The 56035-nt window shown below is 69.2% G+C and carries 52 protein-coding genes and 1 tRNA gene (1 of these 53 cut by a window edge); 25 read left to right on the forward strand and 28 right to left on the reverse strand.

Annotated elements, in window-relative coordinates; genetic code table 11:
* Positions 1 to 169 precede the first annotated feature (169 nt).
* Together Q8S40_RS17200 and Q8S40_RS17205 are read right to left on the reverse strand one after the other, a co-directional pair.
* A complete protein-coding gene (locus Q8S40_RS17200; RefSeq protein ID WP_305671347.1) occupies positions 170 to 586 on the reverse strand; it encodes a hypothetical protein in 417 nt (138 codons plus the stop codon).
* Positions 583 to 1551: an ArdC family protein gene (locus Q8S40_RS17205; RefSeq protein WP_305671348.1), complete on the reverse strand. Its 969-nt coding sequence runs from the start codon at positions 1549 to 1551 to the stop codon at positions 583 to 585. The genes Q8S40_RS17200 and Q8S40_RS17205 overlap by 4 nt, the downstream gene beginning before the upstream one ends.
* Before the next feature lie 233 nt (positions 1552 to 1784).
* Between Q8S40_RS17205 and Q8S40_RS17210 the strand changes: the two genes are divergently transcribed.
* Entirely contained in the window at positions 1785 to 2063 is a 279-nt protein-coding gene (locus tag Q8S40_RS17210; RefSeq protein WP_305671349.1) for an AlpA family transcriptional regulator, read from the forward strand.
* Here Q8S40_RS17210 and Q8S40_RS17215 read toward each other — a convergent pair.
* The 4 genes from Q8S40_RS17215 to Q8S40_RS17230 all read right to left on the reverse strand — a co-directional run bounded on the left by Q8S40_RS17215 (position 2029) and on the right by Q8S40_RS17230 (position 7175).
* Positions 2029 to 3309, reverse strand: coding sequence for a tyrosine-type recombinase/integrase (locus tag Q8S40_RS17215; RefSeq protein WP_305671350.1), 1281 nt, complete (start codon positions 3307 to 3309; stop codon positions 2029 to 2031). The genes Q8S40_RS17210 and Q8S40_RS17215 overlap by 35 nt on opposite strands.
* A gap of 317 nt (positions 3310 to 3626) precedes the next feature.
* On the reverse strand, positions 3627 to 5222 hold the full coding sequence (gene guaA, locus Q8S40_RS17220) for a glutamine-hydrolyzing GMP synthase (RefSeq protein WP_305671351.1): 1596 nt from the start codon (positions 5220 to 5222) through the stop codon (positions 3627 to 3629).
* Positions 5223 to 5271: 49 nt separating this feature from the next.
* The gene (locus tag Q8S40_RS17225; protein ID WP_305671352.1) at positions 5272 to 5865 is read right to left on the reverse strand and encodes a GNAT family N-acetyltransferase; all 594 of its coding nucleotides are present in this window, start codon (positions 5863 to 5865) and stop codon (positions 5272 to 5274) included.
* Positions 5862 to 7175, reverse strand: a complete 1314-nt coding sequence (locus tag Q8S40_RS17230) for an RsmB/NOP family class I SAM-dependent RNA methyltransferase (RefSeq protein WP_305671353.1) — start codon at positions 7173 to 7175, stop codon at positions 5862 to 5864. The genes Q8S40_RS17225 and Q8S40_RS17230 overlap by 4 nt, the downstream gene beginning before the upstream one ends.
* A 290-nt stretch (positions 7176 to 7465) precedes the next feature.
* On the opposite strand from Q8S40_RS17230, the gene Q8S40_RS17235 reads away from it, so the two are divergent.
* On the forward strand, positions 7466 to 7972 hold the full coding sequence (locus Q8S40_RS17235) for a hypothetical protein (protein WP_304814692.1): 507 nt from the start codon (positions 7466 to 7468) through the stop codon (positions 7970 to 7972).
* A 36-nt stretch (positions 7973 to 8008) separates the two neighbouring features.
* Here the strand turns inward: Q8S40_RS17235 and guaB are convergent, their stop codons facing one another.
* The 4 genes from guaB to Q8S40_RS17255 form a co-directional block, all read right to left on the reverse strand.
* Positions 8009 to 9496: an IMP dehydrogenase gene (gene guaB, locus Q8S40_RS17240; protein WP_304814691.1), complete on the reverse strand. Its 1488-nt coding sequence runs from the start codon at positions 9494 to 9496 to the stop codon at positions 8009 to 8011.
* A 128-nt stretch (positions 9497 to 9624) separates the two neighbouring features.
* A complete protein-coding gene (locus Q8S40_RS17245; RefSeq protein ID WP_305671354.1) occupies positions 9625 to 10368 on the reverse strand; it encodes an RlmE family RNA methyltransferase in 744 nt (247 codons plus the stop codon).
* A gap of 61 nt (positions 10369 to 10429) precedes the next feature.
* Positions 10430 to 10873 carry a helix-turn-helix domain-containing protein gene (locus Q8S40_RS17250; protein ID WP_305671355.1) on the reverse strand — a complete coding sequence of 148 codons (444 nt, stop codon included), beginning with the start codon at positions 10871 to 10873 and terminating at the stop codon, positions 10430 to 10432.
* Positions 10874 to 11013: 140 nt separating this feature from the next.
* Positions 11014 to 11931 carry a Ppx/GppA phosphatase family protein gene (locus Q8S40_RS17255; protein ID WP_305671356.1) on the reverse strand — a complete coding sequence of 306 codons (918 nt, stop codon included), beginning with the start codon at positions 11929 to 11931 and terminating at the stop codon, positions 11014 to 11016.
* 419 nt (positions 11932 to 12350) lie between these two features.
* Between Q8S40_RS17255 and Q8S40_RS17260 the strand changes: the two genes are divergently transcribed.
* A tRNA-Gln gene (locus Q8S40_RS17260) sits at positions 12351 to 12424 on the forward strand.
* Between the two features lie 33 nt (positions 12425 to 12457).
* Here Q8S40_RS17260 and Q8S40_RS17265 read toward each other — a convergent pair.
* Positions 12458 to 14917 (reverse strand): PAS domain-containing protein, encoded by a 2460-nt coding sequence (locus Q8S40_RS17265; RefSeq protein WP_305671357.1) that lies wholly within the window; start codon positions 14915 to 14917, stop codon positions 12458 to 12460.
* 194 nt (positions 14918 to 15111) lie between these two features.
* Between Q8S40_RS17265 and Q8S40_RS17270 the strand changes: the two genes are divergently transcribed.
* From Q8S40_RS17270 to Q8S40_RS17290, 5 genes are all read left to right on the forward strand, one after another.
* Positions 15112 to 15480, forward strand: coding sequence for an arsenate reductase (locus tag Q8S40_RS17270; RefSeq protein WP_305671358.1), 369 nt, complete (start codon positions 15112 to 15114; stop codon positions 15478 to 15480).
* Between the two features lie 97 nt (positions 15481 to 15577).
* Entirely contained in the window at positions 15578 to 16858 is a 1281-nt protein-coding gene (locus tag Q8S40_RS17275; protein ID WP_305671359.1) for an ArgE/DapE family deacylase, read from the forward strand.
* Positions 16834 to 17415 (forward strand): nucleotidyltransferase family protein, encoded by a 582-nt coding sequence (locus Q8S40_RS17280; protein WP_305671360.1) that lies wholly within the window; start codon positions 16834 to 16836, stop codon positions 17413 to 17415. Before Q8S40_RS17275 ends, Q8S40_RS17280 begins: the two co-directional genes overlap by 25 nt.
* A gap of 63 nt (positions 17416 to 17478) precedes the next feature.
* Complete coding sequence (locus tag Q8S40_RS17285) at positions 17479 to 18969, forward strand: cation:proton antiporter (protein ID WP_305671361.1); 1491 nt, start codon at positions 17479 to 17481, stop codon at positions 18967 to 18969.
* The gene (locus tag Q8S40_RS17290) at positions 18959 to 19156 is read left to right on the forward strand and encodes a hypothetical protein (protein ID WP_305671362.1); all 198 of its coding nucleotides are present in this window, start codon (positions 18959 to 18961) and stop codon (positions 19154 to 19156) included. Before Q8S40_RS17285 ends, Q8S40_RS17290 begins: the two co-directional genes overlap by 11 nt.
* A 19-nt stretch (positions 19157 to 19175) precedes the next feature.
* Here the strand turns inward: Q8S40_RS17290 and Q8S40_RS17295 are convergent, their stop codons facing one another.
* The 3 genes from Q8S40_RS17295 to Q8S40_RS17305 form a co-directional block, all read right to left on the reverse strand.
* The gene (locus Q8S40_RS17295; protein ID WP_304814677.1) at positions 19176 to 19673 is read right to left on the reverse strand and encodes a cupin domain-containing protein; all 498 of its coding nucleotides are present in this window, start codon (positions 19671 to 19673) and stop codon (positions 19176 to 19178) included.
* A gap of 11 nt (positions 19674 to 19684) precedes the next feature.
* Positions 19685 to 20671, reverse strand: coding sequence for a tripartite tricarboxylate transporter substrate binding protein (locus Q8S40_RS17300; RefSeq protein ID WP_305671363.1), 987 nt, complete (start codon positions 20669 to 20671; stop codon positions 19685 to 19687).
* Between the two features lie 87 nt (positions 20672 to 20758).
* Positions 20759 to 21145 carry a hypothetical protein gene (locus Q8S40_RS17305; RefSeq protein ID WP_305671364.1) on the reverse strand — a complete coding sequence of 129 codons (387 nt, stop codon included), beginning with the start codon at positions 21143 to 21145 and terminating at the stop codon, positions 20759 to 20761.
* Positions 21146 to 21528: 383 nt separating this feature from the next.
* On the opposite strand from Q8S40_RS17305, the gene Q8S40_RS17310 reads away from it, so the two are divergent.
* The 5 genes from Q8S40_RS17310 to Q8S40_RS17330 all read left to right on the forward strand — a co-directional run bounded on the left by Q8S40_RS17310 (position 21529) and on the right by Q8S40_RS17330 (position 25798).
* A complete protein-coding gene (locus Q8S40_RS17310) occupies positions 21529 to 23388 on the forward strand; it encodes a ribonucleoside-diphosphate reductase subunit alpha (protein WP_304814671.1) in 1860 nt (619 codons plus the stop codon).
* A 38-nt stretch (positions 23389 to 23426) separates the two neighbouring features.
* On the forward strand, positions 23427 to 23588 hold the full coding sequence (locus tag Q8S40_RS17315) for a hypothetical protein (RefSeq protein ID WP_305671365.1): 162 nt from the start codon (positions 23427 to 23429) through the stop codon (positions 23586 to 23588).
* 23 nt (positions 23589 to 23611) lie between these two features.
* Positions 23612 to 24667 carry a ribonucleotide-diphosphate reductase subunit beta gene (locus Q8S40_RS17320; RefSeq protein ID WP_305671366.1) on the forward strand — a complete coding sequence of 352 codons (1056 nt, stop codon included), beginning with the start codon at positions 23612 to 23614 and terminating at the stop codon, positions 24665 to 24667.
* A gap of 60 nt (positions 24668 to 24727) precedes the next feature.
* Positions 24728 to 25402: an SCO family protein gene (locus Q8S40_RS17325; RefSeq protein WP_304814666.1), complete on the forward strand. Its 675-nt coding sequence runs from the start codon at positions 24728 to 24730 to the stop codon at positions 25400 to 25402.
* A gap of 111 nt (positions 25403 to 25513) precedes the next feature.
* A complete protein-coding gene (locus tag Q8S40_RS17330) occupies positions 25514 to 25798 on the forward strand; it encodes a hypothetical protein (RefSeq protein WP_304814664.1) in 285 nt (94 codons plus the stop codon).
* A gap of 53 nt (positions 25799 to 25851) precedes the next feature.
* Here Q8S40_RS17330 and Q8S40_RS17335 read toward each other — a convergent pair whose 3' ends face one another.
* A complete protein-coding gene (locus tag Q8S40_RS17335; protein ID WP_305671367.1) occupies positions 25852 to 26580 on the reverse strand; it encodes a tRNA1(Val) (adenine(37)-N6)-methyltransferase in 729 nt (242 codons plus the stop codon).
* A complete protein-coding gene (locus Q8S40_RS17340; protein WP_305671368.1) occupies positions 26567 to 26785 on the reverse strand; it encodes a DUF2007 domain-containing protein in 219 nt (72 codons plus the stop codon). The genes Q8S40_RS17335 and Q8S40_RS17340 overlap by 14 nt, the downstream gene beginning before the upstream one ends.
* Before the next feature lie 147 nt (positions 26786 to 26932).
* Between Q8S40_RS17340 and Q8S40_RS17345 the strand changes: the two genes are divergently transcribed.
* The gene (locus Q8S40_RS17345; protein WP_371136853.1) at positions 26933 to 27967 is read left to right on the forward strand and encodes a polyprenyl synthetase family protein; all 1035 of its coding nucleotides are present in this window, start codon (positions 26933 to 26935) and stop codon (positions 27965 to 27967) included.
* A 39-nt stretch (positions 27968 to 28006) separates the two neighbouring features.
* Here Q8S40_RS17345 and Q8S40_RS17350 read toward each other — a convergent pair whose 3' ends face one another.
* A complete protein-coding gene (locus Q8S40_RS17350) occupies positions 28007 to 29413 on the reverse strand; it encodes an aspartate aminotransferase family protein (protein WP_305671369.1) in 1407 nt (468 codons plus the stop codon).
* A 153-nt stretch (positions 29414 to 29566) separates the two neighbouring features.
* On the opposite strand from Q8S40_RS17350, the gene Q8S40_RS17355 reads away from it, so the two are divergent.
* Positions 29567 to 31891 carry a molybdopterin-dependent oxidoreductase gene (locus tag Q8S40_RS17355; RefSeq protein WP_305671370.1) on the forward strand — a complete coding sequence of 775 codons (2325 nt, stop codon included), beginning with the start codon at positions 29567 to 29569 and terminating at the stop codon, positions 31889 to 31891.
* 196 nt (positions 31892 to 32087) lie between these two features.
* The gene (locus tag Q8S40_RS17360; RefSeq protein ID WP_305671371.1) at positions 32088 to 34067 is read left to right on the forward strand and encodes a PhoX family phosphatase; all 1980 of its coding nucleotides are present in this window, start codon (positions 32088 to 32090) and stop codon (positions 34065 to 34067) included.
* A gap of 39 nt (positions 34068 to 34106) precedes the next feature.
* Here Q8S40_RS17360 and Q8S40_RS17365 read toward each other — a convergent pair whose 3' ends face one another.
* The 7 genes from Q8S40_RS17365 to Q8S40_RS17395 form a co-directional block, all read right to left on the reverse strand.
* Positions 34107 to 35081 (reverse strand): tripartite tricarboxylate transporter substrate binding protein, encoded by a 975-nt coding sequence (locus Q8S40_RS17365; protein ID WP_305671372.1) that lies wholly within the window; start codon positions 35079 to 35081, stop codon positions 34107 to 34109.
* An 86-nt stretch (positions 35082 to 35167) separates the two neighbouring features.
* The gene (locus Q8S40_RS17370; RefSeq protein WP_305671373.1) at positions 35168 to 36337 is read right to left on the reverse strand and encodes a cobalamin-independent methionine synthase II family protein; all 1170 of its coding nucleotides are present in this window, start codon (positions 36335 to 36337) and stop codon (positions 35168 to 35170) included.
* A 26-nt stretch (positions 36338 to 36363) separates the two neighbouring features.
* A complete protein-coding gene (locus tag Q8S40_RS17375; protein ID WP_305671374.1) occupies positions 36364 to 37179 on the reverse strand; it encodes an ABC transporter permease in 816 nt (271 codons plus the stop codon).
* Positions 37180 to 37285: 106 nt separating this feature from the next.
* Entirely contained in the window at positions 37286 to 38218 is a 933-nt protein-coding gene (locus Q8S40_RS17380; protein ID WP_305671375.1) for an ABC transporter permease, read from the reverse strand.
* Between the two features lie 10 nt (positions 38219 to 38228).
* The gene (locus tag Q8S40_RS17385; RefSeq protein ID WP_305671376.1) at positions 38229 to 39887 is read right to left on the reverse strand and encodes a peptide ABC transporter substrate-binding protein; all 1659 of its coding nucleotides are present in this window, start codon (positions 39885 to 39887) and stop codon (positions 38229 to 38231) included.
* Positions 39888 to 40145: 258 nt separating this feature from the next.
* Positions 40146 to 40403, reverse strand: coding sequence for a hypothetical protein (locus tag Q8S40_RS17390; RefSeq protein WP_305671377.1), 258 nt, complete (start codon positions 40401 to 40403; stop codon positions 40146 to 40148).
* Between the two features lie 14 nt (positions 40404 to 40417).
* A complete protein-coding gene (locus tag Q8S40_RS17395; protein WP_304814523.1) occupies positions 40418 to 41140 on the reverse strand; it encodes an orotate phosphoribosyltransferase in 723 nt (240 codons plus the stop codon).
* 61 nt (positions 41141 to 41201) lie between these two features.
* Between Q8S40_RS17395 and Q8S40_RS17400 the strand changes: the two genes are divergently transcribed.
* The 6 genes from Q8S40_RS17400 to Q8S40_RS17425 all read left to right on the forward strand — a co-directional run bounded on the left by Q8S40_RS17400 (position 41202) and on the right by Q8S40_RS17425 (position 46892).
* Complete coding sequence (locus tag Q8S40_RS17400) at positions 41202 to 42122, forward strand: ELM1/GtrOC1 family putative glycosyltransferase (RefSeq protein WP_305671378.1); 921 nt, start codon at positions 41202 to 41204, stop codon at positions 42120 to 42122.
* Positions 42123 to 42160: 38 nt separating this feature from the next.
* Positions 42161 to 42988 (forward strand): sulfite oxidase heme-binding subunit YedZ, encoded by an 828-nt coding sequence (locus tag Q8S40_RS17405; RefSeq protein ID WP_305671379.1) that lies wholly within the window; start codon positions 42161 to 42163, stop codon positions 42986 to 42988.
* 153 nt (positions 42989 to 43141) lie between these two features.
* Positions 43142 to 43687: an amino acid synthesis family protein gene (locus Q8S40_RS17410; RefSeq protein WP_305671380.1), complete on the forward strand. Its 546-nt coding sequence runs from the start codon at positions 43142 to 43144 to the stop codon at positions 43685 to 43687.
* Positions 43688 to 43813: 126 nt separating this feature from the next.
* On the forward strand, positions 43814 to 44887 hold the full coding sequence (locus tag Q8S40_RS17415; RefSeq protein ID WP_304811045.1) for a tartrate dehydrogenase: 1074 nt from the start codon (positions 43814 to 43816) through the stop codon (positions 44885 to 44887).
* Positions 44888 to 45150: 263 nt separating this feature from the next.
* Positions 45151 to 46452 carry a magnesium transporter gene (mgtE, locus tag Q8S40_RS17420; protein ID WP_305671381.1) on the forward strand — a complete coding sequence of 434 codons (1302 nt, stop codon included), beginning with the start codon at positions 45151 to 45153 and terminating at the stop codon, positions 46450 to 46452.
* A 200-nt stretch (positions 46453 to 46652) separates the two neighbouring features.
* Entirely contained in the window at positions 46653 to 46892 is a 240-nt protein-coding gene (locus tag Q8S40_RS17425; RefSeq protein WP_168053781.1) for a hypothetical protein, read from the forward strand.
* A gap of 40 nt (positions 46893 to 46932) precedes the next feature.
* On the opposite strand, the gene Q8S40_RS17430 is transcribed toward Q8S40_RS17425, so the two are convergent.
* On the reverse strand, positions 46933 to 50898 hold the full coding sequence (locus tag Q8S40_RS17430; RefSeq protein ID WP_305671382.1) for a PAS-domain containing protein: 3966 nt from the start codon (positions 50896 to 50898) through the stop codon (positions 46933 to 46935).
* Between the two features lie 208 nt (positions 50899 to 51106).
* On the opposite strand from Q8S40_RS17430, the gene Q8S40_RS17435 reads away from it, so the two are divergent.
* A complete protein-coding gene (locus Q8S40_RS17435) occupies positions 51107 to 51838 on the forward strand; it encodes a response regulator (protein ID WP_304807256.1) in 732 nt (243 codons plus the stop codon).
* 76 nt (positions 51839 to 51914) lie between these two features.
* On the opposite strand, the gene Q8S40_RS17440 is transcribed toward Q8S40_RS17435, so the two are convergent.
* Both Q8S40_RS17440 and Q8S40_RS17445 read right to left on the reverse strand, forming a co-directional pair.
* Entirely contained in the window at positions 51915 to 53030 is a 1116-nt protein-coding gene (locus Q8S40_RS17440) for a mechanosensitive ion channel family protein (RefSeq protein WP_304807254.1), read from the reverse strand.
* A 155-nt stretch (positions 53031 to 53185) separates the two neighbouring features.
* Positions 53186 to 53899 carry an aspartate/glutamate racemase family protein gene (locus tag Q8S40_RS17445; protein WP_304807252.1) on the reverse strand — a complete coding sequence of 238 codons (714 nt, stop codon included), beginning with the start codon at positions 53897 to 53899 and terminating at the stop codon, positions 53186 to 53188.
* A 44-nt stretch (positions 53900 to 53943) separates the two neighbouring features.
* On the opposite strand from Q8S40_RS17445, the gene Q8S40_RS17450 reads away from it, so the two are divergent.
* Entirely contained in the window at positions 53944 to 54939 is a 996-nt protein-coding gene (locus Q8S40_RS17450) for a TRAP transporter substrate-binding protein (RefSeq protein WP_305671383.1), read from the forward strand.
* On the opposite strand, the gene Q8S40_RS17455 is transcribed toward Q8S40_RS17450, so the two are convergent.
* Positions 54940 to 55710, reverse strand: coding sequence for a sulfite exporter TauE/SafE family protein (locus Q8S40_RS17455; protein WP_304807248.1), 771 nt, complete (start codon positions 55708 to 55710; stop codon positions 54940 to 54942).
* Positions 55711 to 55801: 91 nt separating this feature from the next.
* Here Q8S40_RS17455 and Q8S40_RS17460 point away from each other — a divergent pair, with 91 nt between their 5' ends.
* Positions 55802 to 56035: the 5' portion of a sulfite exporter TauE/SafE family protein gene (locus Q8S40_RS17460; protein WP_305671384.1), read on the forward strand. 588 nt of this gene lie beyond the right edge of the window; only the first 234 of its 822 coding nucleotides appear in the window; its start codon is at positions 55802 to 55804; the stop codon falls past the right edge of the window.

Raw genomic sequence — 56035 nt, forward strand, 5'->3', positions numbered from 1 at the left:
ATGCGCCGGACATTCGCCTGGCTGAGCACGAGGTGGTTGAAGGGGATGTCGCGCGAGGCGGAGAGCGCGACCTTCGGGGCGGACTTCGACATGGGGGGTTCTCCATGACGGGCGGGCCGGGAGCCTCTCTCCCGACCCTCAACCCGTCACGAAGACCGCCTCGGCCCTCTTACTCTCTCCGCGCCGCTATTACGGCAGGAGGCAGGTTCCACACCTCCGCGCCGGCCGCGCGATAGGCATCCGCGACAGCCGCGAGTGGCGCATAGGAGAAGGCACCCCAGGGCGGCGGGCTGGCGGGTTCACCGACCGCCACCATCGGGCCACGCACCGCGAGATCGCAGACGACCTCGAAGGGGAGTGCGCGGCTATCGATCACCGGCAGGCCAGCGGCGATGCAGGTCGTCTTGATGGCCTCCCAGTCGTGCCCGCTGAGATATGCACCGCGGGCGAAGTACAGTGTGAAGCCGCCGCGGCCGATGGCGAGGTGGCCACCCTCCGTGGTCAGTGCTTCGCGGATGTAGTGGCCGTAGCGCTCCTCCGCCTCTGGCAGGATGAGCGGGGCAGTGGCGTTGCGCCCGCGGGTCACGATACCACCTCTGGCGCATCCGCGTCGGCATTGACCGCTTCGGTCTCGGGCGCGAAGGCGAGCAGAAAGTCCGCCGCCTTCGACGCGGCACTCGCCGCGCGGACGATCGCGCGATTATCCTCGCGCAGCACCTCCAGCCAGGACCCGATGTAGTCGGCGTGGCGCACCGTCGGCACGATGCCAAGTGCGGCGCAGGTGAAGGCCGCGGTCATCTCGGCGACCAGCTCCTCCTGCGCATACTTCTTGGAGGCGAAGCTGTTGGCGATCTCGCGGCCGAGGCGAGATGAATGCCCCGTCCAGTGGCCGAGCTCATGCAGAGCGGTCCGGTGCCAGTCGATCGGCTGGAAATAGGCCTGCGGCGGCGGCACGCGGATGAAGTCGCCGAGAACGTCGTAGTAGGCGCGCTCCCCGCCGATGCGGAGGTCGGCGCCGGAGGTTCCGATCAGCGCCTGCACCCGCGGCTCGATGAGCGAGGTATCCGCCGGGGGCGCCGTCGCCGCCAACTCGGGCGGCAGTCCGTCGCACTGCTCGACATTGAACACGGTGAAGCGCTTGAGGAAGTGAATCGCGCGGGCGTCCTTCCCCGTCTCCTGCGCGCGCTGGCGCTCCTCGCCGGGGATGAAGCGGTCGGCGTAGACGACGGTCGTGCCGCGCTCGCCCTTGCGCACGCTGCCGCCCAACGCGAGCGCCTGGCGAAAGGTGAGCCAGCTCTGGCCGGCGTAGCCGCGCTCGACGACGGCGCCCCAGAGGATCAGCACGTTGATCCCGGAGTACCGCCGGCTGGTCGCCGCGTTCTTCGGCAGGGCGATTGGTGCGGCGACACCCGAGGTTCCCCAGGGCTGCACCCAGGGCAGGCGGCCGGCTTCGAGTTCGGCGATGATCCTGCCGGTGATCTCGTCGTAGAGGTTCGCGCGGTCACCCGAGGCTCGGCCGCTCGGGGCCGGCCGTGTCGCGGAGCGGGTCATGGCGGTTCTCCATGACGGGCCGGCCGCGAGCCTCTCTCTCGGCCCCGAAACCCGTCACGGCGACAGCCGCCAAACTCTCACCCTCTTCGGCGCGGTCAGACGTCTACGTCGCCAGCGGAACACCATCCGATTTGCGCGCAGCGACGCGACGCGGCACTACGGCACTCACTCTCGGCTTTTCTCTGCTCAATAGGTGCCGCTCGATGGCGATAGCGATCGTCACGGAGCGGCACATGTCCGAAAGCCAGCGCAGCGTCCCCGCCCTTCGCCGCACCCTTCGAAGGCACGAGCTGCGGGATCTCGTCCCGCTATCGGACACGACGATCTACGAGATGGAGCAGCGGGGCGAGTTTCCACGACGCTTCCATCTGACGCCGCGTTGCGTGGCTTGGGACTATGCAGAAATCGCAGCCTGGCTCGCGGAGCGGCGGCACGGCGCTGACAATGGCCAATCAACGCGCGCGCCAATACCCAATGTCAGGATGCGGCGGACACGGCCTGTGAAGGCATGACGTCAGTGGGCCCAAGCTGCATCGTCGGCGGATAGAGCGTGGGCACCCGCTTCTGGCCGCTGCACCATGCGTCGATCATGTCCGCCCACTCCTGGAGCATGTGTCGACGCTGCGGCTCATACTCCGCCTTGTTGTAGACACCGCGCGACGATCGATTGTCCTCATGGGCAAGGCTTTTCTCGATCCAGTCGCTGTTGAAGCCGAGCTCGTTCAGCAACGTCGCGCCAGTGCGCCGCAAGTCGTGCACCGTGAAGGCGCCCAACGGCAGCCCGCTGGTCTTCGCACGCCCAACAACAGCGTAGATGACGCGATTGAAGGTCGCACGAGACATCGGCTGGTCGGCCTCATAGCGGGACGGCAACACATAGGGTGAATTGCCAGCGCATGTTTTCAGCGCGACCATGATGTCGAGTGCCTGTCGCGCCAGATAGACGTTGTGCGCACGCGAGCGCTTCATCCGGTCCTTCGGAATGGTCCAGACAGCGTTCTCAAAATCTACCTCGTCCCAGGTTGCATCGAGCAGTTCGCTCTTGCGCACCATGGTTAGGAGAATGAGGCGGAGTCCGAGCCGTATGGTCGGCAGCGTTGCGACGTGCTCGATTTGGTCGAACAGAATGCGGATCTCCGACGGCGAAAGCGCGCGATCCTTTGGCACGAAGGTGGCGATTGATGCCGGCCCTACTTCGTCGGCCGGGTTCGCAATCTTCTCGCCATGCAGGATCGCGTGGCCGTAGATCTGCTTGATGATGTCGCGAACATGGATTGCGGTCGCGGGCGCGCCGCGCTCCTTCACTTTGGCGCAGAGCCCGCGCAGGTCGTCAGGCGTGATCTCCGAAAGGAACCTGTTCTTCCACGTTGGTAGGATGTCTCGGTCGAAGATTGCCTTGCGCATGGCCCTCGTACTCTCGGCCATTCGCGCGCCCTCGAACCAGCGCTTTCCGGCGGCCGCGATGGTGAGTGCTTCTGCCGCGCGGCGCTTCGCGCGCTGCTTCTCCTGCGCGGGCGACTGTCCGCCCGCAACGATCTTCCGAGCAATGAGGCAGCGCTCGCGGGCTTCGGCGAGCGTCAGTCCGCCAAGTCCGTAGGCGCCGAGGGTCAGCGTTTCGCGGCGCCCGTTCAGCCGATAGTCGTAGCGGAACGAGATCGCTCCTGACGGCAGGACCGCGACATACATACCGTCACGGTCAGCAACCTTGTACGATTTATCTTTTGGTTTCAGCCGCTTGATGGCGATATCGGTTAGCATGGCATCCTCCTCAGCGACTATGATACGCCCCGCTCGGGGGCCGTCCATACCGTCAGAGTCGATACCGTCAAGTCTATCCAAATTCTCAATAAATTCAGCGATTTATCTGTGAAAACTGGATCGAGCTTGATGGATCTCCAGGCGGGCAAGCTTCAACACGCCGACACTACCCGCCAGTTGATACCGTCAATGATGCCGTCAGATCAACTCGCTTGCGCGCGATAGATCGCGAAGCATATCGCAAGGTAATCTCAATAATTTTCTATACTTAGCGCCGTTGGCGCGATAGGTCTCGAACCATGCCGAAGCCTATCGCATCACTCCCACTCAATCGTCCCCGGCGGCTTGCTGGTGATGTCGTAGGTCACGCGGTTGATGCCGCGCACCTCGTTCACGATGCGGCCGGCCACGCGGGTCAGGAATTCCATGCTGAAGGGATAGACATCCGCCGTCATGCCATCCGTGCTGGTCACGGCGCGCAGCGCGCAGGCGCTGTCATAGGTGCGGCCATCGCCCATCACCCCCACGGTCCGCACCGGCAGCAGCACGGCGAAGGCCTGCCAGATTGCGTCGTACAGGCCGGCGTTGCGGATTTCCTCCAGGTAGATCGTATCCGCGTGGCGCAGGATATCCGCCTTCTCCTTGGTCACCTCACCGGGGATGCGGATGGCCAGGCCAGGCCCGGGGAAGGGGTGGCGGCCGACGATGATCTCGGGGATGCCGAGTTCCCGGCCCAGCACGCGGACCTCGTCCTTGAACAGGTCGCGCAGCGGCTCCACCAGCTTCATCCGCATGCCGGCGGGCAGGCCGCCGACATTGTGGTGCGACTTGATCGTCACGCTGGGGCCGCCGGTGGCGGAGACGCTTTCGATCACATCCGGATACAGCGTGCCCTGGGCCAGGAAGTCGGCGCCGCCGATCTTCTGCTGTTCCTCCTCGAACACCTCGATGAACAGGCGGCCGATGGTCTTGCGCTTCAGCTCGGGGTCGGTGACGCCGGAAAGCTGGCCGAGGAACAGGTCCGTCGCATCGCGATGCACCAGCTTGATGTTGAAGCGGTCGCGGAAGGTGGTGACCACCTGTTCGGATTCATTCGCCCGCATCAGCCCGTGATCGACATAGATGCAGGTGAGCTGGTCGCCGATCGCCTCATGCAGCAGCACCGCGGCGACGGAGGAATCGACCCCGCCGGACAGGCCGCAGATCACGCGGCCGCTGCCGACCTGGGCGCGGATCTTCTCCACCATCTCCGCCCGGAAGGCGCCCATGGTCCAGTCGCCGGTGCAGCCGCAGACAATATGGGAAAAATTCTTCAGCAGGGCCGCGCCATGCGGCGTGTGCACCACCTCCGGGTGGAACATGGTGCCGTAGTAGCGGCGCTCATCATTGGCGATGACGGCAAAGGGCGCGCCCTCACTCGCCGCGACCACCCGGAACCCCTCGGGCAGGCGGGTGATGCGGTCGCCATGGCTCATCCAGACCTGTTCCCGCGCGCCCTTGGCCCAGACGCCCTGGGTGATGGCGCAGTCGCCGGTCACGTCGATATGGGCGCGGCCGAATTCGCGCAGATGGCCGCCTTCCACCAGGCCGCCGAGCTGATGCGCCATGACCTGCTGGCCGTAGCAGATGCCGAGAATCGGCAGCCCCATCTCGAACACCACCTCCGGCGCGCGGGGGCTGGCTTCCTCCGTCACGCTGGCCGGGCCGCCGGACAGGATGATGCCCTTGGGCGCGAAGGCGCGGATGCGGTCATCCGGGGCGGCGTTGAAGGGCCAGACCTCGCAGTACACGCCGGATTCACGCAGCCGGCGCGCGATGAGCTGCGTCACCTGGCTGCCGAAATCGAGGATCAGGATCCGGTCGTGATGCTGCGCGAGCGGGGTGGAGGCGGCATCGGGGGCGGCGTGTGTCATGGCGCCTAACAGCACAGAGGCGATGCAGCGACAAGCCGTTTTGCAGCGCTCAGCCTTCCTCGCGAAGGCGCCCTTGCGGTCTCCCCTGGGGCACGGGTGCGGTGGCGGCCAGCAGCGTGTCGATCGGGTCCCACAGCAGGGCGATCTGGTCCACGGCCTGGCCGGCCACGCGAATCGCCTCCCGCATCGCCGTGCGCCCGCCGAGGTGGCGGTAGAAGAAGCGGCTGGGATTGGCCTCCAGCACCCAGGCCATGGCGGAATTGCAGCCGATGGCCCGCAGATGCGCCGCCATCGCCCGCATCAGGCGCCGGCCGCAGCCACGCTCCCGGTAGTCATCCAGCACATAGAGGGTCTCAACCTCCCCCTCCGCCAGGCCGCGGCGCCGGGCGCGTCCGCCGGAGGCGAAGCCCACCACCTGGGGCGGGCCGGACTCATCCTCCGGCGTGGCGGTCGCCACGAACACTGCATGGCCTTCGCGCCGGTCCAGGATGGCGCGCTGGTAGAAGCCGGCCAGCCGGATCTCGGACAGGTCGGCCAGGTAGCCATCCCGCAGGATGCCGGCATAGGCGCTGCGCCAGGCCGCGACATGCACCGCGGCCACCGCCGCGGCATCGCCCGGCCGGGCGCGGCGGATGGAGATCATGAAGGCTGTCTTTGCAGCACCGCGGCGAAGAACCCATCCGTGCCATGGCTGCCGGGCGACAGCGCCATGTAGGGGCCGGGGCCGGGCGCCGCGACGCCCGGACGCACGGCTTCCCAGACCTCGGTGAAGGGCACCGGGGTGAAATCCTGGTGGCGTTCCAGGAAGGCCGCCATCTGCATCTCGTCCTCCTCGGGCAGCAGCGAACAGGTAGCGTAGACCAGCCTTCCGCCCGGGCGCACCAACTCAGATGCATCGTCGAGGATCATCGCCTGCTTCAGCACCAGCTCCGCCAGGTCGCGGCCATTGGTGCGGATGCGGGCATCCGGGTTGCGGCGCCAGGTGCCGGTGCCGGTGCAGGGGGCATCCACCAGTACGCGATCGAATTTGCGGGAGTTGCGCTTGCGCCACTTGTCGCCCGAGGTGAGCAGGTGGCGCTCGGAATTGTTGACATCGGCGCGGCGCAGGCGGCGGCCGGCGCCTTCCAGCCGGGCGGCGGAGGTATCGCAGGCGACGATATGGCCCTTGTTGGCCATGGTGGCGGCCAGCGCCAGCGTCTTGCCCGCGGCGCCGGCGCAGAAATCGGCCACCCGCATGCCGGGGCGCGCATCGGTCAGCAGGGCGACCAGCTGGCTGCCCTCGTCCTGTACCTCGATCAGACCCTCGAGGAAGGCCTTGGTGGCGGAAACCGGGCGGCGATCAGCGATCCGCATGCCCCAGGGGGAGAGCGGGGTGGGGGTGGCGGCGATGCCCTCCGCCGCCAGGGCGGCCAGCGCCGCCTCCCGCGTCACCTTCAGCAGATTGGCGCGGAGATCCAGCGGCGCGGCCTCCTCCATCGCCGCGGCTTCCTCGGCCAGCTTGTCGCCGAAGCGGGTGACGAGGCCGGGCATCGCCCATTCCGGCAGGTTCAGCCGCGGCCCGTCCGGCATGCGCGGCAGCACGAGCGGCCGGCCAGCCAGCTTGCCGAGCAGGGCGCGCTCCTCCTCCCCCAGGGGAGAGGCGGCGAATCGCTCGCCGGAGAAATTCTGGTCCACGCCGTCCACCGACCAGCCCTCGGCCAGGATCAGATGCGCCCCGAGCAGCAGCCGGGCGGAGGGGCTGGCGATGCCCATCTCGGAAAAATGCCAGGCGAGCCGCAGCCGCTGGCGAATCGCCCCCCAGGCGCGCTCGGAGACGTTCCGCCGGTCCGAGCCGCCGATGTAGCGGCGGGCACGGAAGAAATCATTGGCGATGGCATCCGCCGGGCGGCGGGGGGAGGCTTCGACGGCGGAGAGCAGGTCGATGGCGGCGGAGAGGCGGGCGGCGGGGGTCATGCGGGGAATCCGGGCGGCCGCGGCGCCGGGGGCGCGGGGCGGACGCGGGCAGGGGGTGGCGCGCCGGGGCTCCGGCGGCGAGGGTCGGCAGGCAGTGGGCACGCGCTCCGGCCGGAACCGTGCGGGCAACATAGACCCTCGCCGCCATTTCCGCGATGCCGCGCGCGCGCGTCAACGTTCCGGCATGATTTTCATGTCAGCATGTTTCAGCCGGGTGGGCTTGCTGCACGGTTTGCGATTAGTTTGCGTCACGCCGCATCAGGCGGTTCGACAAAGGGGATCCTACGCCGATGTTCAAATCCATCCTTGCCGCCGGCGCGGTTCTGGCGCTGGTCGCCGGTGGTGCGGTTGCCCAGCAGAAGGGCGCGGCGCCGCAGCAGGCCCAGCAATATCCGGATTGGCGCGCCCAGCCGCGCTACGCCACGATCAACCTGCGCGCCGGTTTCGAGCCTGACCCGCGTGAGATCCCGGTGGAAGCGGGCGGCGACCGCGAGGCCACCGGCATCGGCCCGGATTGCGCCGGCTGGATCGATTTCTCGAAGCCGGATGTGGACCTGAACTATACCTCGGGCCAGTTCCCGCTGTTCATTTCCGTGGTCGCCACCACGGATACGACGCTGGTGATCAACGATTCCGCCGGCAACTGGCACTGCAACGACGACCTGGACGGGGTGAACCCCGGCATCGTCCTGCGGAATCCGGCCAGCGGCAACTACAACATCTGGATCGGCACCTTCGAGCGCGGCGCCCCGCAGCGTGCGACGCTGCGCATCAGTGAAATCCCGCCGAGCCGCTGAAACCCTGCGCGCCCCGCGATGGCGGGGCGCGCATCATCAGCCCTCCAGCCGGTAGTTCGGCGCTTCCCGCGTCACCGCCACGTCATGCACATGGCTCTCGCGCAGGCCGGCATTGGTGATGCGGCGGAATTTCGCCTTGGTCTGCAGGTCCTGGATCGTGGCGGCCCCGGTGTAGCCCATGGCCGCCTTCAGCCCGCCGACCATCTGGTGGATCACGGTGCCCACCGGGCCCTTGTAGCCGACCCGGCCCTCGACGCCTTCCGGCACCAGCTTCAGCTTGTCCGCCACTTCCGCCTGGAAGTAGCGATCCGCCGAGCCGCGCGCCATGGCGCCTAGGGAGCCCATGCCGCGATAGGATTTGTAGGACCGGCCCTGATACAGGAATACCTCGCCGGGTGCCTCGTCCGTGCCGGCGAAGACGCTGCCCATCATCACGCAATCCGCACCCGCCGCGATCGCCTTGGCGACGTCGCCGGAGGACCGGATGCCGCCATCCGCAATCGCCGGCACGCCGCGTTCGCGGCAGGCAGCCGCGCTTTCCAGCACGGCGGTCAGCTGCGGCACGCCGACGCCGGCCACGATGCGCGTGGTGCAGATGGAGCCCGGGCCGATGCCGATCTTCACCGCATCCGCGCCGGCCTCGATCAGCGCCAGCGCGCCCTCGGGCGTTGCGACGTTGCCGGCCACGATCTGCACGGAGTTCGACATCTTCTTGATGCGCTCCACCGCGCGCAGCACGCCGCCGGAATGGCCATGCGCGGTGTCCACCACCAGAACGTCGATATCGGCGGCCACCAGCAGTCCGGCCCGGTGGAAGCCATCATCGCCCACGCCGATCGCGGCCGCGGTGCGCAGACGGCCCATCGGGTCCTTCACCGCGCTGGGGTTGGCCTGCGCCTTGTCCATGTCCTTCACGGTGATCAGGCCGACGCAGCGATAGGCCTCGTCCACCACCAGCAGCTTCTCGATGCGGTGCTTGTGCAGCAGCTCCCGCGCCTTGTCCTTGGTGACATCGGCATCGGCCGTCACCAGGTTCTCCCGCGTCATCAGCTCATAGACCCGCAGATTGGGGTCGGTGGCGAAGCGGACGTCGCGGTTGGTGATGATGCCGACCAGCCGGCCCGATTCGCGTTCCACCACCGGCACGCCGCTGATGTGATGGTTTTCCTGCAGCGCGCGGACCTCGGCCAGCGTCTGGTCGGGGTGGATGGTGAGCGGGTTCACCACCATACCCGATTCGAACTTCTTCACCTGGCGGACCTGGGCGGCCTGGTCTTCCGGCGAAAGGTTCTTGTGGATCACGCCGATGCCGCCGGCCTGGGCCATGGCGATCGCCATGTTGCCCTCCGTCACCGTATCCATCGCCGCGGCAACCAGCGGGATGTTCAGCGAGATCTCCCGCGTCAGCCGGGTGCGGGTATCCGTCTCGCTCGGCAGCACGGTCGAATAGGCCGGGACGAGCAGCACGTCATCGAAGGCGTAGGCTTCCTCGAACCTTGCGCGAAAGGCGGCCTCGCGATTCATGGAGGTGCCAGGGGATTTAGCAGGGGTATTCGTGTCTGGGGGCGCCATGGCGGGAACCTCTTTCGATCCGCAACCTTGGCGGCCCCGCCTACACCGGTTCCGGGTGCGGCGTCCATAGCGGGACGGGGTCAGGCCGGCTTGCCGCCGCGAAAGCCGGTCGCCACCACATACAATTCCGCACTGTCCTTGCGGCTGGCCGGCGGCTTGGCGTGGCGCACCACGGCGAAATCGCGCTTCAGCGTGGCGAGGAATTCCTTCTCCGACCCGCCCGCCAGCACCTTGGTGACAAATCCGCCACCCGGCGCCAGCACCCGGCCTGCGAAGTCCAGCGCGATCTCGGCGAGCGCCATGATGCGGAGGTGATCCGTCGCGTTGTGGCCGGTGGTGTTGGGCGCCATGTCGGACAGCACCAGGTCCGCCTGGCCATCGAGTGCCTCCAGCACGCGCCGTTCCGCCTCAGCATCCTGGAAATCGCCCTGCATCAGGATGGCGCCCGGGATCGGGTCCACCACCAGAAGGTCGATGCCCACCACGCGGCCAGCCCCGCGGGCCAGCGATACCTGCGTCCAGCCACCCGGGGCGGCGCCGAGGTCCACGACGCGGGAGCCGGGCTTCAGCAGATGGAATTTGTCATCCATCTGTTCCAGCTTGAAGGCCGCGCGGGACCGCAGGCCGCGGGCCTTCGCCTCCTTCACATAGGGGTCGTTCAGTTGCCGTTCGAGCCAGCGCTGGCTGCCGATGGTGCGGCCCTTGGCGGTGCGCAGCCGGTCGGCGAGCTGGCGGGTGGTGCCGGCGGGACTCCCGGCCGGGGATTTGCCGGGTGGGGACTTACCGGGTGGGGACTTACCGGGAGGGGCGGGGGGCTTGGCCATGGGAGGGCTTTACGCCCTCCGCGGCCATCCCGGAATGCCCATGCTCCGCTGGCCCGGCCAATCAGGCCTCGTCGCGCCAACGCTTGATGGAGGCACGGCCGATCCGGAGTTCCTTTGCGATGGCCGAGACGGACTTGCCGGCGGCCAGCATGGCCTTCGCCTCGGCCATTTTGCCCTCTCCCGTCGGCTGGGCGGCGCCGGCTGGCGCCGGCTTGGCCGCAGGCGCAGATGCCGTGGCAGCGGGCGAGGCGTCTGCCGGCTTCTCCGGCGCTTCCTCGAGGGTCCACTGTTCATCCAGAGCATAGATGATGTGACCCGGGACGGGAGCCCCCTTCAAAACAGCATTCCGGACGATGAAAAAACGACCTTCGAGTGGAAAATTGGACGCCGTAATAACTTCGCCCTTGCTGACGCGGAGCTTGTCCGTGTCTGCTTGATCTTTGCTATGCTTGTTTTTGTCCGCCTTAAGGTGCGTGTCGATTTTGGCTATCAGAAGGTACGGCATCGGCAATCCTAGTTGTCATGGACAGCGGCTGTTATTGGCGGACGGCCCATTTGAATGGAAGGGAACCGCAATTTCGGTAACTGTGTAGTCGACCCTGCGACCTTTCGCCAGCACCGGCCTTGCCGGAATGCCTCGGGCCATCAGCCGCAACCAGGCCAGAAGCGGCCGGGCCGGCGCTGCGCCGTGCGGTCCAGCCGCATCAGCCGCAGCAGAATCCCCTCCCGCAGCCCGCGATCCGCCACGGTCAGCCTTGGCACCGGCCAGACCCGGCGAATGGCGGCATAGACGGCGCAGCCCGGCAGCACGAAATCCACCCGTTCCGGCCCGACGCAGGGGTGGGCGGCCAGCCCGTCCCGGCCCAATGCGAACAGATCGCCCAGCGCCTGGTCGGCATCGCAGGCCTCCAGCACCTGGCCATCGACCAGCAGGCGGCGGTAGCGCGGCAGCGCCATGGCAACGCCGGCCAGCGTGGTGACGGTGCCGGAGGTGCCCATCAGCCGCACCCCGCCGGCGCGGATTTCCTGGCCGATGCAATGCACCGCATCGAAGCCGCGCAACCGCGCCGCCACCTCATCCACCACCGCATGAAACCCCGCTTCCGTGAAGCAGGAGGGACCGCAGCGTTCCGACAGGGTGACGACCCCGACGGGGACGGAGATGGTGCCGATCAGCTCCGGCATCCGGTGGCCGGGATGGATGCGGATCCAGGCGATTTCGGTCGATCCGCCGCCAATATCGAACAGCAGGGCGCGACGGTCGCTGGCCTCCAGCAGCGGGGCGCAGCTTTCCATCGCCAGCTCCGCCTCCTCCCGCGCCGAGATGATCCGGAGTCGCAGGCCGGTCTCCGCCTCGACCCGCGCGACGAATTCGGGGCCGTTGCCGGCGCGGCGGCAGGCTTCCGTGGCCACCGCCAACAGGCCGCGCACCGGGCGGCGGGCCAATTTGTTGGCGCAGGCATGGAGCGCCGTCAGCGCCCGGTCCATCGCCGCATCGGAAAGCCGTCCGGTCGCGCCGAGTCCCTCACCCAGCCGCACGATGCGGGAAAAACTGTCGACCACCCGGAAGTTGAACGGCGCCCCGGTTGGCGCGGCCGCGCCCTGTGGTGAACCCCAATGCGGCGTGCCGATCAGCAGGCGGCAGTTATTCGTGCCAAGATCGAGGGCCGCGAAAGCGCTCGAGCCTGGATTCGGCTGCCATCCCGGCGGCGGCAGGCATGCGGCACCCGGTTGGGCGACGCAGTGGGCCGGCTGGAAGGGGAGGGGCGCGTCGTCGGGCATTTCCTTGACCAGATGGGTTGCCGGGCAGGCGATCCGTAGCCCCCGGCGGGCTGGCCGGAGGCATACGGGCGCCCGGCACATGATCCGGCGCGCAGGCGACAGGGGCAAGGCATTTCGCAGCGCTGGCGTGGTTGCCTGCCTCGAAGTCGCATGCTAGTTCGCCGCTCCCGACGGTTGTGGCGCAAGCCGAGCCGTGCCGGTGGGGGATAGTTTAACGGTAGAACTCCCGACTCTGACTCGGGCAGTCTTGGTTCGAATCCAGGTCCCCCAGCCACCGCCGCCCGACACCGTCGCCCGAGCCTGCGGCTCAGACCGCGGCCCGCGGTTCAACCCACGGCCACGTCTCCGCCTGCAGAACCCGCCGCGCCGGCATGGACAGCACGGCGTTCAGCCCCTCCGCCGCCCAGTGCCACTCGACGCGGCCGCCGAGCTGCGATCGTACCGTGCCATCCACGACGCGCGTCCCGAAACCGCGCCGCACCGGGGGCGCTGCCAGGGTGGGCCCGCCCGACTCGATCCATTCCACTTCCAGCCGATCCTGCGCGCCCTGATCCTGACCCTCGCCCTGCTGCCCGGGCAGCATGCGCCAGCGCACCCGAAGCCGGCCACCCGGGCAGGACAAGGCGCCATATTTGGTCGCGTTGGTCGCCAGTTCATGCACGGCCATGGCCAGCGGCTGGATCGCGGCCGCTGCCAGCACCACCGCCGGACCCTCCAGCGTCACCTGCGGCATGCCAGGCTGGCCATGCCGCGCACGGGCGGGCGATACGAAGGCCTCCAGCGCGCCGTCCAGCATCTCCCGCAGCGGCGTCCCGGACCAGCTCGTCTCCGACAGCAGTGTCTGGGCGCGGGCCAGCGCGTCGATGCGCCCATCAACGGCGGCGGCGAAACTGGCGGCATCGTCCCGCGGCGTCAGCCGCAGCGCCGCCTTCACCACGGCGAGGGCGTTCTTCGCGCGGTGGTCCACCTCCCGCAGCAGCAGGAACTGGCGTTCCTCCGCGATGCGCCGCGCGGTGACGTCCACCGCGCCGCCGACCAGCCAGGCCGGCGCGCCGGTCGATGGGTCGCGGGTGACCTGGCCGCGGTCCCACAGCCAGGCCCAGCCGCCATCGGCGCGGGCGACGCGATATTCCATGGCGAAGCTGTGCTGGTCGGGATCCTCCCGCAGCGCCAGAATCGCGGCATCCACCCGGTCGCGATCCTCCGGATGGATGCGGGCCAGCCATTCCTCGGCCGAGAGCCCCACCGCGTGGCCCAGCAGCACATCGGCGCCGCCGGTGCGCTCGACGCGGCCGGTCGCCACCTCCCACTCATAGACGAAGCCCGCCATGGCCGCGGTCGCCACGGCGAAGCGCGCCTCGGCGCGGCGACGCTCATTGATGTCGATGTCGATACCCACCATCCGCGCCGGCTTGCCGCCCTCGGCGGGGTAGAGCCGGGCGCGGCAGAACAGCCAGACCTCATCGCGCCGTCCGTCCGCCCGGCGGCGGAAAACGCGGAACTCGACGGTCATCGCGCCCTCCGCCAGCCCGCTCAGGATCGCCGCGCGCAGCATCGCGCGGTCTTCCGGGTGCACCGTGGCCATGAAGCCATCGAGCGTGCTGGACGCGGCATCGCGTTCATGATGCAGGCCGAGCAGGGCGAACATCTCCTCCGACCATTGCAGCCGGCCGGTCTCCGGCTCCCAGGACCAGGACCCGGCGCCGGCGGCCTGCTGGGCCAGGCGCAGCATGCTTTCCCGCTCCCGCAGGTCGCGCGTGCGGTCCTCCACCCGGCGCTCCAGCGCGGCGTTGGTGGCAACCAGGGCGGCCTGCCGCCGCAACACCACGCGCGCCAGCAGCAGCAGCAGAAGGGCGGAGCCCAGCGCGAGCACGGCCTGTGGCGCCACGGCCTGCCGCCACGCGGCCACCACCGCGGGCCGGGCCCGCGCCGCCGCGGCATAGACGGGCCAATCCCCGCCGACCCGCCGGAACGCCGCCACCCGTTCCACCCCATCGGTGGCCGAGGGGCGCGCCTCGATGATCCGCGGCAGGCCCTGCGCCATGCCCGCCAGCGCCGGCGAATCCGGTGCCACGCGCATCGCTTCCGGGCGCAGGCTGCCGAAATCGCCGGAAAGGGCGAGCAGCACGCCATCCGCGCGGACCAGCGCCACCCGGTCGCCCTCCGCCGCACCCAGCGCGGACAGCGCCGCGCGGGCATGGTCGAGGTAGATGGAGGCGACCAGCACCCCGTCATAGGTGCCGGGTGGCGCGCCATTGCCCGCCCCGGTGCGCCGCGCGGCCACCGAGAAATAGGCCCGGCGCGTGGTGCGGCCGACATAGATGCGGCTGACATGCACCCAGGGTGCCTGGGGTCCGCGGAGCGCCTGGTTGAACTCCCGCTCCCGCAGCACCGGATCCGGCGCCGGCACCGGCAGCAGGTTGCTGGCCACCAGCGCATCACCGTCGCGGTCATAGGCGAAGATGTAGAAGGCGGCCTGTTCCGCCGGCTCCCGCTCCGCCGCGATGCCGGCCAAGGCGCGGTGCAACTCCGTCTGCTGCGCCCTGATCTCGGCGTCGCTGAGGCCGGCCAGAAGTTCATTGGCGCGCTGCAGGCGCAGCACCTGGCCTTCCAGCAGGCGGCGCGCATATTCCGCGGCCGCGTCGGCGGTTCGGGTGACCTCCACCTCCGCCCCGTGCCAGGCCTGGTCCCAGCTGCGCGAGGCGGAGACGGCGAAGACCAGCAATGGCGTCAGCACCGCAGCCGCCAGGCCCCAGCGCAATGGCATGGCGCGATACGGTCCATGGGGGCCAGCGACCGAGCCGGGCGGCAATGGCGGTGTCGCGTCTCGGCGGGGCGTAGCCTGATTCAAATCACATCCGTTCCGGAAAGGCCGAAGGCCTGGGGAAAACCCGCAACGACCGGGCTTGGCGACTCACGTTCGGGTGAAGCAGAACACGAGAACAGCAAAAGGGGGCACCCATGGCCGGGCCGATCGTGATCTACGGGATCAAGAACTGCGATACGATGAAGAAGGCGCGTGCCTGGCTGGAGTTGCACGGGCTGTCCTGCACGCTTCATGACTACCGGCAATCCGGCATCCCGGCCGGGCTGCTGGAGGGATGGGTGGCGGAGGTCGGCTGGCCCGCCTTGCTGAACCGCGCCGGCACCACCTTCCGCCAATTGCCGGAGACGGAGCGGGAGGGGCTGGACGAGGCCGGCGCCATCGCCCTGATGCACGCCCATCCCGCCCTGATCAAGCGCCCGGTGCTGCCGTGGGCCGGCGGCCTGCTGATCGGCTTCAAGCCGGAGACCTATGCCGCGGCCTTTGGCGCGCCCGGCCCGGCTTGATGCGGCCCGGCTTGATGCGGCCCGGCTAGACGCGACCCGGCTTGACGCGACGCAACATGGCGCGGACCGTTCGGGAGGATTTGCACAGGATTGCCCCATGCCCGACGCCGCCCTGCTCGACCGCCTGCGCCAAGCCGTGGAGGCGGGCTTCGCGCGGGAGACCGAATTCCTCCAGGATCTGGTGCGCTTCCCCAGCCTGCGGGGGCGGGAGGCGCCGTTGCAGGATTGGTTCGCCCGGCAGATGGCCGGCCGCGGCTATGGCGTGGATCGCTTCAGCCTGGCCGATGTGCCGGCCCACCCGAAGACTGCGCCGATGGTGGATGCCGACCCGGCCGCCAGCATCCAGGTGGTCGCCACGCACCGCCCGGCGAACCCCACCGGCCGCAGCCTGATCCTGCAGGGCCATATCGACGTGGTGCCGGAAGGCCCGCACGAAATGTGGACGCATCCGCCCTATGCCGCCGTGATCCGCGACGGCTGGATGTATGGCCGCGGCGCGCACGACATGAAGGCCGGCGTTGCCGCCATGGTCTTCGCCATGGATGCGATCCGCGAAGCCGGGCTGGAGCCCGCGGCGGATGTGTACCTCCAGACGGTGACGGAGGAGGAAAGCACCGGCAATGGCGCGCTCGCCACGCTGCTGCGCGGCTACCGGGCCGAGGCGGCGCTGATCCCGGAACCCACCGCGCATTCCATTACCCGCGCGCAGACCGGCACCATCTGGTTTCGGCTCAAGGTGCGCGGCGTGCCGGTGCATGTGATGGTGGCGCAGGATGGCAGCAACGCCATCATGTCCGCCTATGCGCTGATCAATGCGCTGTATGCCCATACCAAAACGCTGAACGAGGCCGGGCGCGACCATGCCTGGTACGGGTCCGTGCCGGACCCGATCAAGTTCAATCCCGGCATCATCCGCGGCGGCGACTGGGCCTCCTCGACCCCCGCCTGGTGCGAGGTGGATTGCCGCATCGGCCTGCTGCCCGGCACGACGCCGGAGGAAGCGATGGCGCGAGTCGAGGCGGCGGTGAAGGCGGCGGCGAAGGGCGATGCCTTCCTCGCCAACAACCCGCCCGAAATCACCTTCCACGGCTTCCAGACCGACCCCTATGTGCTGGAACCGGGGTCGGAGGCCGAGGCCGTGCTGGCCGCAGCCCATGCCGCGGTGCATGGCGGGGAGATGCCGGCACGGCTGTCCACCGCGGTGAACGACACGCGCTACTACGGCCTATACTTCGCCATACCTGGCCTGTGCTACGGCCCGAAGGGAGAGATGGCGCATGGCTTCGACGAGCGCACCTCGCTGGCCGACCTGAAGACCTGCACCCTGACGATCGCCGCCTTCATCGCCGATTGGTGCGGGGTGCGCCCGCGCGGATGATGCCGGGCGGGCGGCTGGTCGCCCAGGCGCGGGCCAATCCGGTGAATGCGGCGCTGCTGGAACTGCTGCCCGCGCTCGGGCTGAACCAGGGTTTCCTGACCGCCGGATGCCTGTTCCAGGAGGTGTGGAACCATCGCGCCGGCCATAAGCCGGGCTGGGGCATCCGCGACTACGACGTGTTCTATTTCGACGACAGCGACCTGTCCTTCGAGGCCGAGGACGCGGTGATCCGCCGGGTGCGCCAGGCCACCGCGCATCTGGCGGTGGAGGTGGAGGTGCGGAACCAGGCGCGGGTGCATCTGTGGTATCCTCAGCGCTTCGGTCCCGGCTATCCGCAGCTGCGTTCGGCGCAAGACGGGATCGACCGCTACCTGGTGGCCTGCACCTGCATCGGGATCGAGCTGGCGACCGGCGCGCTGTATGCGCCGAACGGCCTGGCGGAACTGGAGGCCGGGACATTGCGGCGCAATCCGCTGAATGACCGGCCGGCGCTGTTTCGCCGCAAGGCCGAGGCCTATCAGGCGCGCTGGCCGTATCTGACCATCATGGAAGGCTGACGGCACCCTTCACGCGAGCGCCCAGCCGCGCCAGAACCACGGCAAATCGAAGGGCAAACCGTCTTGGAAGACATTCTCGCAAGTTCGGTCTTCTACGAGGTCGCAGCGTTGCTGGTGCTGGGCGTCGCGGTCGGGATGGTGGCGCTGCTGCTGCGCCAGCCGCTGATCGTCGGCCTGATCGCCGCCGGCATCCTGGCCGGCCCGGCGGCGCTCGGCATCGCCAGGTCCGGCGAATACATCGACCTGCTGTCCGAACTCGGCATCGCGGTGCTGCTGTTCCTGGTCGGGTTGAAGCTGGACCTTTCGCTGGTCCGCAACCTTGGCCGCGTGGCGCTGGCAACCGGGCTCGGCCAGGTCGCCTTCACCGCCCTCTTTGGCTACCTGCTGTGCCTGCTGCTCGGGCTGGGCGCGCTGGAGAGCCTGTATGTGGCGGTGGCGCTGACCTTCTCCAGCACCATCATCATCGTCAAGCTGCTGTCCGACAAACGCGAGATCGACAGCCTGCACGGCCGCATCGCGCTCGGCTTCCTGATCGTGCAGGACATCTTCGTGGTGCTGGCCATGGTGGTGGTCTCGGCGATGGCCGCCGGGGCGGGGGAGGCCTCGGCCATGGCCGGGCTGGCCCGCGTGGTGGCAGGTGGCGTGGCGATGCTGGTGGCGGTGGGCTTCATCATCCGCTTCATCGCCGGGCCGTTGACCGCGCGGCTGGCGCGCGCGCCGGAATTGCTGGCGGGCTTCGCCATTGGCTGGGCGGCGCTGCTGGCGGCGGTCGGCGATTATGTCGGGCTGGGCAAGGAACTGGGCGGGCTGCTGGCCGGCGTCGCTTTGGCGTCCACCCCGTACCGGGAGGCGATTGCCGCGCGCCTGGCCAGCCTGCGCGACTTCCTGCTGCTGTTCTTCTTCATCGCGCTCGGCTCGCGGCTCGACCTCGCCTCGATGGGCGAACAGGTGGGCGCCGCGCTGGCGCTTTCCGCCTTCGTGCTGATCGGCAATCCGCTGATCGTCGTGGTGATCATGGACTATATGGGCTACCGGCGCCGCACCGGGCTGCTGGCCGGGCTGACGGTGGCGCAGATCAGCGAATTCTCATTGATCTTCATGGCGATGGGCGTAGCGCTGGGCCATGTGGCGGAACCGGCGCTGGGGCTGGTGACGCTGGTCGGATTGGTGACCATCGCGCTGTCCACCTACATGATCACCCATTCCCACAAGCTGGCCGCCTGGCTCGACGCGCCCCTGCGGATGTTCGAGCGGGAACATCCGTGGCGGGAGGCGCTGGAGGCGGGCAATACGGCCGTGGCGACCGACAAGGCCGATGTCGTGCTGTTCGGCCTCGGCCGCTTCGGCGGCAATATCGCGCAGCATCTGCGGGCCCGGGGGCTGACCATGCTCGGCGTGGATTTCGACCCGGAGGCGGTGCGCCAATGGCATGAACAGGGCTTCGCCGCGCTGTACGGCGATGCCTCCGACCGAATTGATCGCCGCCCTGCCGCTGGAGGGCGCGCGCTGGGCGGTGTCCGCCATTCCCGCCCGGGGCGGCGGGGTGACGCATGAGGATCATCGCCTGGCGCTGATCGATGGATTGCGGGCGCAGCATTTCCCGGGCCGCATCGCGGTTACGGCCCATACGGAGGAGGAGGCGGACCGGCTGCGTCAACGTGGCGCCGCGCTGGTGCTGCTGCCGTTCCGGGATGCGGCGGAACGCGCGGCGGAATTGCTGGAGAAACCGCCCGCCGGGTGAACCGGCGGGCGGTGACCGATCAGGGCGCCTTGTGGATCGGATCGACCCAGGCGACCGATTCCGGCTTCTCCACCGGCTCGATATCCAAATTCACCACCACCGCCTCATTGTCCGAACGCACCAGCACGCATTCCAGCGTCTCATCCGTGCTGGCGTTGATTTCCTGATGCGGGACGTAGGGCGGCACGAAGATGAAGTCGCCCGGGCCGGCCTCGGCGACATATTCCAGCTTCTCGCCCCAGCGCATCCGGGCGCGGCCCTTGATGATGTAGATCACCGATTCCAGCGCGCCGTGGTGATGCGCGCCGGTCTTGGCGTTGGCGTGGATATGCACCGTGCCCGCCCAGATCTTCTGCGCGCCGACGCGGGCGAAGTTGATCGCCGCGGCGCGGTTCATGCCCGGCGTCTGCGCCGTGTTGGTGTCCAGGCTGTTGGCCGGGATCACCCGCACGCCGGTGTGCTTCCAGCCATCATCCGGCGGCGTTTCGTGGCTATGGTCGTGTCCGTCATGCGGCATCGGTGGTCTCCTCAGTCAGCCCGCGCGCCCGAAGCCCGCACCAGCGGCAGCCACAGATCGATCTCGGATTTCAGAAAATCCTCGAAACGCTGCGGGGTCCAGCCGCGCATGGCGGGCGTGCCCATCTGGTCGAAACGCTGGCCGATGGCCGGGTCGGACAGCGCCTGCTCGATCGCCGCCGCCATCCGCGCCACGATCGGGGCGGGCGTGCCGGCGGGAGCGTAGATGCCATACCAGGAATAGGCCTTGTAGTCGCCCAGCCCCACCTCCCGCGCCGTCGGCACATCCGGCACCTGCGGGCTGCGCTCATCGGTGGCGACGAAGATCAGCCGAGCCGAATCGGCCTGGTGGAAGGGGGCGAGGATGGAGGGGATGTCGCTGGTGAAGGCGATCTCTCCCTGCTGCAGCGCCAGGTAGGTCTGCCCCGGATTGCGGTAGGGAATATGCTCCGCCGTCGCGCCGATGCGCGACAGGAAGGCGGAGGAGGCGATGTGGCCGGAGGTGCCGGCACCGGCGCTGCCATAAGAATACTTGCCCGGATTGGCCCGCAGCAGCGCGATGAATTCCTCCGCCGTGCGCACGCCGAGCTTGGCCGAGATCGCCATGCCGATCGGGATGAAGACGGTGGGCGCGATGGAAACGAAATCCTTCAGCGGGTCATAGGGCAGCCGGCTGTACAGCCCGATGGCGAGCGCCATGTTGGAGACGGTGGCCAGCAGGAAGGTCTCCCCATTCGGCTGCGCCTTGGCCACGATATCGGCACCGAGCGTGCCGCCGGCGCCGGGCCGGTTCTCGATCACCACGGTCTGGCCGAGGATCTCGCTCAGCTTCGGCGCCAGCACCCGGGTGGTGATGTCCGTGCCGCCACCGGTGCCGAAGGGCACGACGATGCGGATGGGCCTGGTCGGCCAGGCCTGGCTGCTCCCCTGGGCCAGGGCGGGCAGGGCTGCGGCGGCAAGCGGCAGGGCCAGGGCGGTGCGGCGGGTGATGGGTCGCATGGCGGGGAATCTCCGGTCTTCCAGCCGATCAAAGCGCGATTGGCCGCGGCTTGCACCCCCTCCAGCCACGCAACGCAACGATGGCCCTCAATTGGCCGGCGGGGACTGTACCGGCAGGCCGGGGAGGTGCGGCTGGAGCGTCAGCGCATCCTGCTCCAGCACGGCGACGCGGCCCGCGGTCCGCAACCACCCGGCGCCATCCAGGCCGCGCCCTTCATGGTACAGCCAGCCGGTGATCTGGCCCTGCGTGGCGAATCGCCGGGCCAGGCGATCGAGGTCCGGGCCCGGGCCAAGGGCGGCGAGTTCCGCCGCGCTCAGCCCCAGCAACAGGTCGCCGCGCATGGTCACCACCCGGAACAGCCGCATGCTGGCGAGGGCTGGGTGCGCGTGGGCAGCTGCGGCGGCAGGGCCGGGCCGCAGGCGCTGGATCAGGCTGGGAAACAGGCCGGCGGCGACACGTTGCGGGGTGGACATGGGCCGGGCCTTCTGCGGTTAGCGCAAATCTGGACCGGAGATGTTGCGCGAACATGTCACGCCCTGTTTCGCGCGCTTCGCCATCCTGCCTGTGGATCACGAGGATATCGGGGAAGACCGTCCTTTCCCTGCCGCCACGGCCGGCCTAGCTGCGCGGCCGGCGGGACGCGCTGGCCCATCCTGCGCTAGAATTCGAACGAAACGGAAACATATGTCTTGGGCCTGCAAGGCCTGCGAAAATGCAACCGTTGATGTGCCGCACACCCGTAGTAGCCATCGGGGTGTGGCAACACTACATCTTGTTGGTGTAGGGCTGCGCGGGCATCCTGCGGGCGTTGGGGGAGTCGCTCCACGCGACAGGAGCCAGATTTGGGGGTTGGTCGGTGTTTGATGCAGTTCAGCTTGAAGGCCACGGCCAGGTTCAGATCGATCGGTCCCGCGACGCGCTGCTGACCGATTTCGGCAAGGCGACCCTGGACGACCGCTATCTGCTGCCGGGCGAATCCTACCAGGACCTGTTCGCCCGCGTCGCCTCCGCCTATGGCGACGATGCGGCGCATGCGCAGCGGATCTATGACTACATCTCCCGCCTTTGGTTCATGCCGGCCACGCCGGTGCTGTCCAATGGCGGGACGACTCGCGGGCTGCCGATCTCCTGCTTCCTGAACGAGGCCTCCGACAGCCTCGACGGCATCGTCGGCCTTTGGAACGAGAATGTCTGGCTGGCGGCGAAAGGCGGGGGAATCGGCTCCTACTGGGGCAATCTGCGCGGGATCGGCGAGAAGGTCGGCCGCAACGGCAAAACCTCCGGCGTCATCCCCTTCATCCGGGTGATGGACAGCCTGACGCTGGCGATCAGCCAGGGCAGCCTGCGCCGCGGCTCGGCCGCCTGCTACCTGCCGGTGAACCACCCGGAGATCGAGGAATTCCTCGAGATGCGGCGCCCGACCGGCGGCGACCCGAATCGCAAGGCGCTGAACCTGCATCACGGCGTGCTGCTGTCGGATGCCTTCATGCGCGCGGTCGAGGCGGATGAGGAATGGGCGCTGGTCTCGCCCAAGGACGGCGCGCTGATGCGGAAGGTTTCCGCACGTTCCATCTGGATCCGCATCCTGACGGCGCGGATCGAGACCGGCGAGCCCTACATCATCTATTCCGACCACGTGAACCGCGCCCGGCCGGAGCACCACAAGCTTTCAGGTCTCGAGGTCAAGACCTCGAACCTGTGCAGCGAGATCACGCTGCCCACGGGCATCGACCAGCACGGCCAGGAACGCACCGCGGTGTGCTGCCTGTCCTCGCTGAACTGCGAGACCTGGTTCGAGTGGAAAGATCATCCGCGCTTCATCCCGGACGTGATGCGGTTCCTGGATAATGTGCTGCAAAGCTTTATCGACAGTGCGCCGGATTCGATGGCGCGGGCGCGCTATTCCGCGATGCGGGAACGCTCCGTCGGCCTCGGCGTGATGGGCTTCCACAGCTTCCTCCAGGCGCTGAACGTGCCCTTCGAAAGCGCCATCGCGAAGGTCTGGAACAAGCGGATGTTCAAGCACATCCGCGAACAGGCCGACCTGTCGAGCCGGATCCTGGCGGAAGAACGCGGGCCCTGCCCGGATGCCGCGGAATACGGCTTCATGGAGCGTTTCTCGAACAAGATGGCGATCGCGCCGACGGCTAGCATCTCCATCATCTGCGGCGGCGCGAGTCCGGGGATCGAGCCGATCGCGGCCAATGTCTACAATCACAAGACCCTGTCCGGGTCCTACATCGTCCGCAACATCCACCTGAAGAAGGTGCTGGCGAAGCATGGCCGGGATGATGACGACACCTGGACCAGCATCACGGTCACCAAGGGCAGCGTGCAGCACCTGGATTTCCTGACCGATCAGGAACGCGCCACCTTCAAGACGGCGTTCGAACTGGATCAGCGTTGGGTGATCGAGCATGCGGCGGACCGCACACCGTTCATCTGCCAGTCCCAGTCGGTCAACGTGTTCCTGCCGGCGGATGTCCACAAGCGGGATCTTCACCAGATCCACATGACCGCGTGGAAGAAGGGGCTGAAGTCGCTTTATTATTGCCGAAGCCTTTCCATTCAGCGCGCGGATACCATTTCCGCCAAGGTCGTCGGGCAGTCCGATGTGATGACGCTGCACAAGGATGAGGAAGTCCGGAAGCTCGTCGCCGCCGCACCGCCCTCCGAGAACGAAAATGACTACGAGGAATGCCTCGCATGTCAGTGAGGAACCCGCAAAACCCTGATTCCGCGCGCGTCGCTGCCTTGAAGGCGGCGCTGGAGCGGGATCTCGACCGCCTGCTGGAATGGCGCGGCCCGGTGACGGAGGTTCGTCGCCTGGTGGCGGAACTCGACCATCTCGATGCCCAGTTCCAGCGCGCAAGCAGCCGCGCCGCCAGCCCGGCGCGCGACCAGATGGCCAACTGAACAATTTTCCGGCGAGATACTTCATGCCCGATGACGCGATGACCCGCGCGGAACTTCCCATCCGCTTCGACCTGCTGACCGCGAACCCGGTCTACAAGCCGTTCCGCTACCCCTGGGCCTATGAGGCCTGGCTGCAGCAGCAGCGCATCCATTGGCTGCCGGAAGAAGTGCCGCTCGCGGATGATGTGAAGGACTGGCAGAAGACCCTGACGCCGGGTGAGAAGAACCTGCTGACGCAGATCTTCCGCTTCTTTACCCAGGCGGATGTCGAGGTGAACAACTGCTACATGAAGCAGTATTCACAGGTCTTCAAGCCGACCGAAGTGCTGATGATGATGTCGGCCTTCTCGAACACCGAGACGATCCACATCGCCGCCTACAGCCACCTGCTCGATACCATCGGCATGCCGGAGACCGAGTACACGGCCTTCCTCAAATACAAGGAGATGAAGGACAAGTACGACTACATGCAAAACTTCTCGGTCGACAACAAGACCGAGATTGCCAAGACGCTCGCCGCCTTCGGCGCCTTCACGGAAGGCCTGCAGCTTTTCGCCTCCTTCGCCATCCTGATGAACTTCCCGCGCTTCAACAAGATGAAGGGCATGGGGCAGATCGTGTCCTGGTCGGTGCGCGACGAGACGCTGCACTGCCTGTCCGTGATCCGCCTGTTCCGCACCTTCGTGCAGGAAAACCCGGAAATCTGGACCGAGGAGCTGAAGCGCGACCTGTACATGATCTGCTCCACCATCGTGGAGCATGAGGACGCCTTCATCGACCTCGCCTTCGAGCTCGGCGGCGTGGAAGGTCTCGATGCCGCGCAGACCAAGCAATATATCCGCTACATCGCGGATCGCCGCCTGCAGCAGCTCGGCCTCGAATGCCTCTACAATATCGAGAAGAACCCGCTGCCCTGGCTCGATGAGATGCTGAACGCCATCGAGCACACCAACTTCTTCGAAAACCGCGCCACCGAATACTCCCGCGCCAGCACCGCCGGGTCCTGGGAAGAAGCCTTCGGCGACGCGACCTTCACCTCCGCCCAGCCGGAAGGGGAGATCGCACTACCGGCACGGTGATGCGCCGCGGCATGTCGTCGGCCATGGACGCCGTGCCGCGCGCCGCCTATCTCACCTGTCATGTTGATCGCGATTCGCGTCTTTGCCCTGATGCTGATCCTGCTGCTTGGCGGGATCTGGACTGCCGCTTGGCTTGGCCGTGCGCCGGGTGAGGGGGTGGCGGATGCCTTCCTTCGCCGGATCGGCAGCTTCGTCGGTGCGGACATGCCGGCACCCTCCGCCGGCGGGGTGCAGCTGCCGCAGGGCCTCGCGCTGGGCGGGCCGTTCAGCCTGGTGGACCATACCGGCCGCGCGGTAACGGAAGCAGATTTCGCCGGCCGCAACCTGCTGGTGTATTTCGGCTTCACGTATTGCCCGGATGTCTGCCCGACCGAACTCGGCACCATCGCCGCCGCGATCGATGAGCTGGGCGAGCAGGGGGAGCAGGTGACCCCCATGCTCATCACCATCGACCCGGAGCGGGATACGCCGGAGGCGCTGGCCGACTACGTCTCCCGCTTCCACCCGCGCATGGTCGGGCTGACCGGCACGACGGCGCAAGTTGCCGCCGCCGCCCGGGCCTATCGCGTCTTCTACGCAAAGGTGGAACGCCCGGAGATGTCGGCCTATCTGATGGACCACTCCTCCTTCATCTATTTGGTCGGCCCAGACGGGAAGGTGAGGGCCCTGTTTCGCCCCGAATCGACACCGGAGGCGATTGCCCAATCCGTTCGGGCTTATTTGCGCGGCACCTGAATGTCTTCTTGGACCCTTGGTGAAGCGAAGGGTTCCGGCCTAGCTTAACACTGGCTATTGTCCTGCCGATGGCACCGGGGTCCGGTGCCGAACTTTGGAGCCGCATTCTGCATGTCCGACGAGGAACGGGATCTATCGGGCCGCGATGCAGGTCGTGCGCCGTCCAACCCGCCGCGCCACACCAGGCGGCTTTCCGACAAGATCCTGATCGCCTTCCATCACGCCTGTGACCAGGGTGATTTCGAGGTGGCGGAGGAACTGCTGCGCATCCTGGAAATGATGTTGACCCGCCGTCCGGTCGCACCCGACGTCAACCGCCGCAAGAACATGGAGAGCCTGGTGGCGGCGCATGAGCGGCTGTGGCTGCTGCGGCACCCCGATTCGAACGAGGGCTGAAGCATTTCCAGCCCGGGTGAGCGCAGCCGGCGACTCGAAAAACGCTCACTGGCCTAAAGCGGCAGCGCCGCACCGCCCCGCAGCACGGGTTCCGCCGCCGCATCCGGCCCATGCAGCACCAGCCCCGGTAATATGCGCGCCGGGCCGCGGCCGCCGCGCCGCCCGGACAGCAGCACCCGCTTCGCCGCCTCCCCCTGCCGCGGCCATAGTGGCAACAGCGCCAGGCTGCCGCAGCCCGCGCCCTGCAGGGCCGCCAGCCCTTCGGCGAAACGCGCGGCCGGCAGCACCAGGGTGAGGCTGCCGCGATGGCGCAGCCCATGGGCCAGGAACCCGGCCCAGTCCGGCAGAGCCACCGTCTCCGCATGGGTGGCGCCGGCGCGCAGCGCGCCGGGTGGCGGCGTGCCTGTGGGCCAATAGGGCGGGTTGGCGAAGCCGTGGTGCAGGCGGGGCAGGGTGCGGCGCAGCGCCGGGTCCGCCACATCGCCCTGAATAACCGTTACCTGCGCCGCCCATCCGTTGCGCGCCGCGTTGTCCCGCGCGAGCGCCGCCAGCCCGGCATCGCGCTCCACCGCCAGGACGGTCACGCCCGGCACGCGGGCCAGCAGGCAGAGGAAGACGGCGCCGCTGCCGCAGCCGGCCTCCAGCACCGTCTCGCCCGGCCGGGCCGGGATGGTGGCCGCCAGCAGCACCGCGTCATGCCCCGCGCGTAGGCCCTGGCGCGGCTGGTGCAGTTGCACCTTGCCATCCAGCAGCCGGTCCTCGGTGAGGTCAGCGCAGCCCATCCGTCTCCCCGGCCTCGGCCAGCACCCTGCGGGCCTGGGCCTCCTGTTCCGGCGGCACCGCCAGGCGGCGGGGGAAGATGCCGATGCCGCCCTCGATCGCGCTGATGTGGCCATCCAGCATCATTGGTTCGCAGCCGGCATCGCGCAGCAAGGCCATCAGGAAGGACAGGCGGATAGGGTCCGTGGTGGCCAGCAACACCCGCATCACGCGACCCCTTGAAGACGAAGAACCGGCCCTGACCTTGCCGGATGGCGCGCAGACCGCACCTGCACCAGCAGGCGCTGGCCGCCAGCTTGCCCCGAGGGAGGGCGGTGGCTAAGTTGCGCGACACTTGAACGAGGTCAATACCGCGTGGATCTGCCCGTCGCGCCAAGCGCCGAACAAGCTCCGGAGGCCATTGGCGGTGAGGATGCCCTCGCCACCTTGACGGCCCTGGTGCAGCGCGACCTGGAAGCCTGCAACCGGCTGATCGTGGAGCGGATGCAGAGCCCCGTGGCGCTGATCCCGCAGCTCGCGGCCCATATCGTCGCCGCAGGCGGCAAGCGGCTGCGGCCGCTGCTGACGCTGGCGGCCGCGAAGCTCGCCGGCTACCGGGACGGGCAGCGCCATGTGGCGCTCGCCGCCTGTGTCGAGTTCATCCATACGGCAACGCTGCTGCATGATGATGTGGTGGATGAAAGCGCGTTGCGCCGCGGCCAGGCCAGCGCCAATGCGCTGTTCGGCAACAAGCCCTCCGTGCTGGTCGGTGACTTCCTGTTCGCCCGCGCCTTCCAGGTGATGGTCGAGGATGGCTCGCTGGAAGTGCTGCGCATCCTGGCGGAAGCCTCGGCCACCATCGCGGAAGGCGAGGTGCTGCAGCTGATCACCCAGAACGATACGGCGACGACGGAGGCGCAATACCTCGCGGTCATCGAGGGCAAGACCGCCGCCCTGTTCGCGGCCGCCACGGAGGTCGGCGCCATCGTCGCCGAATGTGGCGCGGCGCGGCAGGCGGCCCTGCGCGCCTATGGCCATAACCTGGGCGTCGCCTTCCAGCTGATCGACGATGCGCTGGACTACAGCGCCGCGCAGGAAGCCCTGGGCAAGACGGTCGGCGACGATTTCCGCGAGGGCAAGATCACCCTGCCGGTTTTGCTGGCGTTCCAGCGCGGCGATGCGGCGGAGCGTGCGTTCTGGCGCCGGACGCTGGAGGACCGTGACCAGGCGGAGGACGACCTGCCGCACGCCATCGCGTTGATGCAGCGGCACGCCGCCTTCGCCGATACGGTCGGTCGCGCGCGGCATTACGGGCAGGCGGCGCTGGATGCGCTGGAACTGTTCCCCGATGGCGTCGAGCGCCGCGCCTTGGCCGGCATCGTCGAGTTCTGCATCAGCCGGGCACGTTGAAATCCCTCTCCCCCGGTCAGGGGGAGAGGGTTCGGATCTTCAGACCACCGTCAGGCTTTCGCGGCGCAGCTGCACCGTCACCGCATCCAGCGCGCGCGCGGTACGGTCCACCATCGCATCCACCTCATCCGTCGTCATGATCAGCGGCGGGGAGAAGGCGATGGTGTCGTTGGCCAGGCCGCGCAGGATCACGCCCTCGGCCTCACCGGCCTTGGCAAGGCGCGGGCCGACCTTGGCGGAAGGCTCGAAGTTCTTGTGGTTGGCCTTGTCCGCCACCAGCTCGATCGCCGCCACCATGCCGATGCCGCGCACTTCGCCGACCAGCGGATGGCCCTCGAACCGCTCGCGCAGCAGCTTCTGCATGTGGCCACCGACGGTGCGGACATGCTCCACGATGTTCAGCTCGTCGTAGATCTTCAGCGTCTCCAGCGCGACGGCGGCGGCGACGGGGTGGCCGGAATAGGTGAAGCCATGGCCCCAGGTGCCAATGGTGGCGGAGCCATCCGCCAGGCCCTGGAAGATCTTGTCGTTGATGATGATGGCCGAGATCGGCAGGAAGGAGGCCGACAGCGCCTTGGCGCAGGTGATGATGTCCGGCGTGATGTTGTAGGTCTGGCAGCCCCAGTAGTTGCCGGTGCGCCCAAAGCCGCAGATCACCTCATCCGCCACGAACAGCACGTCGTATTTGCGAAGAACCGCCTGGATCTTCTCGAAATAGGTGGCGGGCGGCAGCATCACGCCGCCGGCGCCCATCACGGGCTCGGCGAAGAAGGCGGCGACCGTCTCCGGCCCCTCGCGCAGGATGGTTTCCTCCAGCTCGGTGGCGAGGCGGGTCGCGAAATCCTCCTCCGTCTCGCCAGGCTTGGCGCCATGGTAGTGGTGCGGCGTCGAGACATGGATGATGCCGGCGATCGGCAGGTCGAACATCTTGTGGTTGGCCGGCAGGCCGGTCAGCGACCCGCTGGCGATGGTGATGCCGTGATAGGCCTTCAGCCGCGAGATGATCTTCTTCTTCTCGGGCCGGCCGATGGCGTTGTTGTAGTACCAGACCATCTTGATGGCGGTGTCGTTCGCCTCAGACCCGCTATTGGCATAGAACACCTTGCTCATCGGGCAGGGTGCGCGCTCGATCAGCATCTCGGACAGATCGATCAGCGGCTCATGCGATTTGGCGCCGAAGGCGTGGTAGAAGGGCAGCTTCAGCATCTGCTGATGCGCCACATCGGCCAGCCGCTTGCTGTCGAAGCCCAGCGCCGCGCACCACAGCCCGGCCACGCCCTCGATGTATTCCTTGCCCTGGTCATCCCACACCCGCACGCCTTCGCCACGCGTGATCACCAGCGGGCCGTTCACGGCATGGGCGCGGTGGTCCGTGTAGGGGTGCAGGACATTCGCGATGTCACGGGCGGCGTTTGAATTGCGGGCCGCATTGGCGGGGGGCGTCATGGCGCTCGGTATTCCTTGAGCAGGAGGTGGTCGTCTGCCCCGAAGCCTAGACCCTTTTTGCCCGAGTGGAAGCTCCGGGATCGACCTCGCGGCATTGCCGGTTGCCGCAGGCGGCCCCGGGCGCCAGATTGCCGGGATTGGAGAGCCTGACACATGACCGAGATCAAGCCGCATTCCTCCCATTGGGGCGCCTTCCAGGCGGTGGTGGAGGGCGGCCGGCTGGTCGAGGCGCGGCCCTTCGCACGGGACCCTTTCCCGGGCTCGCTATTGGCCTCGATGCCGGATGCGGTGCATGGCGCGGCGCGGATCGACCGGCCCTATATCCGCGCCGGCTGGCTGCGCGGCGAACGGCGCGGCGCCTCCCGCGGCGGTGACAATTTCGTGCCCGTCAGCTGGGACGAGGCGATCCGCCGCGTCGCGGAGGAAACCGCGCGCATCCGTGAGGAACATGGTGCGCCGAGCATCCTCGGCGGGTCCTATGGCTGGTCCTCCGCCGGGCGCTACCACCATGCGCGGACGCAGCTGCATCGCTTTCTCGGCCTGGGCGGCGGCTTCACCAGCCAGGTGACGAACTATTCCTACGGCGCCGGCATGACGCTGATGCCGCATATCCTCGGCACCAATGAGGTGATCCAGGGCCGCATCACCGACTGGCGCAGCATCGCCGGCAACACCAGGCTGATGCTGTGCCTGGGCGGGCTGCCGAAGAAGAACGGGCTGGTCACGGCGGGCGGCGGCGGCGCGCATGAATACCTGCCGCTGATGCGCCAGGCGGCGGAAGCCGGCGTGCGCTTCGTCAATATCTCGCCCTTCCGCGGCGATACGGAGGATTTCCTCAACGCGGAATGGGTGCCGATCCGGCCCAACACGGATGCCGCGCTGATCTTCGGCATGGCGCATGTGGTGCTGGAAGCCGGGCTGCAGGACAGCGCCTTCCTCGACCGCTGCACGGTAGGTTTCGACCGGTTCCGGGACTACGTGCTGGGTGCGACGGACGGCACGCCGAAAACCCCCGAATGGGCCGCCGCCATCACCGAAGTGCCGGTCGAGACCATCCGCCGCCTGGCGCTGGAGGCGGCAGGCAGCCCCACCATGTGCACCGCCACCTGGTCCATCCAGCGCGCCGAGCATGGCGAGCAGCCCTGGTGGGCGCTGGTCGCCTTCGCCGCGATGCTGGGCGGCATCGGCAAGCCGGGGCAGGGGATCGCCTTCGGCTATGGCAGCATCAACGGCATGGGCACGCCGCGTATCGACCTGCCCAGCGTCTCCGGTCCCTCGGTCCGCAACCCGTGTGGCGCCTATATCCCGGTGGCGCGGGTGACGGAGCTGCTGGAGCGGCCGGGCGAGATCCTGCAATACAATGGCCGCGACCTGCTGCTGCCGGATATCCGGATGATCTGGTGGGCCGGCGGCAACCCCTTCCACCACCACCAGGACCTCGGCCGGCTGCTGCGCGGCTGGAACCGGGCGGACACCGTCGTGGTGCAGGAACCCTGGTGGACCTCCGTCGCGCGCCATGCCGATATCGTGCTGCCAGCGACGACGACGCTGGAGCGCAACGACATCGGAAGCTCCTCCCGCGATCGCTTCGTCACCGCGATGCACCAGGCGATCGCGCCGGTCGGGCTGGCGCGCAACGACGTGGATATCCTGGCCGATCTGGCGGATGCCGCAGGCTTCCGCGCCGCCTTCACCGAACAGCGGGACGAGAGCGCCTGGCTCCAGCACATGTATGGCCGCTGGCGCCAGGCCTGCGCGAAGCAGGGGGTGGAGGTACCGGATTTCGACAGTTTCTGGGCCGCCGGCCATGTCGAGATTCCGCCGCCCGAACAGGAGTACGTCCAGTTCGCGGATTTCGCGGAGGACCCGGAGGCCAATCCGCTCGACACCCCGACCGGCAAGGTCGAGATCTTCTCCGAGACCATCGCCAGCTTCGGCTATGCCGAAACCCCGGGCCACCCGGTCTGGCACGAGCCGACCGAGTATCTCGGCAGCCCCATGGCGGAAAAATACCCGCTGCACATGCTGTCCTTCCAGCCCTCCACCCGGCTGCACGGCCAGCTCGATAGCGGGCGCGTGGCGGCGGCGGACAAGATCCAGGGGCGGGAAAAGCTGCGGATGCACCCGGATGACGCGGCGGCGCGCGGCCTGACGGATGGCCAGGTGATCCGCGTGTTCAACGATCGCGGCGTCGTGGCGGCCGGCCTGCTGGTGACGCCGGATATCCGGCCCGGCGTGGTGGCGATGGCGACGGGCGCCTGGTGGAATCCGGAACGCCCGGGCGCCACGGACAGCGCCTGCATCCATGGCAATGCGAATGTGCTGACACAGGATATCGGCACCTCGCGGCTCGGCCAGGGCTCCGCCGCGCAATCCTGCCTGGTGCAGATCGAGGCCTGGCCGGGCGAGTTGCCGCCGGTGACGGTGCACACGCCGCCGCCCGGCGCCCAGGCTCCGGCCCAGCCTCCGCTGCCGTGAAGCTTCCGAGGCAGTCGCTGATTGTTGGGGACGCGGCGTGCTTCGGCGGGTAGATCGGGTCTCGCCGGGAGGCACGGCAAGCGATGACGACGTTGCTGAACGCAATATCGTCTTGACGTTGCGCCGGACGGCGAGCCGAATGTGACAGATCCATGACAGCGCCTTGCAGGCGCGGCGGATCGGGGGAACGCACAAGATGCCAAACAAATCGGACACCGATCTCGATCCACCGGAGATCGAGGATATCGGCAGCAATCCGGCGCCCGGCCGCGGCCTCGGCGACATGATCGCGGCGCGCCTGACCCGTCGCGCCGCACTGCGCGGGCTTGCCGGCGCCGGCGCCGCCGCGGCGTTGACCGAGGCGCTGGTGACCGAGGCCATCGCCCAGCCGATGCCCGTGCCCATGCAGGGCGGGCCCTCCACCCTGACCTTCCCGGAGTTGCGCCACCAGCTCAGCCAGACCCAGGCGGTGGCCGAGGGGTATGAGGCGCAGATGGTGATCCGCTGGGGCGACCCGGTGCTGGAAGGCGCGCCGGCCTACGACCCGAAGGCGCAGACCAAGGAGGCGCAGGCAAAACAGTTTGGCTACAACAACGACTACCTGGACTACTGGCCGCTTCCGGCCGGCAGCGGCAGCAGCGACCATGGGCTGCTTTGCGTGAACCACGAATACACCAACACCAACCTGATGTTCGAAGGCGTGGGTGAGGGCCGCGCCGCGCGTGGCCGGACCAATGCCGCGCAGGTCGGCATCGAGATCGCCGCCCATGGCATGACAGTGGTCGAGGTGAAGAAGGAGAACGGCACCTGGCGCAGCGTGCCGGGCGGCCGCTTCAACCGGCGCATCACCATGGAAACGCCGATGCGCGTCAGCGGCCCTGCCGCCGGGCATCCGCGCCTGCAAACCAGGGCGGACCCGTCCGGCACGCGGGTGCTCGGCACGCTCAACAACTGCGCCGGCGGCAACACCCCGTGGGGCACCGTCATCACGGCGGAGGAGAACTTCAACAACTACTTCGGCGGCGCCGCGGCCGAGACCGACCCGCAGGCCGAGGCCTACAAGCGCTACGGCATCCAGAAGGACGCGACCTGGTCCTGGGGCCGGCATGTCGAGCGCTTCGACCTCGACAAGGAACCGAACGAGCCGAACCGCTTCGGCTGGGTGGTGGAGTTCGATCCCTACGACCCCGAGAGCGTGCCGGTGAAGCGCACCGCGCTCGGCCGCTTCAAGCATGAGGGCGCGACCCATGCGGTGAGCCACGATGGCCGCGTCGCCTTCTACATGGGCGACGATGAGCGCTTCGAGTTCCTGTACAAATTCGTCACCGCACGCCCCTGGAACCGGGACAACCCCGCCGCCAACCGGGACCTGATGGACGAGGGCACGCTCTACGTCGCGCAATTCGCCGAGCGCGGGCGGATGCGCTGGCTGCCATTGGTGCATGGCACGGGGCCGCTGACCGCCGAGAACGGCTTCGCCAACCAGGCCGACGTGGTGATCGAGGCGCGCCGCGCCGCGACGCTCGCCGGCGCCACGCCGATGGACCGGCCGGAGGATGTGGAGACCAATCCGGTCAACGGCCGGGTCTATGTGATGTTGACCAACAACAGCCGCCGCACGCCGCAGCAGGTGGGGCCCGCCAACGCCCGCGCCGCCAACCTGCACGGCCATGTGGTGGAGGTGATACCGCCCGGCGCCGGCACCCCGCAGGTGGACCACACGGCGACCGAGGCGCGGTGGGAGGTCTTCATCGCCGCCGGCAAGCCAGGCATCGACCCAGGCACCCGCTACCACCGCGCCACCAGCGAGACCGGCGGCTGGCTGTCCTGCCCCGATAACGTCGCCTTCGACAGCAAGGGCCGGATCTGGATCTCGACCGACGGTGCCCCGGTCGCGGCCGGCATCGCGGATGGCATCTGGGCCGCCGACACCGACGGCCACGGCCGCGCCCTGACGCGGCTGTTCTACCAGGCGCCGACCGGGGCGGAGGTCTGCGGGCCGCGATTCACGCCGGATGACCGGACGTTGTTCCTGGCGATCCAGCATCCCGGCGAGGACCCGGGCAGCACCTATGAGCGCCCCTCCACCCGCTGGCCCGACTTCAAGGAGGGCGAGCCGCCAAGGCCTTCGGTCATCGCCATCGTCAAGAAGGACGGCGGCGAGATCGGCAGCTGAGGCGGCGGGCGCCCCCGGCACGCGCCGGGGGCGGCCCTGCTACTGCACCGTAATCCCCTTGGCCCGCACCACCTCGCTCCACCGCGCCAGGTCGCTTTCCATCACCGCCGCGAGCGCCGCGCCATCGCCACCCACAGGCGTTGCGCCCTGCTGCACGAAGCGGGCGCGGACTTCCGGATTGGCCAGCACCTTGTCCACCTCGCCGCGGATCTGCGCGACCAGTGCAGGGTCCATCCCGCGCGGGCCGAGCAGCCCGTACCAGAAGGAATAGGTGAATTCGAAGCCGAGCTCCTTCGCCGTCGGCACATCCGGCAGCGCGGGAATCCGCCCACCCGTGGTGCCGATGGCGATCGCCCGCGCCCGGCCATCCCGCACCGCGCCGAGCACGGTGGGAGGCGCCGCGATCAACAGGCCGACGCGGCCGGCCAGCAGATCGAGGAAGGCCGGCCCCATGCCGCGATAGGGCACATGGGTCAGCCGGATCCCGGCAATGTCCTGCAGGTATTCGGTATAGAGATGCGGGGAGGAGCCGGAGCCCATCGAGCCATAGAAATTCGCGTCCGCCGCCTGGCCGCGCGCCGCATCGACATAGTCGCGCAGGCTGCGGATGGGCGAATTGCCGGGCACCACGAAGACGGTCGGGTAGTCCACCATCAGCGAGATCGGCGTGAAATCCGTCCGCACATCGAAGCCGAGATTGGGATAGAGCGGCGGCGCGGTGGCGAGCGAATTGTCGGTCAGCAGCAGCGTCGTGCCGTCATTGGCCGAGCGCACCACATTGGTCCAGCCAATGATGCCGCCGCCGCCGGAGCGGTTGTCCACGGTGAAATTGCCGCCGGTCTGTTCCCCCAGCTTCTGCGCCAGCAGCCGCGCGACGAAGTCGCTAGTGCCGCCGGGCGGGTAGGTCACCAGGATGCGGACCTGGCGGTTGCCCGGCCAGGGGGCTTGCTGGGCGAGGGCCGGAGCCACGGCCAGCAATGCGGCGGCGGCACCCAGCAGAATTCGGCGGAACATGGCGTTTCTCTCCTTGGCAGGCTCGGCCGGTTTCGGCCCTGGTTTTGGTTGAGGCTTCGGGCGCCGGATGGTGCAGAGCCAGCACATCAGGGGCGCAGCCTTTCGGTCGCGAGCCGCGCGCCATCCGCCATGCTGCGCAGCTTCGCCCACACCACATCGGCGGAGACGCGGCCGCGGCCGGCGGCGGTGTCGAAGCCGCAATCGGTGCCGGCCAGCAGGCGCTTCGGATCGCCCAGGCTGTCGGCGATCCGCTCCAGCCGTTCGGCCACCACTTCCGGGTGCTCGACGAAATTGGTCAGCGTGTCGATCACGCCGGCGACGAGGACCTGGTCCTCGGCCAGCGGGTGCGTGCGGAACAGCCGGTGCTCATGCGCGTGGCGCGGATTGGCGAAGGGCAGCACGAAGCCGCCCACCTTGGCGTGCAGGATGGTGGGCAGGATGTCCTCCAGCGGCACATCGGCATCATGCGGGCCTTCGTAATTGCCCCAGCAGACATGCAGGCGGATGCGGTCCTTCGGCAAACCCTCGATGGCGCGGTTGATGGCGGTGATGACGCGCTCGCAGAAGCCGATGAAATCCGACAGCGGCCGGTCCTGGTAGGAGGCGTGGCGTTCTAGTGCCAGGTCCGGGCAATCCAGTTGCAGGATGAAGCCGGCATCCAGGATGGCGGCATATTCCTGCCGCAGCGCGGTCGCCAGCGCCGCCAGATAGGCTTCCTCCGTGTCGTAGTGCTTGTTCTGCACCACGGCGGCGACGATGCCGGGCGAGGGCGCGGCCAGGAACGCCTCCCGGTACTGCCCTTTGGCGGGCGCCAGGGCGCGGGCGAATTCGGCGCATTCGGCGCCCATCGCGGCATCGCCGATATAGGTCACGTCACCCACCGCGGCGGGCAGGTTCGCCGTCATGCTCGCCGTCTCCTTGCCCGCGCTGGCGGCCTGGAGGTCGGCCTTGAACTCCGGATAGGCGTCGATGTCCTGCCAGCCGCCGCGCAGGCTTTCCCCGCCGAGGCCGGTCAGGCGATCGCGCAGATACAGCACGAAGGATTCGCGGCCCTGCTCGCCATTATTGGGGATGTCGATGCCGGCGGCGATCTGCTTCGGCACGATGGCGGCCACCGCCGCCTGCGCCGCCGCTTCCAGCTCCGCCGCATCAACTGGCTCGCCGCGGGCGCGGCGGGCGTGCAGGCGCGTCAGGGCGCGTGGGCGCGGCAGGCTGCCGGTATGGGTTGTCAGGATGCGGTCCGCACCGATGGCCATGGCTTTTCCCCCGAATTGGGAAAACCTTACCGCCGCAGCCCGTCCGCCACCAGGGTGCAGCCCGCCACCGCCATCAGGATGGCCAGCCCCGGCCAGACCGCGACCCAGGGCGCGCTGAACACCAGGTCCTGCGCATTGGCCAGCATATTGCCCCAGCTCGCCGCCGGCGGCGCGATGCCGAGGCCGAGGAAACTCAGCGTGCTCTCGGCCAGGATGGCGCCCGCCACGGTCAGCGCCGCGGCGATGGCGATGGGGCCGGCGATGTTGGGCAGCACGTGCCGCAGCAGCACGCGAAGCTCCGAGGCACCGAGCGCGCGCGCCGCCCGCACATAATCCCGCGCCAGCACGGAGAGCGCCGCCGCCCGCGAAAGTCGCGCCACACCGACCCAGCCGAAGACGGACAGGATGGCGACGATGCGGATGATGTCCGACGCGGCCTCTCCGCGCGGCAGCCCGATCCGCCCGGTATCGGCGGCGGCCAGCACCACCAGCACCGGCAAGGCGGGCAGGGCGAGCATGCCATCCGCCAGCCGCATCAGCACCGCATCCACCACGCCGCCGCGCCAGGCCGCGAGCAGCCCGATGCCGGTGCCGATCACCGTCGCCGCCACCGCCGTGGCCACCCCGACGGCCAGCGACACCCGCGCGCCTTCCAGCAGCCGCAGCAGCACATCCCGCCCGAGATCATCGGTGCCGAGCGGGTTGGTGGCGGAGGATGGGGCGAAGCGGTTGAACAGATCGGGCGCGAAGGGATCGAGGCCGAGCCAAGCCGCGATCCAGGGCGCCGCGATGCCGCCAGCCGCCAGCAGGCCGAGCAGGAGAAGACCGAAGCGGAGCCTCATGCCCACTTCGCCTGCAAGGGGGAGCCGGGCCGAATCGTCGCACCCGCGCCGACCCCCCACCCCGACCCTCCCCCCTCATGGGGGGGAGGGAGACGTGCACCGATCCTCATGCCAGTCGCGGGTCCAGCGCCCGCTGCCCGAGATCGGCCGCCAGCGTCGCCAGCATGGTCACCAGCGCCACCAGCAGCAGCGCCACCAGCGCCAGGTTGGTGTCGTTGCCCATCACCGCGTCATAGATCAGCTTGCCCATGCCGGGCCGGGCGAACAGCGTCTCCGTGATCAGCGCGCCGCCCACCAGGCTGCCGGCATCCAGCGCCGCCACCTGCAAGACCGGCACCGCCGCATTCGGCGCGGCGTGGCGCAGCAGCAGCCGCATCTCCGCCACGCCACGGGCGCGGGCGGCGGTGATCCAGGGCGCGCGCAGCACCTGCGTCAGTTCCGCCGCGCTGTGCCGCGCATAGGCGGCGAGGTTCGCCATCGCCAGCGTCGCCACCGGCAGCACCAGGAAGCGCAACGCCTCCCACCCCCCTTCCTCCGCCGCCCCGCCGGCCGGCAGCCAGCCGAGCGTCACGGCGAAGACGATGATCAGCAGGATGCCAAGCCAGAAACTCGGCGCCGATTGACCGAGGATCGCTATGGCATCCGCGAAGGGCGCGAAGCGCGGCCGCATCGCGGAGAGGGCGCCGAGCGACAGCCCTATCAAGGCCGAGACCGCCACCGCCGCGCCCAGCAGCACCAGGGTGGAGACCAGCGCCGGCCCGATGATCTGCGCCACCGGCTGCGCGAACAACCGCGAATAGCCGAACTCCCCGCGTAGCAGTGCCGCCGCCCAGGCCAGGTAGCGGGTCAGCAGGGGCTGATCCAGGCCATGCAGCGCCCGCAGCCGCGCCGCATCCTCCGCCGTCAGCCGCGGGTCGCCGGCCAGCGCCAGGTCGATCGGGTCGCCCGGCATCAAACCGATCAGCAGGAACATGGCGAACGACAGCAGCGCCAGCGTGACGGCGATCTGCACCAGCCGGCCGGCCAGCAGCCGGATCATGCCGCGCCCCTCAGCGCGCCACGCGCCACTGCTCGACCCAGTTGGAGGATGGGGTGAGGTGCCCGGTCGGCCGAACACCCTCCAGCCAGAGCGGCCAGACATGCGCATCGGAGCGGAACCAGAGCGGGATGGCCGGCAACTCCTCCGCATAGATCGCCTGCAACCTGTGCCACAGCGCGCGCCGCCGCTCGCGATCCAGCTCGATCGGCAGGGCCGCCAGCAGCGCATCCATCTCGGCATTGCGGAAGCCGGGGTAGTTCTGGCCGGACCAGTTGCGCTCCGCGGTCGGGATCTCATCCGAGTGGAGCGTGCTGCGCGGCACATTCTCCGGGCTGCTGATCCAGGCGAATAGCGCGGCGCCGGTGAAGCGGCGACGGCTGACGGTCTCGCCGAAGAACACGCGCGGCGGCTCGTTGCGGATGCGCGCCTCGATTCCGGCCTGGCGCCACATGCCCTGGATCACCTGCTGCACCTGTTCGCGAGACCTGTTGCCGGCCGTGGTCATCAGCTCCAGCGTCAGGCGTTCCCCGGCGGCGTTGCGGCGGATGCCGTCCGGGCCGGGGGTCCAGCCGGCCTCGGTCAGCAGGGCGCTGGCGCGGGCGGCGTCGAAGGGCCATTGCCGCACCGCATCGTCATGCATGCCGTCCAGCGGGTTGACGGTGGTGTGGGCGACGGGCTGGCGCCCCTCATACAGCCGCGCCACGATCTGCGCGCGGTCGGTGGCCAGGATCAGCGCCTGGCGCACGCGGCGATCGGCCAGGATCGGGTTGTCCAGCATCAGGTCGAGGTGTTCGTAGACCAGGCCGGGCTTGTATTCGAAGCGGAAGCGGCCGCGCGCGCGGCGTTCCAGCGCGGTCACCTGTTCCAGCGGCAGGCCCAGCTCGCCGGCCACCATGTCGAGCTGGCCGGCCAGAAGCTGTGCCTCCAGCGCCGCGGTGTTCTCGATGGTGCGGATATTGATCCGGCGGAAGGCGGGGGCCGGGCCGGACCAGTGCGCGTTGCGCTCCAGCGTCACGCCCGAGCCAGGTGCGGTGGCGGTGACGCGGTAGGGGCCGTTCCACAGGGCGGGGTTGGTGGGCTCGGTCTCATAGGCGCTGCGGGTGCGGTAGGTGCGGGGCTCGGCTTCCCAGCGGGCGCGCTCGATATGCGCGGGCAGCGGCACCCAGTCGCCGGAGGCGCCGTATTCGAAGGTGATCTGGTCGAAGCGCAGCGTGATGCGGCGGGGCGATTCGACGATCGCCTCATAGGCGCGGCGATAGAATTCGCTGCCGCCGAAGCCGGTGGTGAAATCGCGCCCGGCCTGCCAGGCGAACAGCATGTCCTCCGCCGTCACCGGCGTGCCGTCCCCCCAGGCCCAGCCCTCGCGCAATTCCCAGGTGACGCGGATGCCGGCCTTGCCGTCCGGCGTCTGCTCACGGACGGCCAGGCCGTTCTCCAGCGTCGGCACGGTGACGCAGCCGAGGCAGGTCAGGTCCCACGCCGCATCGCGGGCGGTCAGCGGGCGGCGGGTGAAGCCGGCGATGTAGGATTTCGCCGCCATGGATTCGATGTTCGGGTGGAAGGTCGCCGGGTATTGCGTGATGCCGATGGTCAGGCTGTCCCGCGCCGGCTGGGCCAGGGCAGGGGTGGCGAAAGCGAGGAAAGCGAGGGTCAGCCAGCGGGCGGCCATTGGCGGGCTCCATGCCAGACAGCGAGTATGGTGATCCGGTTGGGATAGGCACGGTAGATGAGGCTGAAGGGCGTCGGCGGCAGCGCCATGATGCGGCGCATCCCGCTGTGAACCCGCCCCGCCTGGGAAATCGGGCGAGAATCTCCGCCCGATCCATCAAGCCGGCAACCAGCGCATCGGCTGCTTCGGGATTGTCCTGAGCAATGTGGTAACGCGCCTGACGCAGGTGACCGAGCGCCACCGGCATCCAGATCAGCTTCACCGATCGGCGTGGCGGGCGCGTATGCCTGCGGCCCAGGCGTGCATTTCCTGCATCACCTCGTCATGCGGCACACCTAGGCCGGCTTCGGATTCTGCCTCGGCCAGAGCAAGTTCGGCCTCAAGCGCGGCCTGATCGGATACCCGAACCCGGATGGCGGCGGCGGCAAGCGTTTCAGGCGTGGACTGACGCGCGCTGGCGGCAGCCTGCAGGGCTGCTGCCACCTCCTCCGGCAAATCCACGCTGATCCGCACCATTCGCCACCTCCGCTCTACTCGCTGCCATCCTTCGGCTTCGCCTCGGCCAGCGACCCGATGCCGCCATGCGCGCCGGACCAGCCCACCGGATCCTCCAGGAACTTCCGCACTTCTTTCAGCGCGGCTTCCGAGAAGTAGGGGCGTTCGCGGCAGACTTCCAGGACATCCCACCAGGTGCACAGGTGGTGCAGGTTCAGGCCCATGGCCTTCATCTGCTCGAAGCTGCCGGGGAAGACGCCGTAGTAGAACACCACGAAGGTATGGTCGCAGATGGTGCCGGCCTCGCGCAGCGCGTTGGCGAAGCGGATCTTGCTGGCGCCGTCGGTGGTCAGATCCTCCACCAGCAGGGTGCGCTGGCCGACTGGCACCTCGCCCTCGATCTGCGCGTTGCGGCCAAAGCCCTTGGGCTTCTTCCGCACATAGGCCATTGGCGCCATCATGCGGTCGGCGATCCAGGCGCCGAAGGGAATGCCCGCCGTCTCGCCACCCACCACCACATCGATGGATTCATAGCCGATATGCCGGCCGATCTTCTGCACAGCCAGGTCGCAGATGCGGTTGCGGGCGCGCGGGAAGGATATGATCTTGCGGCAGTCGATATAGACCGGGCTCTTCCAGCCCGAGGTGAAGGTATAGGGCTCCTCCGGCCGGAAATTCACCGCCTTGATCTCCAGCAGGATCCGCGCGGTGGTGAGAGCGGCGTCGCGGTCCCAGTCGGAGGCGTGCGGGATAGCCATTGTTTCAGAATCCTCTGCGCGGGCGATGCCCCGTTGGTAGCCCTGCGGCGCGGCGGCGTCCATGACGGCTGAGATCTGGGTGCTGGCGGACCCGCGCGCCGGCACGGCGGCGCAGGCGCTCGGCATCGCCGAGCGGCTGCCGGTGCCGCACCGGGTGGTGCCGCTGGAATGGGGTGCACTGGCGCGGGTGCCGTTTCCCTTCCCGACCCTGGCCGGGTTGACCCCGGCTGCGCGCGCGGCCTTCGCGCCGCCCTGGCCGCGCCTGGTGATCTCGGCCGGCAGGCGGGCCGGGCCGGTGGCGCGCTGGCTCGGCGCGCGCGGTGCCCGCACCGTGCATTGCATGCGCGCCTTCGGCCGCTTCGATCTTTCGGTCATCGGGCGCCACGATGCGCCGCGGGAGGCCGCGAATGTGCTGCCGATCCTCGGCGCCGCGCATCGGGTGACGCCGGAAAAGCTGGCCGCGGCGCGGGCCGAATGGGTGGCGCTGGCGGCGCTGCCCGGGCCGCGGGTGGCGCTGCTGCTGGGCGGGCCGGTGCGGGGGGAGGGACTGGCACCGGCACGCGCCGCCGCGCTCGGCGCGCAGGTGGCGGGCTTTGCCGGCAGCGTCATGGCCAGCGCCAGCCGCCGCACCGGCCCGGCGGCGACCGATGCGCTGGCCCTGGCGCTGTCTGCCGTGCCCCACCGCCTGCATCGCTGGGGCGGAGCTGGCGCCAATCCCTATCTCGGCTTCCTGGCCTGGGCGGATGTGGTGGTGGTCAGCGGCGACAGCGTCTCCATGCTGTCGGAGGCGCTGATGACCGCGGCACCGGTTTTCATCGCGCCGCTGGGCGATGAGGGTCCGCGCCACCTGGCGCTGCACCAGAGCCTTTACGACGCCGGCCAGGCCCAGCCGCTCGCGCAGGCACCCGCACCCTTCGCGCGCGCCCCGCTGGATGAGCCGGGCCGGGTGGCGGCCGCGATCCTGGGGCGCGGCTGGCTGTGAGGCGGAACCGATCCGGCCTCGCCAGCGAAGCCCCGCGCATGAGCACCACCACCCTCGCCTGGCCCTGGCACGACCGCGCCGGCCGATTCTCCGCGCTCCGCGCCTGCGTCCTGGCCGCCGCTTTGTTCCCCGGCCTGGTGCTGCTGGCCCTGCTGGCCGCCGGCGAACTCGGCGCCGAGCCCTGGAAGGCCGCGACGCGGGAGGCCGGGACCCATGCGATGCGGCTGCTGCTGGTCAGCCTGGCCGTGACGCCGCTGCGCTATCTGGCCGACTGGCCGAAGGTGGTGACGCTGCGGCGGATGCTGGGGCTGGTGGCGCTGGGCTACGCGCTGCTGCATCTGGTGCTCTATGCCGGCCACATGGCCTGGAGTCTGGCCGATGTGGCCAGCGAGATCGTGCTGCGCTTCTACCTGACGCTGGGCTTCGGCGTGCTGCTGGGGCTGGTGGTGCTCGGCTGGACCTCGACCGATGGATGGCAGCGGCGGCTCGGGCGGCGGTGGAAGCGGCTGCATATGGGCGTTTATGTCCTGGCGGCGCTCGGCATCTTCCACGCCTTCCTGCAGGCCAAGTCGCGCGCCGAATCGGCGGTTGTGCTGGCCGGGGTGTTCCTGTGGCTGATGGGCTGGCGGCTGCTGCCGGGCTGGGCGCGGGCGCATGGGCTGGCGCTGGCGGGGCTGGCGGTGGTGGCGGCGCTGGCGGCGGCAGGGCTGGAATGGGGCTGGTACGCCGCCACCACCAACCTGCCCGCCGCGCGCATCCTGGCCGCCAATCTCGACCCCACCGCCGGGCTGCGGCCGGCCCAGGGGGTGCTGGCGGCGGGGCTGGCGGTGGCCGCACTGACCGCCGCGCGCCGCCGAATCGTCTGAACTGGGCCATCGCTGGGAATGGCCGGTGGCTATGCCAAGGCAAGCCGGCTTCCCGGCCGCGATCACCAGCGTCATCATCCCGACGCCACACCGCCAATGCGTCATCCTGGCCGAAGCGCATCACCGCCATGTTGCCGCGCCCAAGGAGGACCGATGTCGAGCATCCGCAAGTTGCAGACCATCCGCGAGGAGGTGCTCTCCGAACTCGGGACGGAGGCCGAGCGACCGGTGATCCGCGCCGTGGGCCTGGCGGTGATCCGGAACCCCTTCGCCGGGCGCTTTGCCCAAGACCTGACTCCACTTTGGGAGATCGGTGCCACCCTGGCCGAACGGCTGATGCCCGACCTGGTGCGGATGCTGTCCGGGCCCGCGGTCTCCTACGGCAAGGGGGCGGTGGTCGGCGTGGCCGGGGAGGTGGAGCACGGTGGTGCCTGTATCCATCCGCGCCTCGGCAAGCCGATGCGCGCCGCCATCGGTGGCGGGGCTGCGGTCATTCCTTCCAACGTCAAGGTCGCGGCCGCCGGCACGCCGCTGGACCTGCCGCTGGGGCACAAGGATGATCCCTGGTCCTTCGCGCATTTCGACACCATCACGGTCTTCCTCGCCGACGCGCCGCGCCCGGATGAGATTCTGGTGGCACTCGCCGTGGCTGACGGCGGAAGGCTGCGAAACCGCTGCGGCCCGGGGCCGGTGCGGTAGGGGCCGGTGCGGTAGGGGCATAAGCGTTCAGGGCAGGGCGGTGCGGGTGGTTCACCTGCGGGGGCGGTGCTTGCCGCGCAGCCTCGGCGGCGGCAGTGTCGGCCCGAACTGCCCGGAGGCCCGCTTATGTCCCGCAAGACCTACAAACTCGCCGTGCTGCCCGGCGACGGCATCGGCAAGGAAACCGTGCCGGAGGGCCTGCGCGTGCTGGATGCCGCGGCCCGCCGATTCGGCTTCGACCTGGAACTCAGCCACTACGACTGGTCCTGCGAGACCTATGCCCAGACCGGCAAGATGATGCCGGATGATGGGCTGGAGCAGCTGGCGAAGTCGGACAGCGTGTTTCTCGGCGCCGTGGGCTGGCCCGGCGTGCCGGACCATGTCTCGCTCTGGGGCCTGCTGATCCCGATCCGCCGCGGCTTCGACCAGTACATCTCGCTGCGCCCCTGCAAGCTGATGCCCGGCGCGCGCACCCCGCTGGCCGACCGCACCCCCGCCGACATCGATTTCTACGTGGTGCGGGAGAATACCGAGGGCGAATATTCCTCGACCGGCGGCAAGATGTTCCCCGGCACCGACCGCGAATTCGTCACGCAGGACAGCGTCTTCACCCGCGTCGGCGTGGACCGCGTGCTGAAATACGCCTTCGAGCTGGCGATGACCCGCCCGCGCCGGAAGCTGACCAGCGCCACCAAATCCAACGGCATCACCTTCACCATGCCCTACTGGGACGAGCGCTTCGCCGAGATGGCGAAGAACTACCCCGGCATCACCACGGACCAGTTCCACATCGACATCCTCTGTGCCCATTTCGTGCAGCATCCGGATTGGTTCGACGTGGTGGTGGGCTCCAACCTGTTCGGCGACATCCTGTCCGACCTTGGCCCGGCGGTCGCGGGGTCCATCGGCATCGCGCCCTCGGCCAACATCAACCCGGAGAAGAAATTCCCCTCGATGTTCGAGCCGGTGCATGGCAGCGCGCCGGATATCGCCGGCAAATGGATCTGCAACCCGATCGGCCAGATCTGGTCCGGCGCCATGATGCTGGAACATCTGGGGGAGAAGGCAGCGGCCGATTGCATCGTGAAGGCGATCGAGACGCTGCTGGCCGAAGGTGGCCCGCGCACCCGCGACATGGGCGGCAATGCCGGCACCGTGGATGTGGGCAAGGCGCTGGCGGAGGCGGTGGCCCGCGGCTGACCGGCAAGGCGGACCCGGCATCGCCAGGCCGGGTCCGGGTTGACCGGGCGCCCGCCCGGCACGAAATAGCGCCGCGTGCGCAGCCCCGGCCCGCGCGCATCCGAAGACCCCTGGAGCCCCCAATGGACGAGGCGAGCGGAAGTAGCCGCACGCATCAGCTCAACCGCGCCGCCCCGCGGCGCCCGGACGCACGCGCGCCGATCGCCTGACGATCCGCCCGCCCCGTCCAGGCGCCGCAGGATGGTGCCCGGACGGAGATGGCGATGAACACCACCACCCTGCCGCCCGAGGCGGCGGCGACCCTGCATCCCGTCGACCTGGCCGCGCTGCTCGATCTGCGCCCGGCCGAGATGGCGCTGGCGGTGCTGAGCGGGCTGCCGCTGGCCCGCCGGGCCGAGACCTTCGGCTACCTGGCGCCGGAGACGCAGATCACCATCGCGGCCCTGGCGCCGCCGCGCGCGCTGGCGGAACTCGTCACCGCCATGGATGCGGATGAGCGCGCCGATCTCTGGGCCCGGCTGCCGGATGCCGCCCGCGAATCGCTCGGGCGCGCGCTGGCGGCCACGGAGCGGGAGGATATCCGCACACTCTCCGCCTATCCCTCCGGGACGGCCGGGGCGGTGATGACCAGTGAATATGCGGTGCTGCGGCCGGCCATGACGGCCCGCACGGCGATTGAGGCGCTGCGCGGCCAGGCCGCGAGCAAGGAGACGATCCAGGTCGCCTATGTGCTGTCGCCGCAACGCCGCCTGATCGGAACGGTGAGCCTGGAGGAGCTGGTGCTGGCGCTGGCCGACCGCCCGGTGGCCGAGATCATGCGCACCGATCCCCCCTTCGTGCGCGCCGATGAACCGGCGGAACAGGCTGCGCGGGCGGTTGCCCGCTACGACCTGCCGGCGGTGCCCGTCATCAATCGCGAGGATGCGATGGTCGGCATCGTCACCGCCGATGATGCGATGGACGTGGCCCAGGCCGAGGCGACGGAGGATTTCGAGAAGGCGGGCGGCACCGGTGCCGGGCTGGTCGCGGATCTGCGCCGGGCCGGCATCGCCGTGATGTACCGCAAGCGGGCCGGCTGGCTGGTCGCGCTGGTTTTCGCCAATATCCTGTCCGGCTTCGGCATCGCCGCCTTCGAGGACACCATCGCCGCGAATCTGGTGCTGGTCTTCTTCCTGCCGCTGTTGATCGCCAGCGCCGGCAATGCCGGGTCCCAGGCCGCCACGCTGACGGTTCGCGCGCTGGCTACCGGCCAGGTCGGTCTTTCCGACTGGAGCCGGATGCTGGGGCGGGAGGTGCTGGTGGCGCTGGCGCTGGGGCTGACCATGGCGGCGGCCGTGGCGGGCATCGGGCTGTGGCGCGGCGGGCCGGAAGTTGCGCTGGTGGTGGCGCTGACCATGGTCCTGGTGGTGGTGGCGGGCAGCCTGGTCGGCATGTCGCTGCCCTTCCTGCTGGACCGGATGAAAATGGACCCGGCTTCCGCCAGCGCGCCGCTGGTGACCTCGATCGCGGATGTGACCGGCGTGCTGGTCTATTTCGGCATCGCGGCGGCGATCCTGCCCTCATGATGCCGGGCGTGATGCGGGACGTGATGCGGGACGTGACGGGGGGCTGGGCCGGGCGGCCCCGGCATGATCGAAGCCGCCGGCCTGAATGATGCAGCGCGTCACTTGAACAGCAGGGGGCGGGCGTCGTATAACCGGGATACCAGTTGAGAACGATTCTCAACTCATTCGCATCCCCGCCAGGCGGGAAGACGGGAGTGCTCATGGGCCGCGAATTCAGCTACATCGCACGACGCTGCGAGCGCGCCGTTGTCACGGCCTATCGCGAATTGCGGGATGGCGGCAACGCCGACATGGCGGCCTTCACCGCCTGCACCACGCTGTACCGCATCCATCACCCCGAATCCTCGGTGACCGAGGCGCGCCGCCTGGTCTCCGAATGGATCGACCATCATGTGGTGCAGGGTATGCAGACCGAGACGGATGGCTGCGATTGCGACTGACTTCAATTGCGAATGACTCGCAATTGAAGCGGCGCGGGCGTCACCCCGCCGCCTGAACCGCCGCCAGCGTCCGCTCCGCCAGCGCCGGCAATCCGACCGCAGCCCCCGAGGCCGCCTCGGCATTGCCATCCCGCGCCGCCATCTCCACCGCCGCCAGCAGATCCGCGAGCGGCCGCGCGCCGGCCATGCGGGCCGCGCCCTTCAGCCGATGCGCCGCCGCCGCCATGCCGGGCAGATCGCCTGCCGCCAGCGCCAGCGCCACCGCCTCCACATCCCGCTTCACCCCTTCCCGGAAGCTGGCCAGCAATCCGGCCAGTCGCTTAGGGTCCGCGCCGAACAGGCTGCGCAGCGCCTCCGGGTCGAACAACGGCGCGATCTCGGCCGGCGCCGGCCCCGGCAATGCGCCCTGCGGCGCCTGGTTCGGCAGGAAGCGCGCCAGGGTTCGGGACAGCAGGTCGAGGGCCAGCGGCTTGGCCAGGAAGGCGTCCATCCCCGCCGCGTAGCAGCGCTCATCCTCCCCCTTCAGCGCATTGGCGGTCACCGCGATCAGCGCCGTGCGCGGCGTGCCTGGGGCGGCCGTCTCGTCCCGCCGGATGGCGCGGGACATGTCCAGCCCGTCCATCACCGGCATGTGCAGATCCACCAGCACCAGCCGGTGCCGTTTCGCCCGCCACAGCGCCAGGCCCTGCGCGCCATCCGCCGCCATATCGGCCTCACAGCCCAGCAGTTCCAGTTGCCGGGCCAGCACCTCCCGGTTCACCGGGTGGTCATCCACCACCAGCAGCCGCGGCGTCTCCGCCCGTGTGGCGGCGGGCTCCAGCACCGGCGCCGCTTCCGCCGCCATCACCGTATCCGCGGATTGCACCAGCCCCAGCCGCAGCGTCACGGCGAAGCGGCTGCCCCGTCCGGGCGTGCTCTCCACCGTCACATCGCCGCCCATCAACTGCGACAGCCGCCGCACGATGGACAGGCCGAGCCCGGTTCCGCCGAAGCGGCGGGTGGTGGAGGTATCGGCCTGGGCGAAGGGCTGGAACAGCTTGCCCAGCTGCTCCGCCGTCATGCCGACGCCGCTGTCCTCCACCATCAGGGAGACCAGCGCCGCGTCGCCGCTCAGGCTGGCCGAGGCGCGCAGGCGGACGAAGCCGACATCGGTGAACTTGATGGCGTTGCCGACCAGGTTGAACAGGATCTGCCGCACCCGCACCGGATCGCCGGAAACCAGATCCGGTGAATGCGGCGTCTCCGGCCCCATCGGGTCCGCGAACAGCAGCAGGCCGCGGCGCTTGGCCTCCACCGTCAGCGTATCCACCGCCCCTTCCACCAGCCCACGCAGGGAGAAGGGCAGGGTTTCCAGCTCCATCCGTCCCGCCTCGATCTTCGAGAAATCCAGCAGGTCGTCGATGATCCGCAGCAGCGAGCCGGCGCTTTCGCGGATCACCGCCACGCAGCGATCCTGCGCCGGGCCCGGCGGGGTGCGTTCCAGCACCTCTATCATGCCGAGCACGCCATTCATCGGCGTGCGGATCTCGTGGCTCATCGCCGCCAGGAAGGCGGATTTGGCGCGGTTCGCCCCTTCCGCGGCATCGCGCGCGGCGGCGAGGGCCTGTTCCACCCGCTTGCGTTCGGTGATGTCCATGTAGGTGCGGACGGCGCCGCCATCCTCCATGTTCCGGGCGTGCACCTCCACCACCGTGCCGTCGCGGCGGGCGCGTTCGTAGCGTTCCTCGCCCAGCGCCTCGCCGGCGATGGCGCGGCGGGCTTCCTCCTGCCGGTGCTGCGAGCCTTCGTAGTCGCCGCGCGCCGCCTGGAAGGCGACCAGGTCGCCGAAGGGCACGCCGGGCTGCGCCAGATGCGGCGGCAGGGCGAGGATTTCCGCCGCGCGGCGGTTCATCACCCGCACCCGCCGATCAGGGCCGACCATGACCAGCCCCTGGCTCATATGCTCGATGGTGGCGGCCAGCGCGCCGCCGGTGGCGCGGGCCTGGTCGCGCGCCGCGGCCAGCGCCGCCTCCTGCCGCCGGCGTTCGGTGATATCGGTGAGGGTGCGGACGGAGCGGCCATCGGGCAGGCGGATCGACTCCACCTCCAGCACCGATCCATCGCGGCGGCGGCGTTCGAAATGCCCCTCTGGCAGCGGTGCGCCGGCGACCACCGCCTGGGCGCTCTCGGTGCCCTCGACGCTGCTTTCATACTCGCCGCTGCCGAGCTGCCAGGCGGTGATGTGCTCCAGCGGGGTGCCTTCGCGGGCCAGTTCCGGCGGCAGGCGCAGCAGTTCCACGGCGCGGCGGTTGATGACCTGCACGCGGCGGTCCGGTGAGAACATCACCAGCCCCTGGCTCATATGCTCGATGGTGGCGGACAGCGCCGCCTCCGCCGCGCGCGCCGTATCCCGCGCCTGGCGCAGCTCCGCCTCCCGCGCCTGGAGGCGGGAGACGTTGCGGTAGGTGGACAGCACGCTGCCATCGGGCAGCTTCTGGCGCGTGATCTCGACCCAGGCGCCGGAAGGTGCGAGGCGGATATCCGATTCGCAGGCCGGGTTCAGGATGGAATGCACCCGCTGCGCCAGCGCCGCTTCCAGCGCCGCGCCTTCCGCCGGCGGCGGCCCGTAATCGCCGCGGCGCAGCATCATGCGCAGGATGTCGCGGCCATCGGCGCCGGGATGGGTCAGCTTCTCCGGAATGTCGTAGAAGCCGGCGAGCTGGCGATTCAGCAGGCGCACGCGCAGGTCGGGGCCCCACAGCACCAGCCCGTCATTCATCGTGTCCAGCACCAGCTCATGCGTCGCGCGGGCGGCCTGGAGTTCGTCCTCATGGCCCTTCAGGGCGGAGATGTCGCGGTAGATCACCAGCGTGCCGCCATCCGGCGTGGCGACCGAAGACGCCTCGATCCATTCGCCGCGGGCACCGCGAACCAGCTGCGATGCCGTGCCCGGCTCCCGCGCCAGCACCAGGCGGGATTCGACCAGCGCCTCGAATTCCGCCGGGTCCTCCGGCACCGGGCCGAAATCGCCGCGCCGCAGCCGGTGGCGCATCGCCGCCAGGGCGGAGGCGCCGGGCGTGCCGAGTTCGGGCGGCATGTCGAACATGCGGATCGCGGCGCGGTTGCCCAGGCGGAAGGTCAGGTCGCGGTCCATCAGCACGACGCCATCGGTCATGCTGTCCAGGATCAGCTGGTACATCGACCGCGCGGCGGCCAGTTCCTCCTCCCGCTGCTTCAGGCTGGTGATGTCACGATACATCAGCACCGCGCCGCCGCCTTCCACCGGCACGGTCTTCACCTCCAGCCACATCCCCGATGGGGTCTGCCGGACATAGGAGATGCCACCCGGGCGGTTCAGCAGCGCCGCGCGCTGGGCAACCCGCGCCTCCAGCTCTGCCTCATCCGCGGGCGGTGCACCGAATTCGCCGCGGCGGTCCTGGTAGCGCATCACATCGAGAACGCTGACGCCCTTGACCGCCATGTGCGGCGGGAACTCCCCGACGCGCAGCGTCTCCCGGTTCCAGAACTGCAGGCGCATCTCGGCGTCCCACATCACGACGCCGTCGGTCATGTGGTCGAACACCGTCTGCAGCACGGTCTGCGCCGCGGAAAGCTCCGCCTCCTGCCGCTTGAAGTCGGTGACCTCGGCGGCGGACAGTACGTAGCCGTGTTCCATGCGGCGGATATGGATGCGGAACCAGGCGCCGTCGGGGGTCAGCCAATCCCGGCTGCGCTCGGCCTGGTCCGGCTCCGGCAGCCAGGTGGCGGGGTTGGCGGCTTCGGCGATGTCGGGGTTCAGCGCCGCGGCAGCCTCCCCGATGCAGACGACCAGCGCCTCCAGCCGATCCGGCACCGCGCCGCGCGCGGCGGCCGGCAGCAGGCGGGGCAGGCTGGCATTGGCTGAGACCAGGCGCCCATCGGCAGCAAACAGCGCGAAGGGGCCGGCGAGATTCGCCAGCGCCTCCGCCTGCAGGGCGGCGAGTTCTGCCGCCGGCAAGTCTGCGGCGGAACGGGCGGTTTGGAGCATCACGGCATCATGCCGCAGATGGCAATAAATTGTGTTTCGCGCAGGCCCAAGGTTTGTTTCACAGGCTTCGCGCCAGACGTGGTTTTGCGGGGGCGGGCTTGGCGGAGCCAGGCTTCCCGGGCCGGGGCTTTGACGCAAGGCTCCAGGGTTTGTAACTGACCATTGTAGCAAGGCCTGTGACGTCGCGCAGGTTCAGGGGGAGCCAGGCATGGCCGGTGGCACGACCAATCTGCTCGTCGTCGAGGATGATCCGTTCCAGCGGGAAACGATCTGCGCCTATCTCGTGAGCCAGGGCTTCGTGGTGGAGGCGGTGGGGGATGGCGCGGCCTGCCGCGCGGCGGTCGCGGCCGCCATGCCGGATGCTGCGCTGCTCGATGTCGGCCTGCCGGGCGGGGAGGATGGCTTCGCGCTGGCCCGTTGGCTGCGCGGCCAGTCGGCGCAGCTTGGCATCATCATGCTGACCGCCGCGGGCGATCTGGTGGACCGGGTGGTGGGCCTCGAATCCGGCGCCGATGACTACATCACCAAGCCCTTCGAGCCGCGCGAATTGCTGGCCCGGATCCGCGCCGTGATGCGCCGCGCCGGTGCCGAGGGCGCCGCCCAGAAACCCGAGGTGCTGGGCCCCGGCAAGGCGCGCATCGGCGGCGCCGTGCTGGATCTGCGGCGCGGCCTGCTGGTGACGGCGGAGGGGCGGGAGGACACGCTGACCGAGGGCGAGTTCACCCTGCTGAAGCTGTTCGTCGAACACCCGAACCGCGCCCTGCACCGCGACTGGCTGCTGGAGCGCACCTCCGGCGATGAGGAGCCGGAGGCCTTCGACCGGGCGATCGACCTGCGCATCATGCGGCTGCGCCGCAAGGTGGAGCGCAACCCGACCCGGCCGATGGCGATCCGCACCGTCCGCGGCGTCGGCTACCTGTTCGATCCCGAAGCGGTCTAGCATCTTCAGGCCCGGCGGCTTCGCTGGGCGATGCTGCGGACCATCGGGCGAACCATTGCACGAACCATTGGGCGGCTCAGGCGGCCAGCGCGCGCTGGGCGGCCGGGACCTCCGCCTGGGCCGAGATTTCGGCGCGGCGGCGGGGCAGGGCGCCAGGGTGTTCCGCCTGGAGGTAGGCCACCATCTTCTCGCGCACCTCGCAGCGCAGGTCGAAGGCGCGGCCGGCATTGGTGGCGCTGACCAGCATGCGGACCTCCATGGTCTCCGCCCGCAATTCGGTCACCTGCAGGTTCACCACCCGCCCATCCCACAGCCGGGTGCCCTCGGCGATCTCCACCAGCTTGCGGCGCATGGCATCCACCGGCGCGGTGTAGTCCACATGGATCATGGCGGTGCCGATCAGGCTGGCGCTCTCACGCGTCCAGTTCTGGAAGGGGTGTTCCAGGAAGTAGCTCAGCGGCAGCACCATGCGGCGCCAGTCCCACAGCCTGATGACGACATAGGTGGAGGTGACTTCCTCGACATTGCCCCATTCGCCTTCCACGATCACCGCATCCTCCAGCCGGATCGGCTGGGTCACCGCCAGCTGGATGCCGGCCACCAGGTTCTTCAGCAGCGGCTGCAACGCCAGGCCCATCACCAGGCCGGCGGCACCGGCGGAGGCGAGCAGCGAGACGCCATATTGGCGCACCCCCTCGAAGGTCATCAGCGCCACGGCAATCGTGACCGTGACGATCAGCCAGCCGGCCACGCGCTGGAGGATGCGGGATTGCGTGGTGTGCTTGCGGGCAAGAAGGTTGTCCTCCGCCTCCAGCTTGAAGCGCCGCAGGTAGATCGTGGTCCAGATGTGCAGCACGGTGCGGGCGGTCCAGCCGACCAGCGCGATGAAGCAGAGCAGCAGCAGGTGGCGGATGGCGTTGGCCTGCCCGGTGGTCAGCGGGGCGATGGAGGCGGCGAAGGCGACCGCGATCATCATCAGGGTCAGGCGCGACGGGCCTTCGGTGCGCTGCACCAGCGACCGCCAGAACAGGTCGCGATCGGCGACCATGCGCGTGGTGATACGGAACAGCAGCCGGTGCGCCTGGATGGCCAGGAAGATCCCGGCCGCCAGCACGATCAGGCTGAGCAGCCAGGCCGGGACGAAGGTGAAGGAGGCGACAACGCGCCGCGTGGCGAAAAGTAGATTGTCCAAAAGGCTGCCCCTGTCGCGGTCTTCCGGAACAATAATGCTGCAACGCGGGCGGAGTTCCTTGCAAGTCTATCTTCGCAATATCGCGTAAGATGCTGTTAATAAATTAATTATGGCCATCTCGATACCCGCGCCAGGCCGAATTGTAGCCGCCGCGCCTACTTCCCGGCCCAGCCGATGGCCACCCGCGCCAGCGCATCGATGGTGTCGCAGACCGGAAAGGGCAGCGCCGGGCCGGCGGCGATGCCGAGCGGGATTTCCGTGCAACCCAGCACCACCGCCCGCGCACCGCGTGCCACCAGGGCGTGCGCGGCCTCGGCCAGCGGCGCATGGGCCGCGGCCACGCGGTTGGCTTTCACCTCCGCAATGCCGGGGGAGACCAGGCGGTCCATCTCCCCGGCGGTGGGCACCAGGCAGGTCCAGCCGCGCGGCTCCAGCCGGTCCTGGTACAGCCGCATCGCCAGCGTGCCGGCGGTGCCCATCAGCCCGATCGGGCCGGGGGTGACGCCGAGACGCAGCAACTCCGTCTCCGCCGCATCGACGATGTGCAGGATCGGCAGGGCGGTGGCCGCCTGCATGGCCTCGAACCAGCCATGCGCGGTGTTGCAGGGGATGGCGATGGCGCCGGCGCCTGCCGCCTCCAGCCCGCGGATGCCGCGCAGCAAAGCGGGCAGCGGGTCCGCCCCGCCGGCCAGGCGCGCCGCGGTGCGGTCCGGCACCCGGGGGTCGGACCACAGCACGGCGGGGATATGGTCCTGGTCGCGATCGGCCGGCGTCAGCAGGGTCAGCCGCAGCATGAATTGCGCGGAGGCCAGCGGTCCCATGCCGCCCAGCACGCCGAGCACCGGAACACCAAGAGTTTTTTCCGTCATGCGGAGCCTCGTCCTATCGTCCTGCGACCCCGGAGACTCGCCCCATGCGCCGCCGCAGCCTGATTGCCCTGACCGCCACCATGCCCTTCGCCGCCGCAGCGCAACAGGGTGGGGCGCAACAGGGTGGGGCGCCACAGGGAAGCGGGGCCTGGACCGCCGCCACCGAATATCCGGCCGGCGCGATGCCGGCGGAGGGGCTGACGCGGCTGGCCGAGGCCGCCCGGCCGCTGGTGATCACGCCCGCCTTCGATGCGCCGGGCGGCGTCCGCTCCGCCGCCATGCCGCGCGCCGTGGCGGAAGGCCGCTTTGCCATCGGCGATGCCTTCGCCGGCGCGCTGGGGGAGCTGGACCCGGTGTTCCTGCTGTCCTCGCTGCCCTTCCTGGCAACCTCCGCCGCCGAGGCGAAGCGCCTGCTGGTGGCAGCCCGGCCGGCCTACCAGGAGGCGCTGGAGACGCTCGGCGTCACCCTGCTGCATGTCACACCCTGGCCGCCCACCGGCATCTGGTCCCGCCGCCCGATCGCCACGCCCGCCGACCTGCGTGGCCTGAAGCTGCGGACCTATGACGCGACCGGCACCGAGACGATGCGTGCCCTGGGGGCGGAGGCCGAGCAACTGAGCTTCCAGGCGGTCGCGACCCGGCTGGCCGATGGCTCGATGGATGCCGTGCTGTCCTCCGGCGATGGCGGCGCCGGGCGCAGGCTGTGGGAACATCTGCCGCATTTCACCGAGATCGGCTACGCCATGCCCGTCAGCCTGGCCTTCGGCGACCCGGCGAGGCTGCGCGCATTGACCGAGGACCAGCGCGCCGGGCTGGAACGCGCCGCGACCCGCACCGAGACCGGCCTATGGACGCTGCTGGAAACCCGCGATGCCGCCAACAAGCAGCGGATGCGGGAGAATGGCGTGACCATCGCCCAGCCGGCCGCACCGCTGCTGGCGGCGCTGCGAGAGGCCGGCGGTGTGGCGGTGAAGGCGTGGGAGGCGAAGGCCGGCGCGACCGGCTCCGAGATCCTGGCCCTCTACCGCAGCGGCGGCTGATCAGGTCAGCCCCGCCACCCCGTCCCACACCAGCTTGCTGCCGGTGACCGCCAGCATCGCATAGACGATGCGGTAGAAGACCCGGTCGCTCATCCGCGATTGCAGCCAGATGCCGAGCTTCACGCCGATCGGCGCCAGCGGCAGCAGCACCAGGCTGGTCAACAGATTGGTGGCGGAAAGCTGGCCGAGGAAGGCGTAGGGCACCAGCTTCACGTAGTTCATCACCGCGAAGAACACGACGGTGGTGGCCGCCAGCGTCGCCCGGTCCATCCGCAGCGGATACAGATACACCGCCAGCGGCGGCCCGCCAGCATGGGCGATGGTGCTGGTCAGGCCGGAGACCATGCCCCAGAAGCCGCCGCGCAACCGCCCCGGCGTGGCGGGCTCGGGCGCCGCCTGGCCGGGCCGGGCCTGCCACAGGCTGCGCGCCAGGAAGATCAGCGCGATGCCGCCCACCATCAGCTTCACCGCCGCATCGCTCATCAGCCCGAACACCGCGGCGCCCACCGCGATGCCGGCCAGCCCACCCGGCAGGATGATGCGCAGCTGCGCCCAGCTCCACCGCCCCCACCAGGCGCGGATCGAGGAGATGTCCATCGCGCACAGCACCGGCAGCGCGATGCCGGCAGCCTGCGGTGCCGGCACCACCAGCGCCATCAGCGGCACCGCGACATTGCCGGCGCCGGAGGCGAAGCCGCCCTTGCTGATGCCGGTCAGCAGGAAGGCGGGCACCGCGAGCGCCCAGAACCAGGGGTCTGTGATGATCGACAAGTTCGGGACCCCGGGATGACGCAGTGGGAGGCGGGGTGTATGGCACGCGGCATCCCCGCCCGCATCAGGAGCAGCCTATATCATGGAGCATATGACGGACCCGACGTGGCTGGCGGGTCTCGCCGTCGCCATGGCGATCACCGGGTTGATCTCCGGCACCCTGGCCGGGCTGCTCGGCGTCGGCGGCGGCATCGTCATCGTGCCCGTGCTGTTCAACGTGTTTCCGTTCTTCGGCATTCCGGAGGCGGTGCAGATGAAGCTGGCGGTCGGCACCTCGCTGGCCACCATCATCCCGACCAGCATCCAGTCCGCGCGCAAGCATTTC

It is taken from the genome of Falsiroseomonas sp. (assembly GCF_030695085.1).
GTDB lineage: Bacteria > Pseudomonadota > Alphaproteobacteria > Acetobacterales > Acetobacteraceae > Falsiroseomonas.

Excerpts from the sequence above, each read along its gene's own strand:
- Q8S40_RS17390 (WP_305671377.1), bottom strand. The coding sequence starts at position 40,403 with ATGGTGCGGATCAGCGTGGATTTGCCGGAGGAGGTGGCAGCAGCCCTG.
- Q8S40_RS17435 (WP_304807256.1), top strand. The coding sequence starts at position 51,107 with ATGGCCGGTGGCACGACCAATCTGCTCGTCGTCGAGGATGATCCGTTC.
- guaB (WP_304814691.1), bottom strand. The coding sequence starts at position 9,496 with ATGAATCGCGAGGCCGCCTTTCGCGCAAGGTTCGAGGAAGCCTACGCC.
- Q8S40_RS17370 (WP_305671373.1), bottom strand. The coding sequence starts at position 36,337 with ATGGCCATCGGTGCGGACCGCATCCTGACAACCCATACCGGCAGCCTG.
- Q8S40_RS17305 (WP_305671364.1), bottom strand. The coding sequence starts at position 21,145 with ATGTCCACCCCGCAACGTGTCGCCGCCGGCCTGTTTCCCAGCCTGATC.
- Q8S40_RS17350 (WP_305671369.1), bottom strand. The coding sequence starts at position 29,413 with ATGACGCCCCCCGCCAATGCGGCCCGCAATTCAAACGCCGCCCGTGAC.
- Q8S40_RS17445 (WP_304807252.1), bottom strand. The coding sequence starts at position 53,899 with ATGACGGAAAAAACTCTTGGTGTTCCGGTGCTCGGCGTGCTGGGCGGC.
- Q8S40_RS17335 (WP_305671367.1), bottom strand. The coding sequence starts at position 26,580 with ATGGGCTGCGCTGACCTCACCGAGGACCGGCTGCTGGATGGCAAGGTG.
- Q8S40_RS17300 (WP_305671363.1), bottom strand. The coding sequence starts at position 20,671 with ATGCGACCCATCACCCGCCGCACCGCCCTGGCCCTGCCGCTTGCCGCC.
- Q8S40_RS17385 (WP_305671376.1), bottom strand. The coding sequence starts at position 39,887 with ATGGCCGCCCGCTGGCTGACCCTCGCTTTCCTCGCTTTCGCCACCCCT.
- Q8S40_RS17270 (WP_305671358.1), top strand. The coding sequence starts at position 15,112 with ATGGCCGGGCCGATCGTGATCTACGGGATCAAGAACTGCGATACGATG.
- Q8S40_RS17275 (WP_305671359.1), top strand. The coding sequence starts at position 15,578 with ATGCCCGACGCCGCCCTGCTCGACCGCCTGCGCCAAGCCGTGGAGGCG.
- Q8S40_RS17375 (WP_305671374.1), bottom strand. The coding sequence starts at position 37,179 with ATGAGGCTCCGCTTCGGTCTTCTCCTGCTCGGCCTGCTGGCGGCTGGC.
- Q8S40_RS17245 (WP_305671354.1), bottom strand. The coding sequence starts at position 10,368 with ATGGCCAAGCCCCCCGCCCCTCCCGGTAAGTCCCCACCCGGTAAGTCC.
- Q8S40_RS17380 (WP_305671375.1), bottom strand. The coding sequence starts at position 38,218 with ATGATCCGGCTGCTGGCCGGCCGGCTGGTGCAGATCGCCGTCACGCTG.
- Q8S40_RS17250 (WP_305671355.1), bottom strand. The coding sequence starts at position 10,873 with ATGCCGTACCTTCTGATAGCCAAAATCGACACGCACCTTAAGGCGGAC.
- Q8S40_RS17225 (WP_305671352.1), bottom strand. The coding sequence starts at position 5,865 with ATGATCTCCATCCGCCGCGCCCGGCCGGGCGATGCCGCGGCGGTGGCC.
- Q8S40_RS17210 (WP_305671349.1), top strand. The coding sequence starts at position 1,785 with ATGTCCGAAAGCCAGCGCAGCGTCCCCGCCCTTCGCCGCACCCTTCGA.
- Q8S40_RS17430 (WP_305671382.1), bottom strand. The coding sequence starts at position 50,898 with ATGCTCCAAACCGCCCGTTCCGCCGCAGACTTGCCGGCGGCAGAACTC.
- Q8S40_RS17450 (WP_305671383.1), top strand. The coding sequence starts at position 53,944 with ATGCGCCGCCGCAGCCTGATTGCCCTGACCGCCACCATGCCCTTCGCC.
- Q8S40_RS17230 (WP_305671353.1), bottom strand. The coding sequence starts at position 7,175 with ATGACCCCCGCCGCCCGCCTCTCCGCCGCCATCGACCTGCTCTCCGCC.
- Q8S40_RS17265 (WP_305671357.1), bottom strand. The coding sequence starts at position 14,917 with ATGCCATTGCGCTGGGGCCTGGCGGCTGCGGTGCTGACGCCATTGCTG.
- Q8S40_RS17410 (WP_305671380.1), top strand. The coding sequence starts at position 43,142 with ATGTCGAGCATCCGCAAGTTGCAGACCATCCGCGAGGAGGTGCTCTCC.
- Q8S40_RS17405 (WP_305671379.1), top strand. The coding sequence starts at position 42,161 with ATGAGCACCACCACCCTCGCCTGGCCCTGGCACGACCGCGCCGGCCGA.
- Q8S40_RS17395 (WP_304814523.1), bottom strand. The coding sequence starts at position 41,140 with ATGGCTATCCCGCACGCCTCCGACTGGGACCGCGACGCCGCTCTCACC.
- Q8S40_RS17340 (WP_305671368.1), bottom strand. The coding sequence starts at position 26,785 with ATGCGGGTGTTGCTGGCCACCACGGACCCTATCCGCCTGTCCTTCCTG.
- Q8S40_RS17325 (WP_304814666.1), top strand. The coding sequence starts at position 24,728 with ATGTTGATCGCGATTCGCGTCTTTGCCCTGATGCTGATCCTGCTGCTT.
- Q8S40_RS17295 (WP_304814677.1), bottom strand. The coding sequence starts at position 19,673 with ATGCCGCATGACGGACACGACCATAGCCACGAAACGCCGCCGGATGAT.
- Q8S40_RS17330 (WP_304814664.1), top strand. The coding sequence starts at position 25,514 with ATGTCCGACGAGGAACGGGATCTATCGGGCCGCGATGCAGGTCGTGCG.
- Q8S40_RS17320 (WP_305671366.1), top strand. The coding sequence starts at position 23,612 with ATGCCCGATGACGCGATGACCCGCGCGGAACTTCCCATCCGCTTCGAC.
- Q8S40_RS17365 (WP_305671372.1), bottom strand. The coding sequence starts at position 35,081 with ATGTTCCGCCGAATTCTGCTGGGTGCCGCCGCCGCATTGCTGGCCGTG.
- mgtE (WP_305671381.1), top strand. The coding sequence starts at position 45,151 with ATGAACACCACCACCCTGCCGCCCGAGGCGGCGGCGACCCTGCATCCC.
- Q8S40_RS17400 (WP_305671378.1), top strand. The coding sequence starts at position 41,202 with ATGACGGCTGAGATCTGGGTGCTGGCGGACCCGCGCGCCGGCACGGCG.
- Q8S40_RS17425 (WP_168053781.1), top strand. The coding sequence starts at position 46,653 with ATGGGCCGCGAATTCAGCTACATCGCACGACGCTGCGAGCGCGCCGTT.
- Q8S40_RS17205 (WP_305671348.1), bottom strand. The coding sequence starts at position 1,551 with ATGACCCGCTCCGCGACACGGCCGGCCCCGAGCGGCCGAGCCTCGGGT.
- Q8S40_RS17235 (WP_304814692.1), top strand. The coding sequence starts at position 7,466 with ATGTTCAAATCCATCCTTGCCGCCGGCGCGGTTCTGGCGCTGGTCGCC.
- Q8S40_RS17360 (WP_305671371.1), top strand. The coding sequence starts at position 32,088 with ATGCCAAACAAATCGGACACCGATCTCGATCCACCGGAGATCGAGGAT.
- Q8S40_RS17215 (WP_305671350.1), bottom strand. The coding sequence starts at position 3,309 with ATGCTAACCGATATCGCCATCAAGCGGCTGAAACCAAAAGATAAATCG.
- Q8S40_RS17355 (WP_305671370.1), top strand. The coding sequence starts at position 29,567 with ATGACCGAGATCAAGCCGCATTCCTCCCATTGGGGCGCCTTCCAGGCG.
- guaA (WP_305671351.1), bottom strand. The coding sequence starts at position 5,222 with ATGACACACGCCGCCCCCGATGCCGCCTCCACCCCGCTCGCGCAGCAT.
- Q8S40_RS17415 (WP_304811045.1), top strand. The coding sequence starts at position 43,814 with ATGTCCCGCAAGACCTACAAACTCGCCGTGCTGCCCGGCGACGGCATC.